Origin of the sequence: Exiguobacterium acetylicum (genome assembly GCF_022170825.1) — a bacterium.
Classification (GTDB): Bacteria; Bacillota; Bacilli; order Exiguobacteriales; family Exiguobacteriaceae; genus Exiguobacterium_A; species Exiguobacterium_A acetylicum_B.
Genome location: NZ_CP081878.1, coordinates 2,845,675 through 2,902,783, shown reverse-complemented (window position 1 = coordinate 2,902,783; position 57,109 = coordinate 2,845,675). Strand labels below are relative to the sequence as shown.

General features: G+C 48.3%; 58 protein-coding genes and 3 riboswitches (1 of these 61 cut by a window edge). Of the genes, 36 read left to right on the top strand and 22 right to left on the bottom strand.

Going from position 1 to position 57,109, the window contains the following annotated elements; translation table 11 throughout:
* Positions 1 to 524: the 5' portion of a CPBP family intramembrane glutamic endopeptidase gene (locus tag K6T22_RS15035; protein ID WP_133207865.1), read on the bottom strand. It extends 169 nt beyond the left edge of the window; 524 of the gene's 693 nt are visible here — the first part of the coding sequence; the start codon lies at positions 522 to 524; its stop codon lies beyond the left edge, outside the window.
* A gap of 220 nt (positions 525 to 744) precedes the next feature.
* Between K6T22_RS15035 and groES the strand changes: the two genes are divergently transcribed.
* From groES to K6T22_RS15020, 3 genes are all read left to right on the top strand, one after another.
* On the top strand, positions 745 to 1,029 hold the full coding sequence (groES, locus tag K6T22_RS15030) for a co-chaperone GroES (RefSeq protein WP_023469587.1): 285 nt from the start codon (positions 745 to 747) through the stop codon (positions 1,027 to 1,029).
* A gap of 47 nt (positions 1,030 to 1,076) precedes the next feature.
* A complete protein-coding gene (gene groL, locus K6T22_RS15025) occupies positions 1,077 to 2,717 on the top strand; it encodes a chaperonin GroEL (RefSeq protein ID WP_029342811.1) in 1,641 nt (546 codons plus the stop codon).
* A 139-nt stretch (positions 2,718 to 2,856) separates the two neighbouring features.
* Positions 2,857 to 3,477, top strand: a complete 621-nt coding sequence (locus K6T22_RS15020) for a LysE/ArgO family amino acid transporter (RefSeq protein WP_238238057.1) — start codon at positions 2,857 to 2,859, stop codon at positions 3,475 to 3,477.
* Positions 3,478 to 3,589: 112 nt separating this feature from the next.
* Here the strand turns inward: K6T22_RS15020 and K6T22_RS15015 are convergent, their stop codons facing one another.
* A complete protein-coding gene (locus K6T22_RS15015; protein ID WP_238238056.1) occupies positions 3,590 to 5,380 on the bottom strand; it encodes an LTA synthase family protein in 1,791 nt (596 codons plus the stop codon).
* 155 nt (positions 5,381 to 5,535) lie between these two features.
* On the opposite strand from K6T22_RS15015, the gene K6T22_RS15010 reads away from it, so the two are divergent.
* Both K6T22_RS15010 and wrbA read left to right on the top strand, forming a co-directional pair.
* Complete coding sequence (locus K6T22_RS15010) at positions 5,536 to 7,683, top strand: hypothetical protein (RefSeq protein ID WP_238238055.1); 2,148 nt, start codon at positions 5,536 to 5,538, stop codon at positions 7,681 to 7,683.
* Positions 7,684 to 7,893: 210 nt separating this feature from the next.
* Entirely contained in the window at positions 7,894 to 8,496 is a 603-nt protein-coding gene (gene wrbA / locus K6T22_RS15005; RefSeq protein WP_023469582.1) for an NAD(P)H:quinone oxidoreductase, read from the top strand.
* Positions 8,497 to 8,557: 61 nt separating this feature from the next.
* On the opposite strand, the gene K6T22_RS15000 is transcribed toward wrbA, so the two are convergent.
* Together K6T22_RS15000 and K6T22_RS14995 are read right to left on the bottom strand one after the other, a co-directional pair.
* The gene (locus tag K6T22_RS15000) at positions 8,558 to 11,002 is read right to left on the bottom strand and encodes a HAMP domain-containing sensor histidine kinase (protein ID WP_238238054.1); all 2,445 of its coding nucleotides are present in this window, start codon (positions 11,000 to 11,002) and stop codon (positions 8,558 to 8,560) included.
* A 214-nt stretch (positions 11,003 to 11,216) separates the two neighbouring features.
* The gene (locus K6T22_RS14995) at positions 11,217 to 12,239 is read right to left on the bottom strand and encodes a zinc-binding alcohol dehydrogenase family protein (protein ID WP_238238052.1); all 1,023 of its coding nucleotides are present in this window, start codon (positions 12,237 to 12,239) and stop codon (positions 11,217 to 11,219) included.
* Positions 12,240 to 12,419: 180 nt separating this feature from the next.
* On the opposite strand from K6T22_RS14995, the gene K6T22_RS14990 reads away from it, so the two are divergent.
* Positions 12,420 to 12,860, top strand: a complete 441-nt coding sequence (locus K6T22_RS14990; RefSeq protein ID WP_238238051.1) for a hypothetical protein — start codon at positions 12,420 to 12,422, stop codon at positions 12,858 to 12,860.
* A 58-nt stretch (positions 12,861 to 12,918) separates the two neighbouring features.
* Here K6T22_RS14990 and K6T22_RS14985 read toward each other — a convergent pair whose 3' ends face one another.
* The 4 genes from K6T22_RS14985 to K6T22_RS14970 form a co-directional block, all read right to left on the bottom strand.
* Positions 12,919 to 13,431: a PCYCGC motif-containing (lipo)protein gene (locus K6T22_RS14985; RefSeq protein ID WP_238238049.1), complete on the bottom strand. Its 513-nt coding sequence runs from the start codon at positions 13,429 to 13,431 to the stop codon at positions 12,919 to 12,921.
* A gap of 76 nt (positions 13,432 to 13,507) precedes the next feature.
* Positions 13,508 to 14,425, bottom strand: a complete 918-nt coding sequence (locus K6T22_RS14980) for a metal ABC transporter substrate-binding protein (RefSeq protein WP_238238048.1) — start codon at positions 14,423 to 14,425, stop codon at positions 13,508 to 13,510.
* Entirely contained in the window at positions 14,422 to 15,267 is an 846-nt protein-coding gene (locus K6T22_RS14975; protein ID WP_238238046.1) for a metal ABC transporter permease, read from the bottom strand. Before K6T22_RS14975 ends, K6T22_RS14980 begins: the two co-directional genes overlap by 4 nt.
* The gene (locus tag K6T22_RS14970; protein ID WP_238238044.1) at positions 15,264 to 16,001 is read right to left on the bottom strand and encodes a metal ABC transporter ATP-binding protein; all 738 of its coding nucleotides are present in this window, start codon (positions 15,999 to 16,001) and stop codon (positions 15,264 to 15,266) included. The genes K6T22_RS14975 and K6T22_RS14970 overlap by 4 nt, the downstream gene beginning before the upstream one ends.
* 266 nt (positions 16,002 to 16,267) lie before the next feature.
* Between K6T22_RS14970 and mgtE the strand changes: the two genes are divergently transcribed.
* The gene (gene mgtE / locus K6T22_RS14965; RefSeq protein ID WP_238238042.1) at positions 16,268 to 17,620 is read left to right on the top strand and encodes a magnesium transporter; all 1,353 of its coding nucleotides are present in this window, start codon (positions 16,268 to 16,270) and stop codon (positions 17,618 to 17,620) included.
* A 54-nt stretch (positions 17,621 to 17,674) separates the two neighbouring features.
* Here mgtE and K6T22_RS14960 read toward each other — a convergent pair whose 3' ends face one another.
* The 4 genes from K6T22_RS14960 to K6T22_RS14945 all read right to left on the bottom strand — a co-directional run bounded on the left by K6T22_RS14960 (position 17,675) and on the right by K6T22_RS14945 (position 21,175).
* A complete protein-coding gene (locus K6T22_RS14960; protein WP_238238040.1) occupies positions 17,675 to 18,325 on the bottom strand; it encodes a hypothetical protein in 651 nt (216 codons plus the stop codon).
* Between the two features lie 14 nt (positions 18,326 to 18,339).
* Positions 18,340 to 18,669, bottom strand: a complete 330-nt coding sequence (locus K6T22_RS14955) for a potassium channel family protein (protein WP_023469572.1) — start codon at positions 18,667 to 18,669, stop codon at positions 18,340 to 18,342.
* Positions 18,670 to 18,681: 12 nt separating this feature from the next.
* Positions 18,682 to 20,247, bottom strand: a complete 1,566-nt coding sequence (locus K6T22_RS14950; protein ID WP_238238039.1) for a sensor domain-containing diguanylate cyclase — start codon at positions 20,245 to 20,247, stop codon at positions 18,682 to 18,684.
* 94 nt (positions 20,248 to 20,341) lie between these two features.
* Positions 20,342 to 21,175: an SDR family oxidoreductase gene (locus K6T22_RS14945; protein WP_238238037.1), complete on the bottom strand. Its 834-nt coding sequence runs from the start codon at positions 21,173 to 21,175 to the stop codon at positions 20,342 to 20,344.
* Positions 21,176 to 21,300: 125 nt separating this feature from the next.
* Between K6T22_RS14945 and K6T22_RS14940 the strand changes: the two genes are divergently transcribed.
* The 4 genes from K6T22_RS14940 to K6T22_RS14925 all read left to right on the top strand — a co-directional run bounded on the left by K6T22_RS14940 (position 21,301) and on the right by K6T22_RS14925 (position 24,008).
* Positions 21,301 to 22,056, top strand: coding sequence for a DeoR/GlpR family DNA-binding transcription regulator (locus K6T22_RS14940; protein WP_238238036.1), 756 nt, complete (start codon positions 21,301 to 21,303; stop codon positions 22,054 to 22,056).
* Positions 22,053 to 23,102, top strand: coding sequence for a Gfo/Idh/MocA family oxidoreductase (locus K6T22_RS14935; protein WP_238238035.1), 1,050 nt, complete (start codon positions 22,053 to 22,055; stop codon positions 23,100 to 23,102). The genes K6T22_RS14940 and K6T22_RS14935 overlap by 4 nt, the downstream gene beginning before the upstream one ends.
* Positions 23,090 to 23,560, top strand: a complete 471-nt coding sequence (locus tag K6T22_RS14930) for a heme-degrading domain-containing protein (protein WP_053454446.1) — start codon at positions 23,090 to 23,092, stop codon at positions 23,558 to 23,560. Before K6T22_RS14935 ends, K6T22_RS14930 begins: the two co-directional genes overlap by 13 nt.
* A gap of 271 nt (positions 23,561 to 23,831) precedes the next feature.
* Positions 23,832 to 24,008: a DUF6440 family protein gene (locus K6T22_RS14925; protein ID WP_169738099.1), complete on the top strand. Its 177-nt coding sequence runs from the start codon at positions 23,832 to 23,834 to the stop codon at positions 24,006 to 24,008.
* 346 nt (positions 24,009 to 24,354) lie between these two features.
* On the opposite strand, the gene K6T22_RS14920 is transcribed toward K6T22_RS14925, so the two are convergent.
* The 4 genes from K6T22_RS14920 to K6T22_RS14905 all read right to left on the bottom strand — a co-directional run bounded on the left by K6T22_RS14920 (position 24,355) and on the right by K6T22_RS14905 (position 26,147).
* Positions 24,355 to 24,834, bottom strand: coding sequence for a DMT family transporter (locus tag K6T22_RS14920; RefSeq protein ID WP_053454445.1), 480 nt, complete (start codon positions 24,832 to 24,834; stop codon positions 24,355 to 24,357).
* 12 nt (positions 24,835 to 24,846) lie between these two features.
* Positions 24,847 to 25,275: a DMT family transporter gene (locus tag K6T22_RS14915; protein ID WP_238238034.1), complete on the bottom strand. Its 429-nt coding sequence runs from the start codon at positions 25,273 to 25,275 to the stop codon at positions 24,847 to 24,849.
* 65 nt (positions 25,276 to 25,340) lie between these two features.
* Positions 25,341 to 25,658 carry an ArsR/SmtB family transcription factor gene (locus K6T22_RS14910; RefSeq protein WP_238238033.1) on the bottom strand — a complete coding sequence of 106 codons (318 nt, stop codon included), beginning with the start codon at positions 25,656 to 25,658 and terminating at the stop codon, positions 25,341 to 25,343.
* A gap of 45 nt (positions 25,659 to 25,703) precedes the next feature.
* The gene (locus K6T22_RS14905; protein WP_238238032.1) at positions 25,704 to 26,147 is read right to left on the bottom strand and encodes a GNAT family N-acetyltransferase; all 444 of its coding nucleotides are present in this window, start codon (positions 26,145 to 26,147) and stop codon (positions 25,704 to 25,706) included.
* 170 nt (positions 26,148 to 26,317) lie between these two features.
* On the opposite strand from K6T22_RS14905, the gene rpoE reads away from it, so the two are divergent.
* From rpoE to K6T22_RS14870, 7 genes are all read left to right on the top strand, one after another.
* Positions 26,318 to 26,842, top strand: coding sequence for a DNA-directed RNA polymerase subunit delta (gene rpoE / locus K6T22_RS14900; RefSeq protein WP_023469562.1), 525 nt, complete (start codon positions 26,318 to 26,320; stop codon positions 26,840 to 26,842).
* 270 nt (positions 26,843 to 27,112) lie between these two features.
* Positions 27,113 to 28,708, top strand: coding sequence for a CTP synthase (locus tag K6T22_RS14895; RefSeq protein WP_047394418.1), 1,596 nt, complete (start codon positions 27,113 to 27,115; stop codon positions 28,706 to 28,708).
* Positions 28,709 to 28,840: 132 nt separating this feature from the next.
* Positions 28,841 to 29,548 (top strand): GntR family transcriptional regulator, encoded by a 708-nt coding sequence (locus K6T22_RS14890; RefSeq protein ID WP_238238031.1) that lies wholly within the window; start codon positions 28,841 to 28,843, stop codon positions 29,546 to 29,548.
* 151 nt (positions 29,549 to 29,699) lie between these two features.
* The gene (locus K6T22_RS14885) at positions 29,700 to 30,044 is read left to right on the top strand and encodes a PTS lactose/cellobiose transporter subunit IIA (RefSeq protein ID WP_238238030.1); all 345 of its coding nucleotides are present in this window, start codon (positions 29,700 to 29,702) and stop codon (positions 30,042 to 30,044) included.
* Positions 30,044 to 30,352, top strand: coding sequence for a PTS sugar transporter subunit IIB (locus K6T22_RS14880; RefSeq protein WP_023469558.1), 309 nt, complete (start codon positions 30,044 to 30,046; stop codon positions 30,350 to 30,352). Before K6T22_RS14885 ends, K6T22_RS14880 begins: the two co-directional genes overlap by 1 nt.
* A 12-nt stretch (positions 30,353 to 30,364) precedes the next feature.
* Complete coding sequence (locus K6T22_RS14875) at positions 30,365 to 31,771, top strand: GH1 family beta-glucosidase (RefSeq protein ID WP_238238029.1); 1,407 nt, start codon at positions 30,365 to 30,367, stop codon at positions 31,769 to 31,771.
* 12 nt (positions 31,772 to 31,783) lie between these two features.
* Entirely contained in the window at positions 31,784 to 33,106 is a 1,323-nt protein-coding gene (locus tag K6T22_RS14870; protein ID WP_023469556.1) for a PTS sugar transporter subunit IIC, read from the top strand.
* 306 nt (positions 33,107 to 33,412) lie between these two features.
* Here the strand turns inward: K6T22_RS14870 and K6T22_RS14865 are convergent, their stop codons facing one another.
* Positions 33,413 to 33,922: a DUF2529 family protein gene (locus tag K6T22_RS14865; RefSeq protein ID WP_238238027.1), complete on the bottom strand. Its 510-nt coding sequence runs from the start codon at positions 33,920 to 33,922 to the stop codon at positions 33,413 to 33,415.
* A gap of 94 nt (positions 33,923 to 34,016) precedes the next feature.
* Between K6T22_RS14865 and K6T22_RS14860 the strand changes: the two genes are divergently transcribed.
* The 5 genes from K6T22_RS14860 to glpX all read left to right on the top strand — a co-directional run bounded on the left by K6T22_RS14860 (position 34,017) and on the right by glpX (position 38,454).
* On the top strand, positions 34,017 to 34,391 hold the full coding sequence (locus tag K6T22_RS14860) for a response regulator (RefSeq protein WP_053454439.1): 375 nt from the start codon (positions 34,017 to 34,019) through the stop codon (positions 34,389 to 34,391).
* 132 nt (positions 34,392 to 34,523) lie between these two features.
* Complete coding sequence (gene fba, locus K6T22_RS14855) at positions 34,524 to 35,378, top strand: class II fructose-1,6-bisphosphate aldolase (RefSeq protein ID WP_023469553.1); 855 nt, start codon at positions 34,524 to 34,526, stop codon at positions 35,376 to 35,378.
* A 154-nt stretch (positions 35,379 to 35,532) separates the two neighbouring features.
* The gene (gene fsa, locus K6T22_RS14850) at positions 35,533 to 36,180 is read left to right on the top strand and encodes a fructose-6-phosphate aldolase (RefSeq protein WP_023469552.1); all 648 of its coding nucleotides are present in this window, start codon (positions 35,533 to 35,535) and stop codon (positions 36,178 to 36,180) included.
* Positions 36,181 to 36,208: 28 nt separating this feature from the next.
* A complete protein-coding gene (gene murA, locus K6T22_RS14845) occupies positions 36,209 to 37,456 on the top strand; it encodes a UDP-N-acetylglucosamine 1-carboxyvinyltransferase (RefSeq protein WP_238238026.1) in 1,248 nt (415 codons plus the stop codon).
* Between the two features lie 32 nt (positions 37,457 to 37,488).
* A complete protein-coding gene (gene glpX, locus K6T22_RS14840) occupies positions 37,489 to 38,454 on the top strand; it encodes a class II fructose-bisphosphatase (protein WP_053454436.1) in 966 nt (321 codons plus the stop codon).
* Positions 38,455 to 38,621: 167 nt separating this feature from the next.
* Here the strand turns inward: glpX and K6T22_RS14835 are convergent, their stop codons facing one another.
* Positions 38,622 to 39,389, bottom strand: a complete 768-nt coding sequence (locus K6T22_RS14835) for an SDR family NAD(P)-dependent oxidoreductase (RefSeq protein ID WP_238238025.1) — start codon at positions 39,387 to 39,389, stop codon at positions 38,622 to 38,624.
* A gap of 76 nt (positions 39,390 to 39,465) precedes the next feature.
* Positions 39,466 to 40,143: a C40 family peptidase gene (locus tag K6T22_RS14830; RefSeq protein WP_047394443.1), complete on the bottom strand. Its 678-nt coding sequence runs from the start codon at positions 40,141 to 40,143 to the stop codon at positions 39,466 to 39,468.
* 355 nt (positions 40,144 to 40,498) lie between these two features.
* On the opposite strand from K6T22_RS14830, the gene rho reads away from it, so the two are divergent.
* Both rho and K6T22_RS14820 read left to right on the top strand, forming a co-directional pair.
* Positions 40,499 to 41,872 (top strand): transcription termination factor Rho, encoded by a 1,374-nt coding sequence (gene rho / locus K6T22_RS14825; protein ID WP_029342779.1) that lies wholly within the window; start codon positions 40,499 to 40,501, stop codon positions 41,870 to 41,872.
* 91 nt (positions 41,873 to 41,963) lie between these two features.
* Positions 41,964 to 42,209, top strand: a complete 246-nt coding sequence (locus K6T22_RS14820) for a type B 50S ribosomal protein L31 (RefSeq protein ID WP_023469546.1) — start codon at positions 41,964 to 41,966, stop codon at positions 42,207 to 42,209.
* A 35-nt stretch (positions 42,210 to 42,244) separates the two neighbouring features.
* Here the strand turns inward: K6T22_RS14820 and K6T22_RS14815 are convergent, their stop codons facing one another.
* Positions 42,245 to 42,895, bottom strand: coding sequence for a DedA family protein (locus K6T22_RS14815; RefSeq protein ID WP_238238024.1), 651 nt, complete (start codon positions 42,893 to 42,895; stop codon positions 42,245 to 42,247).
* Positions 42,896 to 43,078: 183 nt separating this feature from the next.
* Between K6T22_RS14815 and K6T22_RS14810 the strand changes: the two genes are divergently transcribed.
* Positions 43,079 to 43,693 carry a thymidine kinase gene (locus tag K6T22_RS14810; RefSeq protein ID WP_069941005.1) on the top strand — a complete coding sequence of 205 codons (615 nt, stop codon included), beginning with the start codon at positions 43,079 to 43,081 and terminating at the stop codon, positions 43,691 to 43,693.
* 82 nt (positions 43,694 to 43,775) lie between these two features.
* On the opposite strand, the gene K6T22_RS14805 is transcribed toward K6T22_RS14810, so the two are convergent.
* Complete coding sequence (locus K6T22_RS14805; protein ID WP_238238023.1) at positions 43,776 to 44,534, bottom strand: alpha/beta hydrolase; 759 nt, start codon at positions 44,532 to 44,534, stop codon at positions 43,776 to 43,778.
* A gap of 67 nt (positions 44,535 to 44,601) precedes the next feature.
* A riboswitch (SAM riboswitch) is annotated at positions 44,602 to 44,703 on the bottom strand.
* Between the two features lie 249 nt (positions 44,704 to 44,952).
* A riboswitch (SAM riboswitch) is annotated at positions 44,953 to 45,056 on the top strand.
* An 86-nt stretch (positions 45,057 to 45,142) separates the two neighbouring features.
* On the opposite strand from K6T22_RS14805, the gene K6T22_RS14800 reads away from it, so the two are divergent.
* From K6T22_RS14800 to K6T22_RS14760, 9 genes are all read left to right on the top strand, one after another.
* Positions 45,143 to 46,171: a methionine ABC transporter ATP-binding protein gene (locus tag K6T22_RS14800; protein ID WP_238238022.1), complete on the top strand. Its 1,029-nt coding sequence runs from the start codon at positions 45,143 to 45,145 to the stop codon at positions 46,169 to 46,171.
* The gene (locus K6T22_RS14795) at positions 46,161 to 46,811 is read left to right on the top strand and encodes a methionine ABC transporter permease (protein ID WP_053454429.1); all 651 of its coding nucleotides are present in this window, start codon (positions 46,161 to 46,163) and stop codon (positions 46,809 to 46,811) included. The genes K6T22_RS14800 and K6T22_RS14795 overlap by 11 nt, the downstream gene beginning before the upstream one ends.
* A 19-nt stretch (positions 46,812 to 46,830) precedes the next feature.
* The gene (locus tag K6T22_RS14790; protein WP_238238021.1) at positions 46,831 to 47,649 is read left to right on the top strand and encodes a MetQ/NlpA family ABC transporter substrate-binding protein; all 819 of its coding nucleotides are present in this window, start codon (positions 46,831 to 46,833) and stop codon (positions 47,647 to 47,649) included.
* Between the two features lie 22 nt (positions 47,650 to 47,671).
* Positions 47,672 to 48,877, top strand: a complete 1,206-nt coding sequence (locus K6T22_RS14785) for a M20 family metallopeptidase (RefSeq protein ID WP_238238020.1) — start codon at positions 47,672 to 47,674, stop codon at positions 48,875 to 48,877.
* A 183-nt stretch (positions 48,878 to 49,060) separates the two neighbouring features.
* A riboswitch (FMN riboswitch) is annotated at positions 49,061 to 49,205 on the top strand.
* Positions 49,206 to 49,362: 157 nt separating this feature from the next.
* Positions 49,363 to 50,403: a bifunctional diaminohydroxyphosphoribosylaminopyrimidine deaminase/5-amino-6-(5-phosphoribosylamino)uracil reductase RibD gene (gene ribD / locus K6T22_RS14780; RefSeq protein ID WP_238238019.1), complete on the top strand. Its 1,041-nt coding sequence runs from the start codon at positions 49,363 to 49,365 to the stop codon at positions 50,401 to 50,403.
* Positions 50,388 to 51,014, top strand: coding sequence for a riboflavin synthase (gene ribE, locus K6T22_RS14775; protein ID WP_029342770.1), 627 nt, complete (start codon positions 50,388 to 50,390; stop codon positions 51,012 to 51,014). Before ribD ends, ribE begins: the two co-directional genes overlap by 16 nt.
* Entirely contained in the window at positions 51,014 to 52,204 is a 1,191-nt protein-coding gene (gene ribA, locus K6T22_RS14770) for a GTP cyclohydrolase II (RefSeq protein ID WP_238238018.1), read from the top strand. Before ribE ends, ribA begins: the two co-directional genes overlap by 1 nt.
* Positions 52,201 to 52,659 (top strand): 6,7-dimethyl-8-ribityllumazine synthase, encoded by a 459-nt coding sequence (ribH, locus tag K6T22_RS14765; RefSeq protein WP_238238016.1) that lies wholly within the window; start codon positions 52,201 to 52,203, stop codon positions 52,657 to 52,659. The genes ribA and ribH overlap by 4 nt, the downstream gene beginning before the upstream one ends.
* A gap of 213 nt (positions 52,660 to 52,872) precedes the next feature.
* Positions 52,873 to 53,688, top strand: coding sequence for a DUF6612 family protein (locus tag K6T22_RS14760; protein ID WP_238238014.1), 816 nt, complete (start codon positions 52,873 to 52,875; stop codon positions 53,686 to 53,688).
* Between the two features lie 52 nt (positions 53,689 to 53,740).
* On the opposite strand, the gene K6T22_RS14755 is transcribed toward K6T22_RS14760, so the two are convergent.
* A complete protein-coding gene (locus tag K6T22_RS14755) occupies positions 53,741 to 55,444 on the bottom strand; it encodes a methyl-accepting chemotaxis protein (RefSeq protein ID WP_238238012.1) in 1,704 nt (567 codons plus the stop codon).
* Between the two features lie 190 nt (positions 55,445 to 55,634).
* Here K6T22_RS14755 and K6T22_RS14750 point away from each other — a divergent pair, with 190 nt between their 5' ends.
* On the top strand, positions 55,635 to 56,993 hold the full coding sequence (locus tag K6T22_RS14750; RefSeq protein ID WP_238238011.1) for an alanine/glycine:cation symporter family protein: 1,359 nt from the start codon (positions 55,635 to 55,637) through the stop codon (positions 56,991 to 56,993).
* The last annotated feature ends 116 nt before the right edge of the window (positions 56,994 to 57,109 follow it).

Sequence of the window (57,109 nt, the reverse complement as noted above, 5' to 3'; positions counted from 1 at the left end):
GTTAGGATGAAGCTGAAGAAGAAACCGAGCTTCGAGGAGAGATTGCCGAACATGATATGCCGAAACAAGAACTCTTCCATGATTGGTCCAAGCAAGACGACCATGACTTGCAAGAGTGGGATGACTTGGATTGCTTGGATGATTTGATCCGTATTTTGCGATTTCGCGACATTCTCGATCCCGCCTGCCATCCAGGCATCGATCAAGTTGACGCCGATCAAGAGCGCATAGAGGAGCACGATCCCGATCCCGATCCATTTCAACGTATCCATCGGATCGGTTTGACGTCCTTCTGCCTTCCACTTCTGCCAATCGGGACGTAGGCAGTAGTAGGAGACGATGACAGCAACCGTAAAGCCGATCGCAAGCCACCAACCGGCGACGTCAGCAATGACGTTCTTCGGAAGGAAATACTGGAACGAACCCGGAACCAATTGGACGATCAGATAGATGATGATCGGGATGACGTGACGCTTTTGCCACTTCTCCGCCATCACGAAAGGCAGACTGATTGGATTTTTCATCGTACAGGACACAACTCCTTTGTAATGAAGGTACTGTCCCGATTGTAACAAACAAACGGTCCGGGCGCACGATTGACGATGATTCAAAGGTGTCGATTTCGGGAAAACGGATAAAGGTTCAGGCTTGAATTCAGGAGAGAAAGCGTATAAGATAAAAATATGTTAGCACTCAACGAAAGTGAGTGCTAAAAAACAGTCATTTTCAAGGAGGATGTTTCGCATGTTAAAACCACTTGGTGATCGCATCGTGATCGAAGTCGTTAAAAAAGAAGAAACAACACTCGGAGGAATCGTTCTTCCTGGGTCAGCGAAAGAAAAACCACAAGAGGGTAAAGTCGTCGCTGTCGGTACAGGCCGTGTGACAGAGCAAGGCGTACGTGTACCACTTGAAGTGAGTGTCGGAGATCACGTCATCTATGCACAATATGCCGGTTCGGAAGTCAAAGTCGACGGCAATGAATACTTAATTTTACGCGAAAGCGATATTTTGGCAGTAGCCGAGTAATTCAGTCAATCATCTATAGTCAATCATCTATAAGGGGGATTTCTGTCATGGCAAAAGAGATTTTATTCAGTGAAGAAGCACGTCGGGCAATGCTCCGCGGGGTCGACGCATTAGCGGATGCAGTCAAAGTCACGATCGGACCAAAAGGACGCAACGTCGTCCTCGAGCGGAAGTTCGGTTCACCACTCATCACGAATGATGGTGTGACGATCGCGAAAGAAATCGAACTTGAAGATCACTTCGAGAACATGGGTGCAAAACTCGTTGCAGAAGTTGCCTCAAAAACGAACGAGATCGCAGGGGATGGTACGACAACAGCGACAGTCCTCGCACAAGCGATGATTCGCGAAGGTCTCAAAAACGTCACAGCGGGCGCAAACCCGATGGTCATCCGTAAAGGAATCGAAAAAGCGGTCCGTCGTGCTGTCGAAGAGTTGCACACGATCGCTAAACCGATTGAAGGTAAAGAAGCGATCGCACAAGTCGCAGCCATCTCAGCAGCGGACGAAGAAGTCGGTCAATTGATCGCAGAAGCGATGGAACGTGTCGGTCAAGATGGTGTCATCACGATCGAAGAATCACGTGGCTTCACGACAGAACTCGACGTCGTCGAAGGGATGCAGTTCGACCGTGGTTACGCGTCACCATACATGATCACGGATTCAGATAAGATGGAAGCGGTCCTTGAGAACCCGTACATCCTCGTCACGGACAAAAAGATCTCGAACATCCAAGAGATTCTTCCAGTCCTCGAGCAAGTCGTTCAACAAAACAAACCACTCTTGATTATCGCAGAAGACGTGGAAGGCGAGGCACTCGCAACACTCGTCGTCAACAAACTCCGTGGTACATTCAACGCGGTAGCGGTCAAAGCACCAGGCTTTGGTGATCGTCGTAAAGCGATGCTTGAGGACATCTCGATCGTCACAGGCGCAGAGTTGATCACGGAAGACCTCGGTCTTGATCTGAAAGAAACACAAATCACGCAACTCGGTCGCGCCTCGAAAGTCGTCGTCTCAAAAGACAACACGACGATCGTCGAAGGACATGGACACGGCGATTCGATCGAAGCACGCGTCGGTACGATCCGTGCGCAAATCGAAGAGACGACAAGTGATTTCGATCGCGAGAAATTACAAGAGCGTCTTGCGAAACTCGCAGGTGGCGTAGCCGTCGTTAAAGTCGGGGCAGCAACTGAAACAGAGCTCAAAGAACGTAAGCTCCGGATCGAAGATGCACTCAACGCGACACGTGCAGCGGTCGAAGAAGGCATCGTCGCAGGTGGGGGAACAGCCCTCATTCACGTCACGAAAGCCGTCGAATCGATTCTGTCGGTTTCAACAGGTGACGAAGCAACAGGTGTCAATATCGTGCTTCGTGCACTTGAAGCACCACTTCGTCAAATCGCGGAAAACGCAGGTCAAGAAGGCTCAGTCATCGTTGAACGTCTCAAGCACGAAGCACCAGGAATGGGCTACAATGCGGCAACAGATGAGTATGTCGACATGATCGAGACAGGAATCGTTGACCCAGCGAAAGTAACGCGTTCAGCACTTCAAAACGCGGCGTCCGTTTCAGCGATGTTCTTAACAACAGAAGCAGTCATCGCCGATAAACCAGAACCAGCTGGATCTGCTCCTGCAATGCCTGATATGGGCGGCATGGGTGGAATGGGCGGAATGATGTAAAGTATTTCGTCTTTAAGTACCGAATCCTAGTAAATAGGGTTCGGTACTTTTTTATTTGCGATAGTATACTTAATATTTGGAAGAAGTACATACAGCGCATTCATCACATTTAAGATTAAGAAGAGAGGTCGGCAATCAAGTGAATGAAATTTTAAAAGGTATAGTAACATCGGGTACACTAATCGTCGCAATCGGTGCTCAAAACGCTTTTGTCCTTAAACAGGGTTTATTAAGGAATAATATTTTCTGGGTAGTGCTAGTTTGTTTTTTATGCGATGTGTTATTGATGTGCATGGGCGTACTTGGGATTGGTACCGTAATCAAGAATAATATGTTTGCAAATGTTGGTCTTGCGAGTGTTGGAGGACTATTTCTACTCCTGTACGGATTCAAATCTTTTCGTAGTGCATTTTCGTCATCACATACAATGGATGTCTCAACAGCTCCTAAATTCACGAGCATTCCCAAAACAATTTTACTCACATTAGCGATTACACTTTTAAATCCACATGTGTACTTAGATACGGTCGTCATCATCGGCGGTATAGCTGGAACTTTGACATTTGATCAAAAAGTCTATTTCTTGATTGGAGCCTTGATTGCCTCATTTGTCTGGTTTTTTGGTTTAGGATACGGGGCGAGATGGTTAATTCCTGTGTTTAAAAAACCAAAAGCGTGGAAAATATTAGATTTTGGAATAGGATGTTTGATGTTCTGGCTATCGTATCAATTGATTCAGTTTGCGCTGGAAGCAATTTAAAAAGACTTAAAGATTAATAGTGAAACACAAATAGACCAACAAGCCTGACTCTCCACTAGATTTAAAGAAAGTCACGCTTGTTGGTTTTTTAGAAAAATTAGACACGATTTGATTATCTCAGCTCATTCTCCTCAATAATCTTATCAGACAGTTTTAACTGTTCACTCACATCCTTCACTTGATTGCGACAGAACTTCATCTCGACTTTTTTCTCAGTCTGTACATCATAACAAGTGCCTTCGCCTGATGCTTTCGTCAAATCCGCTTCATAGTAATAGTTCTTGTAGCGGAACGAACCATCACGGAAACCTGTCAGATTCGGTTTGTCGTCGATGAGGGATTGCCCCATCATATAGGACGTCTTTACATTTAATAAATCAACAATCGTTGGTGCGATATCGATTTGTCCGCCATTCTCTTTCATGACCCGACCGGTTTGTTGGTCGGGTTTTTTGATGAAGAGTGGGATGCGTCGCTCGAGCTCGAAAGCTGCTACTGGAGACGAGACATCCGCTTTTTTGCGCATCTCACTGCCTTCATTGACGAGTCCACTATCGTGATCGCCATAAAAGATGACGAGGGACTGATCCCAGAGGTCTCGTTGCTTCAACTCGTCGATCATCTTTCCGACACCCGTATCGACGTAATGGACAGTCTGGTAATACCGCTTCAACATCGGATCCTCATAACCGGACAGATCAAGCGTCTGATCTTCCTTGTCGATCTCATACGGGGTATGACTCGTCAGCGCGACTAAAAACGAGAAGAACGGTTCTTTTAGCGTCTCCATGTGATCAATCGATTCGAGGAAGAACTGCTGATCGTTCAGCGCCATCCCGATTTTTTTCTCTTTTGAATAATCCTTTTGGCTGAAGAAGTGTTTAAAACCGATGTTCTTGTAGACATCGTCACGATTCCAGAAACCTTTTTCGTAGGCATGCATCGCTGCCGTATCGTATCCATTTTTCTCAAGTAATGCAGGAAGTGGCTCGAATTCATTCGTTGGATATTGCGTATAGACGGAACCCGATTTCAACGGATAAAGCGAAGTATTCGTGATGAACTCAGCGTCCGAAGTCCGCCCTTCATGCGTCTGATGATAGAGCGACGAGAAGTAGAGTGATTCCTTCTTCAACTGATTCAGGTTCGGTGTCACTTCCTCGCCATTGATGGTCTGGTCGATGACAGAAGCCTGAAACGACTCGAGCTGCACCAAAATGATATTCGGCGTCTGCTTCGGACCAGTCGGATTCGTCTGCTCCTTTTGATTGATGCGCTGTTGTTCCCGTGCCGTTAGTCCGTCGCTCGGTCGTCCGGTCACACCTTTGAACGCGTCCCACCCGTGATAACCCCAAAAGCCGAACAGGTAGTAGTCACGCATATCGGAGATCGTTGCCGTCGGTTGACGATCTTCTGTTAGCGTCCGGTACGTGAGTAGCGAGGCAGACAAGACGATCCCACTGATTGCGAGTAGCCCAGCCGTCCGGCGGCGTGTTCGCGTAGTCGTCACTTCCGGTCGTTTGCGGAAGACGAAAAGCAGTAGTACGAAAATCAAACTATCAGCGAATAAGAGGAAGTCTTGCGGTACGATCAAGGCCGTGAATCCGCTACTGACGTCACTCATCTGCGTCATCTGTGAAAGGAGCGAGACAGAGAGGAAGTCCTCGAAGTAACGGTAGTACCACATGTCGGAAGCAAGCAGAAAACTGTGCGCTAGCAATAAACCGAGCCAGACCCAGCGGCGTTTATTCCACGGAATCAGTAACGTCCAGCTCGACAGGATCAGCATGCCAGCCAGGTTCATTAGTGTTAAATGGAGCGAAAGGTCGGTCTTTGTAAAATAACTAAACAGCATGAACTTCAGCATGCCGAGTAACAGATAAAGGGTGTAACGAATCGCCATGGTCAGTACTCCTTACGTGTGTCGTCACACAGTCTTTACCCTGAATCGAAACGTGTCGAACGCTTGAGTATTTTCTTCAAAAAACATTAGAAGAATTACTAAAGATGGAATAAAATAGAATTAATCACTTATTTTTGAAAGGATGTTCTACATAGATGAACTGGAAACATTGGATTGGAAGTGCCGCGCTGATTTACGGTACATGGATGACGCTCACTGTAACTGCGGATGCTGCACCGTATGATGTCAAAACGAAGGATCAAGCAATCGTTGGATTTTATGATTTAGAGACAAAAGAGACGACACCTTATCCGAAAGACGTCTCACCGTACATGGAACTACGGGCAACGTCAGCCGATAAAACGTTATTCTTGTACCAAGATTATTATGGAGACGAAATCGAAAAGCCTTACTATTTGATTGATGCGAAGACGGGAGCTTCAGAACTGCTGACGCTTCCAGAAGGCGAGGAGTACCTGCGTGTCTTGAACCGCGATATGGTGATTGCTCATACCTCGGTTGATCAGTTATCAGTCCTTGTCCGCGAAGGAAATCAATTCGTTGAGCGAGATACGCTAAAAGTGACTTCTCAAAATCGGGTGCAATGGATTAGTGCGAATCGCTTCTCGATCCAACGAGAAGACAGTGCTGATTGGTATGATGTGGATCCGGACGGTACATTCTCAAAAGTCCGTACCATTGACGTGAAGCGGTTCTCGCCTTTAACCAATGACTGGATCCTAGATGGTGAACAGGACACGTTGCGTCAAGTCGTCACCAATCAACAAATCGCCTTACCGAAAGTCTCACGAGGATACTACGTTCAGGGAGCTTACGAAACGAAAGACGGATTGTACGTTCAACTGATCGATTCTAGTTCGTCAAACGAGTCATCGTTATTCTACTTCGATACGGCGAGTGGGAAATTGACGACACTCGTTGACCATTCAAAGCAATTAGCGAATGAACTGTTAGCTGATGGACAAGCCATCTACCGGAGTAAGGATCAAGCGACAATGTTATCGTTTGCGTCCTATTTACGCCAACCGATCGCAATCGATGACTTGACGAAGGAGGATACGACGTTGCTTGAAGGAACGGTTCTAGCTCCGAGCGTTGAGCTGACGCGCGTAGATGGAACGACAGGTATCGTTGAGCCAAGTAAATTATCGTTTACTGGGAATGTTGAACTGAAAAATGAGTTGTTCACGATCACGACGACTCCGAGACGCTTGCCGTATAGTGGGTACCGGACGACATACACGACCGAAACCGGTAAGGTCTTGGAGGACCGGACACGTTATCAATACCAGCGTTATTTAAAAGCACAGGGTTCAACGATTCCGACCATTAAGGAAGGCACAACATCCTATAGCTTCAACATCAATCAAGGTGATGTTCCGGTGACAGTCTATGGAAAAGACGGCGAACAACTTGGAAGTGCTGCCTCCGATGAGACAGGACGTGTTCAAATCGGTGTGTCGACGAAAAATCTTGTCGGTCAGGTGACGCGTTGGACGTTCGGAAATACACGAGACTTTAATCAAGAAGCATCCGTGAACCGGACCGTCGCAGGTTACGAAGTGCCACGCATTACCCAGTCGAAAAACGATAATTTTAAATTCATCACATACCGCTTAGAAAGTGCTGAAGAAGGCGGTATCTATAAAATCTATGCAGGTAAACGACAAATTCAATCTGTTGCAGCAACGAAAAAGACCGAGATCACGATTCCGTATACGAATGACTTATCGTCATATCGTGTTACACGAAGTGGTGAGTATGCTACGAAATCACTCTCTCTGAAAGATAGCGTGATGATTTACAGTAATCTATCCGCACCCCTAACGGATGAACATACAGCGATCGAAGGGGTTCTTGATGGGGATGCCGATTACGGAAAGCTGTATATTGATGGGAAATATACAGCGTATATCGATCGGAAGAAAACACAGAGTTTTGCGATTAAGACAAAACCGCTGAAGAGTGGACAAGTCGTGACGCTCGTTGCCCGTAAAGGGACACAACTTCAAGTCTCCGGGCAGAAAGTTGTGGCGGCAGCTAATCCGACACTCAAATCGTATACGACGTCACTCAGTCCGACGAGTACATCGTGGAAAGTCAAAGCGACGAAAGGAAAGACGATTGTCGTCACAATCAATAAAAAGCGGTACACGAAACTCGCCACCGGTAAGACACAAACGATGACGTTCCCAAAACAAAAACGAGGCACTCGGGTCACGGTACACGCGGAGTCGATCAAGTTGCGTAAGAGTAAGACTTTTAGTTTAACGGTTAAATAAGTGAACTGACAGGAATCCTTCAAGGCAGGCATTGTCTTACGGGATTCCTGTTTTTATTTTAAAATGGGTGCTCGTTCAAGCGTTTGGTTGAAGAATTGGTCTATATTTCCTCTTGAATTCAAACAATTGGCGTTAATTTGCGTGGAAAGCGGGAATAGAAAGCGTGTACGTTCATCGTCCGTCACTGTCTTTTAAAAAAGGAGCGAAGTCATGTCAAACGTGAAACTAGCGGTCATTTATTACAGCGCAACCGGAACGAACCATCAACTTGCCTCATGGGCAAAAGAAGCAGGAGAAGCAGCAGGGGCAGAAGTCCGTCTTGCGAAAATCAAGGAGACAGCCCCAGCAGAAGCGATCGCTTCGAACCCATTGTGGCAAAAACATGCGGATGCCACACGTGATATCGAAGAAGCGACACCGGATCTACTCGACTGGGCAGATGCGATCATCTTTAGTGTTCCGACACGTTACGGTCATGTTCCGGGTCAATTCCAACAGTTCCTCGACACGACAGGCGGACTTTGGGCACAAGGCAAACTCGTCAATAAAGTCGTCAGTGCGATGTCGTCGGCACAGAACCCGCATGGCGGTCAGGAAGCGACTGTTCTCGCGGTCTATACGACGATGTTCCACTGGGGCGCGATCGTTGCGGCACCGGGTTATTCGGATCCTGTCTTGTTCGCAGCGGGCGGAAATCCATATGGTACATCGGTTACTGTCGACCAAGACGGCAACATGGTTGAATCGGTCGAACCAGCCGTGCGCCATCAAGCAAAACGGACAGTTGAAGTGGCAAGTCGCCTCAACTCATAAAATTACCTAATTCAAAAAGCGCTAGAATGCTGATTCGCATTCTGGCGCTTTTTCGTATCTATCATGTATTTTGTGTTTGTGTTTGTGTCAACGGGAGTTCGACCGTGAATGTCGAGCCTTGTCCTTCGATTGATTCGACGTGTATTTCCCCGTCGTGTCCACGAGCAATTTCGCGACAAATCGAGAGTCCAAGACCAGTACCGCCGATTTGACGGGTATCCGAATTGTCGACACGATAGAATTTTTGGAACAGGTTACTCATCGCGGAAGCCGGGATCCCGATGCCGTCATCTTGAATCGCAACCGTGACGCGTGTCTCCTGTCGCGTCAACTGGATTTCGATCGTTCCACCAGCCGGTGAGTATTTGATCGCATTGTTGATCAGGTTACTGAATAATTGGCGAATCTTCTTCGCATCCCCTTCGACGATCAACGGTTCGACGTTCCGTGAAATCTGAATCGCGTGTGATGACGATGATAGGCTATGCAGCTGTTTCAAATCGCGGATCATCGCGACGATATCGAATGGTGCCATCTCGTATTCCTGTCGGTTCGCTTCCATCCGTTGCAAGTCGAGGAAGTCATTGATCAACAGCGATAAGCGTTCTGTTTCCGAGTGGACCGCTTCTAAATACGTCTTTTGACGTTTCGGTGGCAAATCTCGCTGGATCATCAGCTCGGTAAATCCATAGATCGACGAGAGCGGTGTCCGTAGCTCGTGCGAAATCGTCGAGACGAGCTCGTTTTTGATCCGGTCGATCTCGACTTCATTCGTCACGTCACGTAGGACGAGTAATATCCCTCGGAATTGTCCACCATAGTGGATGCTCTCGGAGTACGTCTTGATGAAGCGTCGCTCGTGGTCAATCGAGAAGGTGATCCCTTCACCGATTTCACGCTGAACGAACGTCTTTTTTAAGTAACGTTCGAATTCTGGCAGTTGGTCCACGCGATGTTTAAGTTGAACGACGGACGGTGTGATGTTCATGAGTCCGTTCTCATCGATTGATTCATCGATCGGATGATCAAACAGATCGAGGAGCGGTCGGTTGATCAACTGAATGTCACCATCTGGTTCGATGTACACGATCGATTCACGAATTGAGTTCAGCAGGCGCGCTGTTTTCTCTCGTTCGCGTTCAATCTCGTCAAACGTCCGCATCCGTAGGAGCGACAATGCCAGTTGACGCGCGAAGGCTGCTAGTTCTTCTTGTTCGTAACGATCAAACGGAGCGTGATCGCGGGACAAGAAGATATAGGCAATGATCTCATTTTGGCTCGGATCAAGGACCGGTGTGACAGCGCGTGCGACTTCGCCCTCGAATTGCGTATGCGGTCGTTTGTCTTGTCGTGACTCGCGCAATAACGGTTCGATTGTCGGCATCCAGTCTTCGGTCGTGAGGTTCGTGTTCGGATAAAAGACAATGTCGATCACTTTCGTACCATCTTTGAAAATCAAGGCACCTTGCTTCGCATTCGTGATTTCGACCATCTTTTGGATGACGGCAGGGTAAGCACTGATGCTATCACGTGATGCGAGTGTCTCCGTCAATTGGTTCCGTATCCGCAAGTGGGACTCGTTCCGTTGCGTCAGTTTCAAGGCATCTTCTAGATTGACGTTCGTCGACATCAATTGGTGTTTGTTTTCAATCAAGGCTGTCGCCATCTGATGAAACGATTTACTCAATTCACCGATCTCATCAGCACGGTTGAGTGGGATGAGTGGTAACGTATGCTCGCCACTCGCAAGGAGCTTACTTTCCTTGCTAAGAAGGTGAATTTGTCGCGTCGTCCGTTCGATGAACGGGCGGACAATCAGCAAGATGACGAGGAACAATACAAGCAGATTGACGAGCCAGATCCACTCGGCATACTTAGTCTGGGTGACGAGCTGTTCTTTTGCTGCGAATTCTTTCGCGCGGAGACTACTCCGATAGTTCGTGAACGTACTCTCCATCGTATTGACGCTTTTACGCATCGTTTCGCTGTTCGAGGCATTCATCTTGAACTTTCGATTCGGATCTCGTGGTACTTCTGGCATCATCGCTTTTAGGCTCGGCATTTGCAGGAAACGCTCGTCAATCGTGCCTGACTGCTTCGCCTGGACATACTTAATCAAGCTTGGCATGACAAAGTTCGTATAAGAATTATAGAGTGATCGAATATCAGACGCATAGACTTCATCGGCTTTGTACAGACGATTTTTCTCGAACCAAGCCGTCTGTTGTTCAAGTGACGCTTTCTTTTCATCGATGACGTCAAGAACCGCGTCATCACCAAAGACGATGTACCCCCGCATCTCATATTGAAGAGATTGCCAATCGTCCCAAAGCTTCGTTGCCCGGTCTTCACGTACACTGATTGCATCGAGCTCTTGTTTAGCATCCGTGACTTGATGGTTCGTATAAAAATAAGCAGTCAGGGAAGAAATCGATAGTGTGATAAGAATTAGATAAAACGACGACATGATCTGTCGGCTGATCTTTTGATTGAACCATTTTCGCATATGGATTATGGATGCTCCTTTGTCTATGTGAGTCAAGCGTCAATTAGATGTATTACGTTGGAATATTTGTTACCGTAATCGTACATTTTTTAGACGAATAAATATAGTCATAATGCTTAAAATATCTTCAAAGTAAGAGATTCAGGTTCACAAGAAAGCAAAGAACGATAAAAAAAGCAGGACGGGAGCTTAGTCCCATCCTGCTTGGAATCATTTAATGATGTTCAACGACGATTTTGCCAATCGTTTTTCCGCTCTCGACGAGACGATGTGCTTCCTTCAGGTTTTTAGCATTCATGCCGATCAACGTCTGAGTGACCGTCGTCTCGAGCGTATGCTCTTCAATCCATGCTGCGACTTGTGTCAAAATCTCGTGTTGGCGAACCATATCCTCTGTCGCAAACAGCGGACGGGTGAACATGAACTCCCAAACAAACGTCGCACTCTTTTGTTGAAGCGCACTTAAATCGAGTTTTTGATCCGTCTCGACGATGCTACAGATTTTCCCTTGCGGAGCAATCACATCAACCATCGTCTCGAAATGTTGATCTGTCGCATTCAGGCAGAAAATATAGTCGACATATTGATAACCAAGTGCTTCGAGTTGTGGACGGAATGCCTCGTGGTGATTGATTGTATGATGTGCACCATGTTCTTTCGCCCAGTCGATCGTCTCGTCACGCGACGCCGTTCCGATGACCGTCAGTCCAGCGTGATTCGCAAGTTGCGTCGCGATCGAACCAACACCGCCAGCAGCTCCGATGATGAGGATCGTCTTCTCGAGGTTCGACTTGGCGTCAAACGTCAATCCGAGACGATCGGTCAACGCTTCATAGGCCGTCAGCGTTGTTAACGGAAGAGCAGCTGCTTCGCTAAAAGTCAGTCGTTCTGGTTTTTTGGCGACGATTCTCTCATCGACGAGTTGGAAATCACTGTTTGATCCAGGACGCTGAATCGCACCAGCATAATAGACTTCATCACCAACTTGGAAGAGGGAAGCGTCATCGCCGACTTCAACGACGACTCCCGCAGCGTCATACCCGATGACCTTTGGGGTGTCTTCATCCTTCCCGTGGGCACGGACTTTCGTATCGACCGGATTGACGGAGACAGCTTTGATCTCAACCAATAAATCGTGTCCGGATGCTTCCGGGCGCGGCAGTTCTAGATCGATTAGACTCTCTTGTTCAGTTAATGGTAAGTGTCGGTGGAAACCGACAGCGGACATGTTCGACATCGACAATCATCCTTTCCAGATATGAATCGCTTCTTTTCATCTGTTCCACGCTCGCTTCGTCTTAAAACCAGTTGCGAAACTTTGAAAATGGATTCCCCTTCTGTCGTCAACGGAAGAAGCGTGGATAAATATGGTAGCATATGAGAGTAGCTATTATATTTTGAGAAGGAGCGATTTTGTATGTATGACGTCATCTCTTTACCGGCAGGACCGACTCAAGTCACTATTGAACGTTACCTCGTCCATGCGCATCCGCACCCACGTCCGTATCGACCCGCGCGTTTGATTGCCTTACGTCAAAGCGGTGGCGTCATGCATCGATTGTACCGAACGGAACGGGAAATCGTGCTCTCTGTGCACGAAGCACTCGCACCGCAAGTCCAGCGGCTCTCCTTCTCGCAACAAGAACGTGTACTAGCGTATATCGAGGAACGACGCGCGAGCTTCGGTTTTGATGAGGCAGATGAATACAGATTTTACTTACTCGAAGTGGCATACGAACTCCGTCATCTTCCGCGAACGGATCGACCGATTCGAGCACATACGTATTATCAACTCGATGAATTATTGTCGGGTCGACCGTTCGTCTTGCGTGCTCGAAGTCAAGAACGCGCAAAATAAGATAGAAAAAAACAGTCCGCCTTTTCTTGCGTTCATCGCAAAAAGGGCGGACTGTTTGTTAAAGTGTTGGCGTCGGTGTCGGCGTGACATCAGTCTTTGCGTAAGCTTGATCGATTGCAGTTCGAATTTCTTTGACGGAGCTACCTTTTTGATAGGCAACAATCGCCTGTGCCGCGATATCAAGACACGTACCACACGTAATGCCGTGCGTCGTCCAAGTCGTTGACGTAGCGGTTTGTTCTTCGATGAAGCAATCGTAGTTGCTCGTATGACCAGCAGATTCACCGCAACCGCAGTAACAAGGCATCTTCTTCAAGAGATCCGGATGTTTGGCAACAGAGCGGTAAATCGTTTGAATCGAGTCATCCTGCTCATTCAGGAAAGTCGGTAACGTATCCGGTCCGGCAGTCTTCTCGAGTTGATCACCAGCACCATGACTCGCGTGATCAGTGTGATCTGCGTGTTGTGTTTCTTTCGTTTTCGGCGCATCGGTTTGATCAGCTGTTCCGCACGCGGCAAGAAGCAAGCTGATACTGAGGGGAAAGACGTAACGATATAGTCGTGTTTGCATAATGTGCCTCTCTTTCATCGTCTTGCCTTCATTATAAGGAAAGACGTGTCCGGGAGGCGTGACGATTTGTTGACGCTTACTTTGCGAGTGCTTTCGTGATTGTCTCGATATTCGCTTGCATCATGCTGTAATACGTGTCGCCGTCTTTACCGGGAGCGCCGAGCGAGTCAGTGAAAAGTGTTCCACCAATCGGGACACCCGTCTCACGGGAGACGGTTTCCATGCTCCGGCGGTCGACACTCGTTTCAACGAACAGGACTGGGATATCTTGCTCCTTGATCGTATCGACGATTCGGCGAACTTGTGCTGGGGTCCCTTGATTATCCGAGTTGATCTCCCAGATGTAGTCGGCTTTGACGTCATAGGCAGTCCCGAAGTATTTAAAGGCTCCTTCGCTCGTGACGAGATGGCGTTCTGCTTTTGGGATGGAAGCGAATTGTTTTTTCGCTTCCTGATCAAGCTTCTGCAGTTTTTTGATGTAAGCATCCGCATTTTTCTCATAGTCTGCTTTATGCTTCGGATCTTCTTTAATTAATGCCTGCTTGACGTTTTCGACGTAGCGAATACCGTTACTCACATCGAGCCACGCATGTGGATCGGTCTCCGATTCTTTGCCCTTCGTCGTCAGGTACTTCGGTTCAATGCCTTTGCTTAAACGATAGACTGGCGCGTCAGAGGCATCTTTACCAGTCGTTGCTCGGAGTTTGTCAAACCAAGCACCGCCCGCTTCGAGATTCAAACCGTTATAAAAGACGACATCAGCATCTGCCATTGCTTGTACGTCTGCTGGGAGTGGATCATATTCATGCGGATTTGCACCGATCTTGACCATGCTGTGGACATCGACATGTTCACCACCAACTTCGCGTGCGAGGTCAGCAAGAATGGAATATGTCGCAACGACTTTCAGCTTTCCATTATCTTCTGCTGGTGTCGAACAAGCAGCGAGTAAGACGGTACTGAGGAGAACGAATAACAATAGTTTTTGTTTCATACAGTAGACTCCTTTCGTTTCCGGTGTCGCATCAGACCGTGGCGTGGTGAGAAGACGAAGACGAGTGCGAACAACGTCGTCGCAACGAGGACGATTGAAGCACCGGAAGATAAGTTATACGTAAAGCTGAAATACAGTCCGACGATGGCGGACAATGTACCAAATCCAGCCGCGAGGAACAGCATCCGCGACAGGCGGTTCGTCAGTAAATACGCGGTCGCCGCTGGTGTGATGAGCATCGCGACGACGAGGATGATACCGACCGTCTGAAGCGAAGCGACCGTGACGAGTGTCAGAAGCGTCATCAATCCGTAATGGATCCAGCGTGTCGATAGACCGTAGGCTTGTGCCATCGTTGGGTCAAACGAGCTGATCAATAATTCTTTGTAGAACAGGAAGATACCGCTAAGGACGACTAATCCGATGACGACGGTCATCCACATATCGCTTGGTCGAACGGCGAGGACGTTTCCGAACAGAATATGATAGAGATCGCTACTGCTGCGCAAGAATGAGATCAGGATGATCCCAAGGGCAAAAGCAGAGGTGAACATGATTCCGATTGCCGTATCGTTCTTAATGCGGCTATTCTGACTGACAAAGCCAATTCCAAGTGCTGTCACGAGTCCTGTGACGACAGCGCCAATCAAGAAGTTGATTCCGAGTAGATAAGAAATCGCAACGCCAGGCAAAACGGCGTGTGAGATTGCATCCCCCATCAATGACATGCCGCGAAGGATGATAAAACAACCGATGACACCACAAATGATGCCGACCATGACGGCCGTGATCATCGCTTTTTGTAAGAAGTCGTATTGAAGTAATGCCTCGATGAATGTCATCCTTGTCCCTCCTTCCGTCGTTCAAATAGTGGTAAACCGTACGCGGGTTCGAGCCATTCCGGTGTCAAGATATCAGACGGAGAACCGACAGCGATGAGTTGTTTGTTCAACAATATCAACGTATCAAAGTAATCCTCCGCTTTATGCAAGTCATGGTGGACGACGATGATTGTCCGTCCTTCAGCTCGAAGGGTCCGTAAGAGTTCGATGATCATCTGCTCACTGGCGATATCGATGCCGACGAATGGTTCGTCAAGCAGTAACAGCTCTGCTTCTTGAGCCAGAGCACGTGCTAGAAAGACCCGTTGTTGTTGTCCGCCTGATAGTTCACCGATTTGTCGTTCGGCATGGTCTTCCATTCCAACGCGCGTAAGGCACTCCATAGCAAAGACTTTTTGTGCTTTCGATGGTCGTTTGAAGAGTCCGAGTTTCGGATAACATCCCATTAGAACGACATCTTGTACACGAACGGGGAAGTCCCAATCGATGGCACTTCGTTGCGGAACGTAGGCGACGCGCGACCGAACCGCTTCGAGTGGTTGGTCGAGTACACGTAACTGCTCGATTCGAGCTGGGATTAGACCGAGGACAGCTTTTAAGAATGTTGATTTACCGGCACCGTTTGGTCCGATGATACCAATCAGAGAAGCGACTGGAAGGCGGACGGATACCCCGTCGAGTGCATGCGTATCAAAATAGGATACCGTGAGTTGTTCAACATCAAGGGCGTACATGAATAATCACTCCTTTAATTTGTGGTATATAGAAGGAAAGTTTCCTTAGGGCAAAAAACAATGTAAAATTTTTAATCTCCAAGTTAGGGCAAAAAACAATGTAAAATTTTTAATCTCCAAGTCAATGAAGAAAGATTCGGTCTACTAATAATGTTTCCTTAAGGCAAACTTTAAAGCCATAGGAAACAGATGTCAACTGTTTTTCGATATCGATCGCGAATCAACTCGTGCTAAGATGAAAAGGCAGAATGCAGGGGGTGAGGAGTTTGCGTCAGACAGCAGAACAACAATGGAAGTGGCTATTGCTCGATGCGCTCGCAAAGGAAAAACGCGAACAGGCACAGCAAGTCATCGAAGAAGTTTATCCGTATGACATCGCGCAAGTATATGAGGAATTAGGAGAAGATGATCAGGCACGACTCCTCGATTATCTCGATCACGAACGGTTAGCAGATGTTCTCGAGGAGCTCGAAGGGGAGCAACGTCTAGCTGTCTTACGTCGCTTAGACGTCGAACGCGCTGGACACGTTCTCGATTTAATGGAGAACGATGATGTCGCGGATTTACTTGAGGAACTCGGACCAGAAGAGACTGATCGGTTGCTTGGTAGCATGCGGACGGACGAAGCGCTGGTCGTCCGTAATCTCTTGACGTATCCACCCGAAACGGCAGGGCGTTTGATGACGAACCGGTTCATCTGGGTCGGTGAGGACTTCACGGTCGGTGAGACGGTCGAGAAGATGCGCGACTACATCGAATACTCGGAGACGATCAACTACGTTTACGTCGTCAATCAACTGAGTGAACTCGTCGGTGTCATCTCATACCGGGATGTCATCTTAGCTGAAAATACGGAACGGATCAGCGACGTCATGGAGACGAAAGTGATTCGTGTCGCAGCAGAGACCGATCAGGAAGAAGTCGCGCAGTTGTTCGAACGTTATGACCTCGTCTCGTTACCGGTCGTCGAAGGGGATGTTCTTGTCGGACTGATCACGGTTGACGATGCGCTTGACGTCTTACGGGAAGAAGCGAACGAAGACATCGAGAAACTCTCGGCGTCCGGTAAATCCATTGATTTCGAGACGAAGCCGTGGATCGCGGCAACACGGCGTTTGCCGTGGCTCGTCCTGTTACTCTTCATCGGTCTCGTCTCCGGGTCGATCATCAGTCAGTTCGAAGAGACGCTCTCGAAAGTCGTTGCCCTCGCCTTCTTCATGCCGATGATTGCCGGAATGACCGGAAACACGGGCACCCAATCGCTGGCGGTCGTCGTCCGTGGGTTGATCACTCGTGAAGTCGATAAGCGGGTCGCGACTCGGTTGATTCTGAGAGAACTTTGGGTCGGTCTAATCATTGGTATCATTTGTGGTATCTTGATCGCCATCATTGCCTACGTCTGGCAAGGCAGTGCCGTCTTAGGTCTTGTCGTCGGAAGTTCGCTCGTCATTACGTTGATTTTCGGAACGTTAGCTGGAACAATCATTCCGCTCATCTTACATCGCCTAAAGATTGACCCGGCGATTGCATCTGGACCACTGATCACGACGTTGAATGATATCCTGTCGCTCCTTGTCTACTTCGGAATTGCGACAGCGTTCATTAGTCGCTTGATGTAAAAAAACCGAACCGATTCGCCTTCACCAAGAAGAAGGAAATCGGTTCGGTTTTTTTCATGCGTGATCATCTGTCGTACGAATCCAGACCGCGAGTGGACCGACATCGTCAAAGCCAGCTTCGAGCGCTGTGATCAAATGATCGCCATATTCGTACCCGACGAGCGGTTGACCGGGGAAGTGTGCCGAACTCAAACGCGCAATGTCATCCCACAATCGTTCGTCGAGATAATCAGAGCTGACGTATGTTAAACCAGTCGTCTTTTGGTTTGAATAGGCGATGCAACTCGCTTGTTGTGCTTCCGAATAGAAGAACCGAACGTCCGGATGTTGCCAGAGGGTATCTGGTAATTCCGCTGTCGCCTGGATCGCTTGGAAGCGGGCGAACTGTACCGGATCTGTCACGACGGACCAATCAACAGGAAGGGCGCGGCGATCAAGTATAGCAGGTCGTGTCATCCATTCCGCTGTGAACAGGTGACTGAGACCGGCACTTGAGAAGTCATAGCTCGCCGTGCAGTCCTTGATGCTGTAGATATCCGTAGCACCAATTCGCTGATGGGGCAGTCGGACCATTAGTTCCGGATAATAGCTCGGAACGCTTCCTTGAGCGAGCCAGGTCGCCTCGGTTTCCGTCACCTGACAGCCAGCTAACTCACAGACGAGGCGACACCAATCAAAATTATTTTGGATGGCAGCTTGGCGCATAAGTCGTTTCCCCCTTATTCATCCTCCGGTTGTTTAATCAGAACGTAAGATAACGTGGCGATCAGTGTTAAAAATAGCCCACAGCCAATCGTGATGTACGCCATTGTAAAGACTTTACCGAGCGTCGTCGTCGGAACGAACGTCGGATGCCCGACGGTACTTAGTGTCGTGATGCAAAAGTAAAGTGCATCAACGATTGAAAGATTTTCTTCGGTGCTATAGAAAATCGTACCGGAAACGAGCGTCAACAGGCATAGAATCAATAGTCCCCGGAAGTAAGACAGATGAAAGGCGCGACGCAATCCCTTGAATAAGCGTGAAAAAATCGTTAGTACAGAAATCATGGAATCTCTCCTTTAGGATCGTTGCGTCGAGTCCATCGTATCATGAATGAAATAATCGTTTTTTCCGTCATGTTTGACATGGTACATCGCTTGGTCAGCATGTTGGATCAACGTATCAAGGTCGACACCATGATCCGGTGAGTAGCTGAGTCCGATGCTCGTCCGGATTTCAATGACTTCTTCAGCGAACCGATAAGGGTTGTCTCGCAAGTAGATTAACAAATCTGTCGCATACGCATGTAGCGCAGCAACGTTTGGTTGACGGTAGAGCAAGAAGAACTCGTCTCCACCAACACGGGCAGCGAAACCAGTTTGTTCAGCATGTTTTTCAAGAAGACGAGCGATATGAATCAAAAAGGCGTCACCGATCTGATGACCGTACGTATCGTTGATTGCTTTGAATCCATCGAGATCGACGACGATGATCGCCACGTGATCAAGCTCGAGCAACTCTTGCGCCGCTCGTTCGTAAAAGCTCCGGCGATTGGCAATCTTCGTCAACGGATCATGATAGGCGAAGAAACGAATCGTCTGTTCTGCTTCCTTGAAGGACTGAATATCGCGAATCAACAGCATCCCGTGCAGTTCTTGTTCAATGAAGACAAAATCAGCATCCATGACGACATACCGTTCTTGCTGTTGTGCCGTCAAAATCTTTGTCTCGAATTCATTGAACTTACGTTGCGACAAAAAGTGCGTCATGTAATGGATTGACCAGTCGGCTTGTTTTTTATCGGGAAGATACGTTGAAAACGTACATGCCGTCAGCTCATCTGTCTCGAATAGCCGATGGGCAGCCGGATTGGCACTTTCGATTCGTCCTTCTCGATCAAGCAAAAGAATCGCAGAAGGGTTTAAGTTATAAAGCGTCGCGAAGCGCTTTTGATAGGACGCGAGATAATCAAACCGGCGCATCGCAATTGCGAGCGCTCCTGCCCAGAACAAACCGCCATACATATAGGCATACGGTGGCATGATGCCATAGAACGACCAGTAGCCGAAGACGATATCCCACGCAAGAACGAGGATGGCGACGCTTAGCAAAACGTTGATGATGCCGCGACGGGCATCCTTCAATTGCGTCCGAGCGTACACGAGTAGACCGATGACGAGGAGATGGAAAACGTTTCCGACCGTCATCGTCACTAAATATTGCATATTGAATTCAGGATAGATGAACTGCCCGACTTGCGAGAATTGCTGACTGTTGATGACATTCGTCTGGAATACGTATGTCGTAAGCACGATCCCCAACGGTAGATAGAAAATCCATGGATAAAGGATTCGTGGCACCCGTTTCCACAAGTTCGAGATGCGGAAGATGAAGTGGAGCGACGTACTAAAGACGATCAGACCGGCATTCCCGAACCAGTAAGTCACAAATGCTGGACTCGACTCAATCGGGGAGGCGTTTCGGAAAAATTCTCCGAGGAACAACATCCCGTAAGCGAACGTGAATAAACTGAGCAGTCGGTGTTGTGGACGTGATGGATTACGTAAAAAAATATCGACCGACATGTAGAACATGATAAAGGTCGGAATCAGATAGACGATCGCAAAAAGAAATAAAGGTGGCATGGCGTTCCGCCCTTCTGTTTGAAGTTTAGGTAGATAGTCTCAGTATAGTGGGCGCGCTTCCGCTAGACGGAACGAAATTTTAAAAGAAGGGGAATCAATCGAGATTTAATGTTAGACGGCGTATTTTAGCGACACCCTCGAGTCCTGATGGATCATGACGGGTTTTATGCGCGACGAAGTGTTCATCGGCTTCTGTCGTTCGAATTCGTAAAGGACGGTTGTCGCCGTGGACTACTTCAAAGATTACTTCAGCTAGGGCTTCCGCCGATTGACGATTGGCGTGACGTGTTCGGTACGTCTGCAAATACGCGGTGATGATCGGTTTGAAGTCGTCTTCGTGTAAACCACCGGTCTGTTCGAGTTGATCGAGAACGTTTGCCGTAAAGTTCGTTTCGACAGCAGCCGGTTCAATCAAGGTGACATCGATATTGAAGTACGGTTTATAGTAGGTCGCAAGACTTTCAAACAGCCCTTCGATCGCAAACTTACTCGCACAATACAGTTCATTCATCGGTTGACCGACGAGTCCGCTGACGCTTGATGTTGCGAGTAAGTGACTACCATCCGGTGCTTGTTTGAGTAGCGGAAGACAGGCTTCAATCGTTCGAATGACACCGAAGACATTCGTTTCGAATAGGCGATTGATTTCATAACTTGTTGCTTGTCCCAGTGCACGCAATAAACCATGACCTGCATTGCAGAACACGACGTCAAGATGATCGACTTCCTGTTCAATCTGTCGGACTGCTGCTTTAACGCTTGTTTCATCGGTCACATCGAGCGGTAAGAAGGTGAGTGTCGGTAACGATACAGTTATCTCGTCCGGACTCCGGACACCCGCATAGACGAACCAACCGGCTTCTGCAAATCGGCGCGCCGTCGCAAGACCGATACCGGAAGAGGCGCCCGTGATCAACATCGTTTGCATACAGATTCCTCCGTTCTAAAAAGTAGTTGTCTCTATTATTTACCCGAATTCAGTAGAACTATTTGCGTTAAAATTGCGTATTGTAATGAAAAAACTTAAAATAAAGAAAAAGGAGGCATGAATCGATGGGGCAAATGGAACGATTGCAACAGATGCGGGAATGGATCAAGACGAGTCCGGAAATTTCGCTCGACCAGCTGATGCAGGAGTATCAGATTTCACGAGATACTGCACGGCGTGATGTCATTCTGCTCGAGCAAGAAGGGGAAATCATTCGCGTTAAAAACGGATTGGTCCGTGCTGGTGGAACGCTCGCCTACGAACAGCGGACAGAAAAACCGGAAAAACGACGGATTGGACAGCGCGCGGCACGTCACATCCACGCAAACGATCGATTGTTACTTGACGCTGCAACGACGGTATCTGAGATGGCTCGGGCACTTCCGCCGTATCCGCTACAAGTCATAACGAACTCACTCGATATCGCAGACTATGTCGGAGCGCGAACAGATATTGAACTGTACGTCACAGGTGGTCGTTTTGACCGACATGCACGGAGCTTAAGCGGGATCAAGACGGCGGACGACATCTTGAATTATCAAGTCGACAGTGTCTTTCTCGGAGCGTGTGGATTAACGGAAGAAGGACTTTTTGCGGAACAACTCGAAGAAGCGGTCGTAAAGAAAGCGATGATTCGAAGTACGACCCGTGTCATCGTCCTTGCAGACCATACGAAATTCAATAAGCGTTTTTTGCATAAGGTCTGTGACTGGGAACAAATTGATGTGCTCGTCACCAATCAAGTACCAGACGCATCATGGCAGGAACGACTACACGATTACAACGTCGAACTCGACGTGACAGAGGAGGAAACAACATGAACCCGATTCAAACGACACTCGTCGGCTTCGGCTTTTCAGCGGTGACGTTCCATGTCCCGTTCTTACAAGAGTTACCGGCATTTGAAGTGACACAAGTCGTCTCGAGCCGACCGGAACAAGTTGCGCAACATTTCAGTGAAGCGACGGTCGTCGCAACACTTGCTGAGGCGTTGCAGGACGACAACACGGAACTCGTCATCATCACGACACCAACGGCACTGCATTTCGAAATGGCGAAACAAGCGATTGAGGCGAAGAAACACGTCTTACTCGAAAAGCCAGCAGTCGTGACGATTGCAGAAGCACTCGCGCTGCAAGCATTAGCGAAACAACACGACGTTCAAGTCGCAGTTTATCAGAATCGTCGCTTCGACGGGGACTTCCTGACACTCGAACAGTTGATGGAGATGAACGAGATTGGCGATTGGCAGGTCATCGAGTCACGCTTTGATCGCTATCGTCCGGTCGTTCGCGAACGATGGCGGGAGCAAGCGGGTGACGGCGCCGGCATCTTGTTTGATCTCGGCTCACACTTGCTCGATCAAGCACTTGCCTTGTTCGGAGAACCGGATGCATTGATGGGTGATGTCTATCTACAACGCGAGGGGGCGGTCGTCGATGACGGGTTCCATGTCACGTTGCACTACGGGACGCGTCGTGTCATTCTCCGTTCGACGTCCTTCATTCAAGGACCGACGCCACGCTTCGAGTTTCATGCAACGCGTGGCAGTTACATTAAATACGGAATGGATCCGCAGGAAGGACGCCTTGCGAAAGGATATCCTGTTGATCCACAACTCGGAGAAGATGAAGTAGAAACATATGGCTACCTCCAGATCGCCGATCAGCCCGTCGAGCGTCTCGCGACACTGCCGGGTAGTTATGCGACGTTTTATGAACAATTGGCGGAAGGACTTCGCGGAGGACAAGTACCTGTCAATTTACGCGACGCTGAAAAAACGATGCGCCTGATCGAAGCGGTTCGCATCAGTAGTGATGAAGGACGACGCCTCGTACGAAAGGAATGGGACGAATGGAAGAACTGAAGGTATTGCTGGCAGAAGAGGAAGAACTCGTCCTGACGTCACTGACGAACACGGAAGCGATTGGAATGGGGCATGAATTGATCGGACGGGCGATGAAGGAGAATCTTTCGATTGCCGTTGAAATTAAACGAAACGGACAGCGCTTATATTACGCGGCACTCGACGGGACAGCACCCGATCAGGAAGAGTGGATCCGTCGGAAATCGAACGTTGTCTTACGACATGGCTATAGTTCACTCTACATGCGTCGTTATAATGAGAGTAAACATCGCTCGTATCATACGATGTATGCTGTCTCGCCAGCCGATTATGCTGATGCGGGTGGGTCGTTCCCGATTCGGATCGAGGGAGTCGGTGTCGTCGGTACGATCACTGTTTCCGGTCTATCGCAGGAAGCCGATCATCGCCTCGCGACGGAAGCATTGCGTTTACTTAAAAGACAACAGTTGGAGCAGTGATGTAGATGCTTGAGACGTCCTCACGATGTTCCACCCGCTTTCCTCAGGCGAGACACAAGCCAGTGCCGGCTGCCTATGACAGCCGACTCGGGTCTTGTTTGTCTCTGACAGCACGATGAATCGTGCTTTTTCCTGTAGGAGTCGTGTGGCAATGTGAGGACTGTTCTAAGTAGATAGGCAACACCTTGGTAAAAAAGCGTTAAACCTATCCTCATACAGTAAGTTGTGATTTTACGTGGAAATCGGAAAGAACAAGAGGTCATAAAAAATAATGAGTAAACGATTTATACTTAAATCAAAACAGCACCTAAGTGGTGGTATTATCAAAATTGTCGTAGATACTGAAACAGGTGTAAATTATTTAATGACAAGTGGACTTGGTTTGAACGGAATGACACCGCTACTAGACAAGGAAGGTAAAGTAGTTATCGATAAGCCGATCAATTGAAGAAAAAATGCACTTATTTATTTGTCCCGAATTGCTTTCCTGTGACAAGTATCGCGCTTATTGGGTCTTAGCTATTTCGCTTTTCATGTTCATCAAATGATTGTTCCGCACTAAAAAATCCGAAATGCTGAAGTGCATCTCCTTCAGTATTTCGGATTTTTCTGTTTTGTTCGAATGGATTTTAAGAAACAGTAGGACTCACGTTGTTTACGCGACTCCTACGGGAAAAAGCGCAAGATCTTGCGCTGTCAGAGACAAACAAGACCCGGGTCGACTGTCCGTGACAGTCGAGACTGGCTTGTGTCTCGCCTGAGAAAAGCGCGTGAACGAATCGTGAGGGCAATCGTCACGACGCCATCGAATCAGAAGAAGCCGATACGTCTTTGCGTGTGTTCCCGCGATAGACGAAGTAAAGAGCCGCCAGCATGACGAGCAGACCAAGCAGACGTTTTCCGTCGAGTGGCACGACGACGCCACCGAACGCACCGATGTGATCGATGACCATCCCTGCTGCGAGTTGACCGATGACGGTCGCAATACTAGCTGCCGTGACACCGATTTGCGGAACGGCAAGAATCGTCAGGAATAAATAACTGACACCAAATAGGACGGCACTTAGTTGCCACCGAGGTGCTTCAAGTAAAAGTAAGACGTTTCCTTGACCAAAGAACAGAATGGCGAGTGCAAGAATCAGCATCCCCGTAAAGAACGTCAAAAACGTACTTTCAAGGGCACCTGCCTTTTGACTGAAGGCACCGTTGATGGACGACTGCGCGCTCAGCATCACGCCGCCGAGTAATGTAAAACCAAGTAAGAGAATATTCACGAGCGAACCTCCTTAAAAGATCAAAAATAGGGCAACGACCATCAAACCGGAAGCCATCAGCTTGTCGCGATTGATGGGACGTTTTGGACTACCGAGCCAGCCAAAATGTTCGATGACGATACTTGCGACCATCTGACCGAGAATGACACTGATCATGGCGAGACCGACACCGACGAGCGGGATGCTGATGATCAGGATCGTCAAGTAGATGCTACCAAGTAGACCGCCAAGCAAGGTCCATTTCGGAGCACGGAATGTATAACCGAGTGAGCCTTTTCCGAAGAAGAGGACGATCAATCCAATGATGATCGTACCGGCGAAGAAATTATAAAAGCTACTTTCGAGTTTTCCGACGAAGTTGCCGAGCTCACCATAGATGGCACCTTCGACACTGAGTGCGATACCGGCGAGTAATGCCAGTACGTAATACACGATTTTCAACAGAATTCATCCTTTCACAAATCTAAATATCGGGAATTGTCGATATGTAAGGCGAGGAGAACGGATCACAGTTCTCCCTTGAGGTACGTTGCGAGCTCTTGGATTTTTTCTTCATTTCGCCGGTAATACGTCCATTTGCCGTGACGTTCGGATTCGAGCAATCCGACTTTTTGCAACATCGTAAGATACTGGGAGACGGTCGATTGGGACAAGTTCGCCTTCTCCTGGATATCTCCGACACAAATGCCTCCCTTTTCCGACAAGTTCGTCGCGAGATGGGCCGTCGGCTTATTGAAATGAGTCTCGGGATCTTTGAGCCAGCGTAAAATATCAAGTCGTACCTCGTTCGATAATGCCTTGAACAGATCCACTTGGTTTGTCATACGCTTAAACTAATCGATGATTCCCGATATGTCAATTCAAGACACTTACGGTTGAACGAACGCATGCTTTAGAAGCCGATGTGTTACTTTGGTTGCCGTATAAGGCTCAAAGCCGAATCGTTCATAAAACATACTGGCGTCATCCGTATAGAGCCAGAGCTCGGAATACGTCAACAGTGCTTCCGGGATGATTTTTTCAAGCAGACGCGTACCGACACCATGACCTCGCATTTCTGGTAAGACATAGACATGACGGATCCGCCCGACGCCGTCTGTACCGGTTTGCTTCATATAGCCACCGCACGCGATGACGTGCCCCGAGAGAGATAAGACGACAAACAACGCTTCTCCATTTTCTCGAAACGTCTCATTCCGTCGTTCACGTAACATCCTTTCGATGAAGGGGTAGCCTTCTTGTGTACTTTTGGATAGGATCGGTAACCAGTTGAAGTCATCAAAATCGTTTACCCGTTCGATTGTCATCTCCATCTGTCATTCCTCCTTCTTCTCCCTTGCATATTCCTTTTTCGGGAGCGGAAAAAACACGATTTGAGAATCAATTCGAGCTTTTTTTAAATAGAGACTGGATTTTTAAAAGCCGTTTTGCGTATAATGAGAAGTAATGGATTGAACGCAAATGAAAGGAAGTGGCCGTCACAATGAGCCTCAGCCGTTTAAGTAAAGAAGAGATTACTGATCTTTCGCTGATCGAATTCGTCAACGAAATGTTGCAAGAAGCTGGCGAACAGCCAATCACGTTCGATGACATCACGTCAGAAATCGAAAAGTACCATACGTTTACAGATGAAGAAGACAAGTTCGAGAAACTTGCTCAACTCTATACAGACATGAACATCGACGGAAACTTCGTCAACGTCGGAGCAAACCGTTGGTCACTCCGCGCTTGGTATCCGTTTGATAAGTCGGATGAGGATCTTGTCATCGAAGCGCGTCAACGTGGAGAACTCGATGAGTTTGAAGAAGAGTTCAACTATGATGCAGAAGAAGACGAGTTCGAGACGATTGAAGATGATCTCGATACATTCGCGAAGACAGCGGACTATGATTCAGCTGACGACAGCGAAGACGACGATACGTTCAAAAAAGTCGCAGCCATCGATGATCTTGATGACGATCTCGACGAAGAAGATTTAGAAGACTTCGAAGAAGAAGAGGAAGTCTAAGCACGATCAACCACAACTGTACAGCTGCTATTTCCCTATAGAAATGGCAGTTTTTTCGTTGACGGCTGACGAACGAGCACGAAAATTTTTCTCTGAAAAATTAGGCTTGACGAAGTTTTCCGAATGACGTAAGTTAGTCATGGGCTTCTTTAAGCAACGTGCTTATTTCAGCAAAAGTGTCTCCTATTCCAATGGGGGCACTTTTGCTTTTTTGTTTTTACCACCTCTGTATTGTTGAGATGTGAATTAGGGAAGGGAGCAATATTTATCATGACAAAGTATATTTTCGTAACAGGTGGCGTCGTATCGTCACTCGGTAAAGGGATCACCGCTGCATCGCTCGCTCGTCTCTTAAAAAACCGTGGTCTTAACGTCACGATCCAAAAATTTGACCCATACATCAACATCGACCCAGGTACGATGAGCCCGTATCAACATGGGGAAGTATTCGTCACGGATGATGGCGCAGAGACGGACCTTGACCTTGGTCATTACGAACGCTTCATCGACATCAACTTAAGCCAGAATGCAAACGTCACGTCTGGACGCATCTACTCGACGATCCTCAAGAAGGAACGCCGTGGAGACTACAACGGTGGAACGGTCCAAGTCATTCCACACATCACGAACGAAATCAAAGACCGTGTCTTCCGTGCCGGAAAAGAAACGGGCGCTGACGTCGTCATCACAGAGATTGGTGGAACAGTAGGGGATATCGAATCGCTTCCGTTCATCGAAGCCATTCGTCAGGTGAAGAACGATATCGGGAAAGAAAACGTCATGTACGTCCACTGTACGCTCGTTCCGTATCTTGCGGCTGCAGGTGAGCTCAAGACGAAGCCGACACAACACAGTGTCAAAGAACTCCGTAGCTACGGAATTCAGCCTGACATCATCGTTTTACGTGCGGAGCACCCAGTCCCACAAGAGATGAAAGATAAAATCGCCCTCTTCTGTGACACACGTCCAGAAGCAGTCATCGAAGCACAAGATGCATCGACACTCTACGAAGTACCACTCAACTTGCAACGTCAAGGCATGGACCAACTCGTCTGTGACTACTTCAAGTTCGATACACCAGTCGCTGACATGACGGCTTGGAAACAACTCGTCCACACAGTGACGCATCTCGAGAAGACGACGAAGATCGCACTCGTCGGGAAATACGTCGAATTGCGTGATGCGTATATCTCGGTCGCAGAAGCATTGAAGCACGCTGGATTTGCTTTCAACAGTGATATCGAGATCGACTGGATCAACGCAGAAGACGTGACACGTGAAAACGTCAACGAATTGCTTGGTTCAGCAGACGGGATCCTCGTTCCTGGTGGATTCGGAGAACGCGGAATCGAAGGGAAAATCGAAGCGACACGTTTCGCACGTGAAAACAATGTACCATTCTTCGGAATTTGTCTCGGTATGCAACTTGCGACTGTCGAATTCGCTCGTAACGTCCTCAACCTCGAAGGCGCACACTCAGCGGAAATCGATCCAGCAACACCATACCCGATCATCGACTTGTTGCCAGAACAAAAAGACATCGAGGACCTCGGTGGTACGCTCCGTCTCGGACTTTACCCATGTAAACTCGAAGACGGAACGAAAGCACGTGCTGCGTACTCAAGCGAGCTCGTCTACGAACGTCACCGTCACCGTTATGAGTTCGGTAACGAATTCCGTGAGCAGTTCGAAGCAAACGGTATGGTCTTCTCAGGTACGAGCCCAGACGGTCGTCTCGTTGAGATCATCGAGATCCCTGAACACAAATGGTTCGTCGCATGTCAGTTCCACCCAGAATTGATCTCACGTCCAGAACGTCCACAAGCACTCTTCCATGACTTCATCCAAGCATCACTTGGTGAATAAGTCATCTTCCAATAGACCTGTCTTCTTCACGGAGACGGGTTTATTTTTATTTATCCCTATCGCTAAAATACATATCTGCTATAATGGTAGCGGATTCATTCCTACAAATTTCAGATAGAGGGGGGAATATCATTGATTCCGAAGTATAAACATGTCGCTGAACAAATCGAGATCGAGATCAATGAGCACGTCTATCAACATACGAACAAATTGTTGACGGAAGACGAATACGCCCAAAAATTCGATGTCAGCCGAAACACGATCCGAAAGGCGATCGAGATTCTCGTCAATAAAGGATACGTTTACCAAGTACAAGGGAGCGGCGTCTTCGTCCGCGATCATTATAAGAGTGATTACGTTAATCTTGAAAAACTACAAGGATTGACGAGTGACTTCAGTGGACGGAAGGTCGAGACGCGTGTGCTTGCCTTTGAACAGACGAAGGCGGACGAAGAAGTCGCAGAACGGATGAAGTGTCCGATCGGCACGCCGGTCTATTATGTCAAACGATTGCGTCTCGTTGACGATCATCCGTTTTCGATCGAAGCGTCCTATTTCCGGAAAAATCTCGTCATGTATCTCGATGAGAATATCGTTCAAAAATCGATCTATACGTATTTACGCAATGATCAAAATCTGTCGATCGGATTTGCCGATCGCGTCATCTATGCTGACTATTTGAACAGCAGTGACGCTGAGTTGCTCGGATTAAAGGAAAATGATCCTTCCTTACTTGTCGACAATACAGTCTATTTGACGAATGGGAAGATCTTCGACGTCTCACGGGCGACGCATCATTTCCGCCATGTGAAGATGCTGAAGGTCTCGAATATTAAATAAGAAGGAAACACACGAAGAAAATTCGTGTGTTTTTTTTATTTCAAATTTTTAAAAAGAAAGGGTTTACACGTTATGAAAGCGCATGCTATTATCGAACTGTAGAATTTGTACCTATGAATTTAAGTTATCCATACAACAAAGGAGAGACAACATGACTTCTGAAACGATTGAAATTACCCCTGAAGATATTTTTGGATTGATTGCCTTATCGGGCGACGCCAAAGCAAGCTATCACCAAGCAATGTTGTTGATGCAAGAAGGCAAAGTCGAAGAAGCACAAGCGGCTGTTACGGAAGGTGACGCGACACTGAAGGATGCGCATAGCATTCAAACGAAATTCGTCACACTTGAAGCGCAAGGAAAAACAGCAACCGTCGGTGTCCTGATGGTTCACGCACAGGATCACCTCATGAATACGATCCTCGTCAAAGAAATGCTCGGCTACATGATGAACATGCAAAACGAAATCAACCAATTGAAGGGAATGGGTCAATAATGATGAAAATCGGACTTTTTTGTGCGGCAGGTATGTCAACGAGTATGTTAGTAGAAAAAATGAAAGCGGTTGCCTCGGAGCGCGGCTTAGAAGCAGATATCGCAGCATACCCGGAGTCAGAGATGGAAACGTACGTCAATGAACTCGACGTTGCTCTCCTCGGACCACAGGTAAAATATTTGCTCGCAAAAGGTAAACAGATCTGTGAACCAAAAGGTGTACCAATCGATGTCATCAACACGATTGACTACGGCATGATGAACGGAACAAAAGTACTCGACCAAGCAATCAAACTCGCAAACAAATAAGAGGTGAAGACGATGAAAATGCCAAAAGATTTTCTATTCGGCGCTGCTTCTGCTTCTTATCAAGTAGAGGGTGCTTGGAACGTAGATGGAAAGGGCGTCTCGAACTGGGATGTCTTCTCGAAGATCCCTGGTAAGACGTTTGAAGCGACGAACGGGGATGTCGCGATCGATCATTACCACCGTTACAAAGAAGATATCGGTTTGATGGCAGAGATGGGTCTTGAATCGTATCGATTCTCGATCTCATGGCCACGTATCTTCCCGAACGGTACAGGTGAAGTGAACGAAAAAGGTCTTGAGTTCTATAACAACGTGATCGATGAGTGCCTCAAACACGGGATTGTCCCGTTCGTGACACTCTACCACTGGGATTTGCCACAAGTCCTTGAAGAACAAGGTGGCTGGCGTAGTCCTGAAACAGCAGATGCGTTCGTTCGTTTTGCGAAGACATGTTTCGAAGCATTCGGCGACCGTGTGCGCAACTGGATCACCTTCAACGAAACGGTCATCTTCTGCTCACTCGGCTACTTGACGGGAGCACATCCACCAGGCATCACGGGAGATGCGAAAGCCTACTTCCAAACGACACATAATGTGTTCGTCGCCCATGCACGGGCAGTCGAGGCGTTCAAAGAAGCGGGTTATGAAGGGGAAATCGGCATCACGCACGTCTTCAACCCGGCGTTCAGCATCGATGAAGCACCAGAAAACAAACAAGCCGAAGTCCATGCAAATGAATACGCGACACACTGGTTCTACGATCCGATCTTAAAAGGAGAGTACCCAGCGTACGTCGTGAAGGATTTAGAGAAACAAGGCTTGCTACCGGACTGGACGCAAGAAGAACTTGATCTCTTGAAACGGACAGCACCGATGAACGATTTCATTGGATTGAACTACTACTGTCCACAACGTGTCATGAAGAATGATTCCGCACTCGTCATGGCAGGTGGTCGTGAAAACTCAACGGGACGTCCAGGGAATCCATCGTTTGACGGTGTCTACAAGACGGTCTTGATGGATGATAAGGTCTACACGAAGTGGGGCTGGGAAATCGCGCCGGATGCTTTCCTTGAAGGCATGCGGATGTTACAAGCACGATATGGCGATATCAAGATCTACATCACGGAGAACGGTCTCGGTGACGAGGATCCAATCGTCGGGGAAGAAATCATGGATACACCACGAATTGAGTACATCGAAAGTCACCTTCGCGCCGTCAAACGTGCCGTCGAAGAGGGAATCAATGTCTCTGGGTATTATGCATGGTCTGTCATTGATCTACTTAGCTGGTTGAATGGTTATAAAAAGCAGTACGGATTCATCTATGTCGATCATGCGAATGGTCTGGCACGGAAGAAGAAACAGTCGTTCCATTGGTATCAGGAAATCATCGCGACGCGTGCTGCTGAACTATAAGGAGGAGTCGGAATGAACCGATTAGAAACCGTATTTGAAAAAGTCACTCCTGCCTTCGCACGATTCGCGAACGCTAAGCCCGTCCTTGCGATCAAGGACGGCTTCATCTTAACGATGCCGATGACGATCATCGGCTCGTTATTCCTATTGATTCTCGCGTTACCGATCCCAGGCTGGGAGAAGTTCATGACGGGACTATTCGGTGCCGACTGGACATTACCGTTGACGCAGGTCGTCGGTGCGACGTTTGATATCCTAGCGTTGATTGGTGTCTTCGGTATTGCCTACTCGTACGTTAAAAACGAGAAGATCGAAGGGGTTCCAGCCGGAATTCTCGGAATCATCGCCTTCTTGATCATTACGCAATCCTCTGTCTTGTCGAAGTCAGGTGAAGTCGTCACGGGTGTCGTACCGAAAGTATGGACGGGCGGACAAGGGGTCCTTGCCTCGATCGTCGTTGGACTCGTCGTCGGTTTCATCTACTCACAGTTCATCAAGCGGGGCATCCGGATCAAGATGCCAGACGGTGTACCACCAGGTGTTTCGAACTCGTTCTCGGCACTCATTCCAGGACTTGCGATCATCACGTTGTCTGTTGTGACGTTCGCTGTCTTCCAAGCGTTTGCTGATCGGACGTTCACAGAAGTCGTCTATGACGTCTTACAAGCACCGATTCAAAACTTGACGGATACGCTCGCAGGAGCTGTCTTGATCATGATCTTGATGTCTGTCATGTGGTGGTGTGGGATCCACGGTGCAGCGATCATCATGGGGATCATGGGACCGTTGCTGACAGCGAACGCCTTACAAAACCAAGCGATCATCGACTCCGGGAAAGAACTTGTCGTTGGTGACAACGCGAAGATCGTTACGATTCAATTCCTCGATGTCTTTACGAAGCTAGGTGGAACAGGGATCACGGTCGGCTTCATCATTGCGACGTTGATTGTTGCCCGGTCGGCTCACTTGAAGCAACTTGGTAAATTATCGCTTGCACCAAGTTTGTTCAACATCAATGAACCGGTCATCTTCGGGATGCCGATCGTCTTTAACCCGATCATGTTCGTTCCGTTCGTCATCGTACCAGCGATTGCGTCCTTCATGGTCTACTTCTCGATCCTTTGGGGTTGGGTCGAGCCGTTCAATGCCCTTCAAGTACCATGGACGACGCCACCCGTCATCTCTGGCTTCTTGATCAGTGGCTGGCAGGGTGCCTTGCTCCAGCTGGCGACGATTGCGATGTCGGTCGCGATCTATCTACCGTTCGTCCGGATGCAGGATCAGCTGTCTTACGGCGAAGAACTAAAAGCACAAGAAGAGCATGCTTCGGCATGATCAAAAAAGGAAGCGCGAATGGCGCTTCCTTTGAGACTGAAGACAAAGTGCAATTTTTCTCTAACGAGAAGGATTGCGCTTTTTTGTTCGTTTCGAATCGTTCTCCTGGGTCAAGCATCGCTTCGCTGTAGGGTCGCTCTTGCTTGTGTCTCCCCTGAGGAAAGGGCGTGAAAAGACGCGTCATTTTTTGAGTCAGCCCTTTTTGTATAACGGTCATTAACGGTTTCGCTTTGATTCAATGAAGATCGTAAGCTTAGTCAGACGCGGACAAGTATCCAGTGAGCTTTATATTATAGAAGAAAAACGTCAGTTCCACTCTTCTGTCATCTCTTGGAGTTGCGTCAAGATATGCGTTAAGAGGAACGCGCAAAGGGCAAGACTCGGGAGTCCGTGGCGTGAACCGTCTTCTGCCGGAAGTAATCCTTTATTGAACTTCAATGCAAGCGGAGCAATCGAACGCTCGAGCGTTTCCGTGACGTCACTCAGTGTGATAATCGCGTAAGGTGTATGCCATGCATCGTAACGGGCAAGGGAAGCCAAGAGATCCGAACGTTCTGTATCCGGCGTGAAGATTAAGACACGATCGACAGCATGGAGCGTCTTCCGGTCCTTGATTTTCGTAACGCGTTTCATCTGGTCTGGACCTTCTGATAGCATCGGGTAGAGTCCTTCACATTCACCGTAAGCGTCGACGTAGACCGTCCCTTCCCCGACGAGTGCCTGTGCGAGAAGACGGACGACATCGAATAGTTCTTCTTCCTGTTTCGCAAGCGTTTGCAATTTTCCGTTGAATTGTGTAGCTAAGATTTTCATCATTTTTCTTCATCCTTTCTATCTTTCTCTCAAGGACAGTATAAAGCAAGTTTTGCTTTAGTGTAGAATGGAAATAACTAGAGGGGGAGTGGCAGAGATGAAAGGCAGATTGTTGATCGTCGAGGATGAGCCGGGAATCCGGAATTTGCTTGCGCAATTATTCCGGGCAGAAGGGTACGAAACGGACGTCGCCGTCGATGGAGAAGAAGCGATCGTCTACTTACAAGAAGCGGTATATGATTTACTGTTGATGGATGTCAACATGCCGGGGCGGACCGGGATCGAGGTATTGCGTCATCAGGACCGGATCGGACGACGCGTCCGGACGATCTTAATGACGGCACTCGGTGAAAAAGAAGCGATGGAAGAAGCGAAACGATTAGGGGTCGTCGCCTTCTTCGGGAAGCCATTTGACATCTTCGAATTAAAAAAAGAAGTGACTGTGCAAATTTCTCACGATGTAAGCGGTTAATCCTTCACGTCGCCGTCACAAACCAAAAAACCGAGCGAAATGCTGTACGTTCCGATGAATCAGTATGTTATAATCAGTCTGAAATTGCACGAGTTCGTGTAAGCAGCGATCAAAACAGAGGAGGATGTCATTATGCCATTAGTATCTATGACAGACATGTTAAACAAAGCTCTCGAAGGTAAGTATGCAGTAGGTCAATTCAACATCAACAACCTCGAGTGGACACAAGCGATTCTCGGTGCGGCTCAAGAAGAGCAGTCACCAGTCATCCTTGGAGTATCTGAAGGTGCAGCACGCCACATGGGCGGATTCTACACTGTCGTGAAAATGGTTGAAGGTCTCGTACACGACATGAAAATCACAGTTCCAGTTGCAATCCACCTCGACCACGGTTCGAGCGTTGAAAAATGTAAAGAAGCGATCGACGCTGGATTTACATCTGTCATGATCGATGATTCGCACAGCCCGATCGACACAAACATCGAAACAACTAAAGCAGTTGTTGAATACGCTCACTCTAAAGGCGTTTCAGTAGAAGCAGAAGTTGGTACAGTTGGTGGACAAGAAGACGACGTCATCGGTGATGTCATGTACGCAAAACTTGACGAGTGTGTACGCATCGTCAAAGAAACTGGAATCGACACGCTTGCTCCTGCACTCGGTTCTGTTCACGGACCATACAAAGGTGAACCAAACCTCGGATTCAAAGAAATGGAAGAAATCCGTGACGCTACAAACCTCCCACTCGTTCTTCACGGTGGAACTGGAATTCCGACACACGATATCGAAAAAGCGATTTCACTCGGAACTTCAAAAATTAACGTTAACACAGAGAACCAAATCTCATTCGCGAAAGTCGTTCGTGAAGTGTTAGCTGAGAAACCAGAAGCATATGACCCACGCGTATTCATCGCACCAGGTCGTGAAGCAATCAAACAAACTGTCATCGGTAAGATGCGTGAGTTCGGTTCAAGCAACAAAGCTTAATCGACTCCTCTTTAAAGTGCGGTAGACTTCGGTCTACCGTGCTTTTTTCATATCATGTGAACGTGTATTCAATGGAAAACAGTAGGACTTCTCGTGAAAAAAACCTATAATAGAGTCGTAAGCGATTTCAAGGGATGAAAGGGGAACGAGAAAGATGAGATTTTTCATTGACACAGCAAACGTAGAGGATATTAAAAAAGCACATAAAATGGGGATTTTAGACGGTGTCACGACGAATCCGTCACTCGTCGCTAAGGAAGGCGTCGATTTCCATACACGACTTCGTGAAATCTGTGAAATCGTCGGGGACGTCTCTGTCAGCGCAGAAGTCATCGCACTTGATGCAGAAGGAATGATTCGCGAAGGGAAGGAACTTGCCCAGATCGCACCGAACATTACGGTTAAGGTTCCAATGACTCCGGCCGGACTCGAGGCGGTCGCAGCACTTTCAAAAGAGAAGATCACGACGAACGTCACGTTGATTTTCAACCCGAACCAAGCATTACTCGCAGCACGTGCTGGTGCGACATACGTATCACCGTTCCTCGGTCGCCTAGACGACATCGGACAAGATGGAATGGGACTCGTCGAGACGATTGCTCAAATCTTCGTCGTCCATGATATCCCGACTCAAATCATCGCGGCATCGGTCCGGAATCCGGTTCACGTGACAAACGCTGCTCTTGCAGGCGCGGACATCGCGACAATTCCATTCTCGGTCATCGAGTCACTCACACACCACCCACTCACGACGCAAGGGATCGAAAAGTTCCTCGCGGACTGGGAAAAAACGCAGCAATAATCGTAGCGAAGAGAAAGGTTGATGGAACGTGGACATTTTGCATATCGTAGGGCAACAACGCCTAGAAGGAACCGTATCGATCAGTGGTTCGAAGCAAAGCGCCATCCCGTGTCTTGCTGCAGCCCTCCTGACGGATCAAACGGTCGTTCTTGAAAGCGTGCCGGAGATTGGCGACGTCGCGACGATGATCGAGATTTTGGAGACGCTCGGCGCAGTCGTGACACGTCAAGGCGATATGGTGACGATTGATCCAAGTCGGGTCGAATCGATGCCGTTGACGGGTGCGGAGACGCGCAAGTTACGCGGATCGATCTACCTCATGAGCGTTCTGGCAGCCAGATTCAAACAAGGAGTCGTCGGTCTGCCTGGAGGTTATGCCATCGGACCACGACCGATTGATTTACACATCAAAGCACTCGAACGTCTCGGTGTTTCTGTACGCAATGAGCAAGGCGTCCATTACATGCGCGTCGAACGTCTCGTCGGAAATCGGATCTATCTCGATTTACCATCATTCGGGGCGACGATCAGTGCGTTACTCGTCGCCGTCTTCGCTGAAGGAACGACTGTCATCGAAAACGCTGCCTATGACCCGGAAGTCATCGACGTCAGTACGATGCTGACGAACATGGGCGCAAGCGTCAAAGGGGCAGGAACGGACGAGATTCGCATCAAAGGGGTTTCGAGACTAAGTGGTTGCCGGCACACGTTGATCCCTGACCGGATGGAAGCAGGAACGTTCTTGACGATGGGGGCGGCACTTGGACGCGTCACTGTCGATAACGTCATTCCGCTTCACCTTGAGAGTGTCATCCAAAAACTCGAACGGTACGGTGCGTTGATCGAAGCGACGGATGATTCCGTCACGGCGACGTTTCAGGAGGCGAAGCCGGTCGATATTCGTGTCTTCCACTACGGTGGATTCCCAAGCGACTTACAACCTGTCATCTCGGCAGCGTTGTTGCAAGCAAAAGGAGCGAGTATCGTCGTCGATAAATTGTATCCGCAACGTTTCCGGCATGTGCAGGAGTTACGACGCTTGAACGCTCGAATCACGCATGAAGATGCCTCCATCATCATTCGTGGTGGAGAAACCTTACTCGGTACGGAAATCGAGGCACCGGACCCACGCGGTGGCGCAGCACTTGTCTTGGCGGGACTTCTCGCTTCAGGGGAGACGACGTTGCATCACGCAGAAGTGCTTGACCAGAGTTACGAACGATTTGATCAGAAGTTGAAGGAACTAGGCGCCCTCGTATGGCGTGAAACGATTTGACCGATTTGTAACAAGGGAGAGGGGACATACACATGGAGAGAAGTCTATCAATGGAACTTGTACGCGTCACGGAGGCAGCAGCGCTCGCCTCTGCGCGTTGGATGGGAAAAGGATTGAAGAATGAAGCGGATGATGCGGCAACAAGTGCAATGCGTGACGTCTTCGATACGATTCCGATGAAAGGAACCGTCGTCATCGGGGAAGGCGAGATGGATGAAGCACCGATGCTTTACATTGGAGAAAAGCTAGGAAATGGGTATGGACCACGACTCGACGTCGCCGTCGATCCGCTAGAAGGAACGAATATCGTTGCAAAAGGAACATGGGGCGCACTCGCTGTCCTCGCTGTCGCAGATGCGGGCGATTTACTTCACGCACCAGACATGTACATGGATAAGATCGCGGTGGGTCCGGAAGCGGCAGGGCACATCAGTCTAGATGCAACGATCGAAGAGAACATCGCAGCAGTTGCGAAGGCGAAGAACAAGGAAATCGAAGACGTCGTCGTCTCGATTCTAGATCGCGAACGTCATGAAGAAATCATTCAACGGATTCGGGCAACAGGGGCGCGGATTCGCTTGATTGGTGACGGCGACGTTGCAGGTGCGATCAACACGGCGTTCCCGCATACAGGGATTGATATCCTCCTCGGTTCGGGTGGGGCACCAGAAGGTGTTCTCGCTGCCGTTGCCTTGAAGTGTCTCGGTGGTGAGCTCCAAGGACGCTTGTTACCAGCAGACGAGGCAGAAGTCGAGCGTTGTAAGAAGATGGGCATCGAAGATCCATCGAAGATCCTCATGATGGATGATCTCGTCGCAGGAGACGATTGTATCTTTGCTGCAACAGGCGTCACGGACAGCGAGTTGATGAAAGGTGTCCAGTTCACAGCACAAGGCGGTCAGACACACTCTGTCGTTATGCGTGCGAAGTCCGGAACGGTACGTTTCGTCGAAGGCATTCACTCGTTTAAGAAAAAACCGAAGCTTGTCATTAAGTAAGGTCGACTGATTCATACGTGAGGATGTCTTGATCGATATAAAAGAGTTGGCGTTTCGGATAACTTCCGGAACGCCAACTCTTTTTTGCTATGTTTTTAGGAATCAAGGCGTTCGTCCTCAACTCCTACAGGAAAGTGAGGGGATACGAACGTTGATTGATTAGGTAATCATCGAGGACGCTGGACTTCTCCCGCTTGTTTCGTGACGTACCGACGGGGAAGAAAACGTGTTGAAAAGATATACCATGCATTTCCGAAACCAGGAACGATGAACGTTTTCCCCTTCATATAGCCGTGATAGGCGATCCGCGCAACTGTTGGAGCGTCCATGACGCCTGGTCGCAAGAAAAGACGTGACTGTTCGAGTTTTGCTGCCGATTCGAAACCGGTATGTGTCGCACCTGGGCAGACGACGCTGACTTGAATGCCGTCTGGCGCGAGCTCTTCCGTTAATCCTTCCGAGAAGTGAAGCACGTAGGCTTTTGTTGCATAGTAGACACTAAGCCATGGACCACCTTCAAAGGCAGCCGTTGACGCGAGATGGATGATGCGTCCTTGGATACCATGCTCTTTCATGCGAGAGGCATAGACCTTCGTCACGTGTGTCAACGCTTCGATGTTCAAGGCAATCATCCGAGATTCGTCTTCAAACGAGGTCTCAAGGAAAGAACCGAAGACACCAATCCCAGCGTTATTGATGACACAGTCGACCGGAATCTGTTCTGTTGCGCGAAATAACGCGAGACGATGCGTCAGTTTCGTTAAGTCATAAGGAAAGACCGTTGCTGTTCCGCCGAGTCGCTCGACATGGAATTTCGTTTCGAATAGAGCTGTCGCATCGCGTCCGACGAGCAGGACGTGATCACCTTGCTGTGCGTGGAGATAAGCGAATTCGCGACCAAGCCCCCTTGAAGCACCTGTAATTAAGACATTCATCGTATTTCCTCCTCGTGTAATCAATTAGATGAAAAAAAGCGATCGAGCCAATGCTCAACCGCTTTGAGATGATGAATTATAGGTAAGATCCTGCGCCGACAAGGCGTGAACCCCAGTACCCTGATTTGAAGCTTGAGTATTTAACGCCGCCAGTTTCTGAGTTAACCATGCTTGACTTGCTTGTTGCGATCCCGACGTGTTGAATGCCGCTACCGTGTGAGAAGAAGACAAGATCTCCTGGTTGTACACTTGAAACGCTGACTTTCTTCGAAGAAGAATATTGTGAAGAAGATGTACGTGGCAATGTTTTGCCTGCTGCTTTCTTGTAAACGTAGCTTGTGAAACCAGAGCAGTCGAATCCACGAGTTGTCGTTCCACCCCATACATATGGAGTTCCTTTGTGCTTAGCTGCTTCGTTCAAGATTTTTGTACGTTTTGAAGAAGAGCTCGTTGATTTTTTAGCGCTTGAAGATGATTTGTATGTCTTTGTGTATTGTGAGTAGACATAGCGTGTTTTGCCGCCGTAAGAGATTTTTGTCCAGCTACCTGATTTGCCTTTATATGTAAAGACTTGACCAGCGTTGACTTTCCCAACGATGCTTGCTTTCGTAGAAGGTGCTGTCCGAACACGAAGACCGTTGTCCGTGATCTTGACTTTCGTGACTGTCGCTGCTTCAACTTTACCTGTACCCACTGATGTAAAACCTGAAACTACTAAGGCTGCCGTCGCGATCGATGCTAGAAAACGTTTCATGTTAAGAATTCCTCCGTTTAAATGTAGTGTGTTGCGTCCGTAAGTTATATGATGAAATCATTAAGTGTGTAATTAAGCAGTCTACCTTACAACTGTGTAAGAATTTTGTCTGCAGGAATATCTTAGCACGAGCACACTTGAAAACGTTTTTTCAGTTAGAAGACAAAACAGATGCTTTTGTAACATAACTGAAATAATATCCTTGAATATTACAAAGTAAGAAACGCAAAGGATTGTTGACGACGAATTAAAAAAAATATGATACCTTTAGTTCACGAATAAAATTACATACCTCCTGATGTATGTATGGAAGTATGCTGAATGCAGTTGAATTTATAAAGAATAGGTGAAGAACATGCCAACAACTGATAAAAAAGATAAACCAGAACGTTCCTATACACTGGCTCAATTGAGTCAACTAACATTAAAAGAACTGTATGAAATCGCAAAGACGAAGAATGTCCCACAATACCGGGAAGCCCGTAAACGCGAGTTGATGTTTAAGATTCTAAAAGCACAGGCTGAATCGACGGGTCTTTATTTCCTCGAAGGGGTACTCGAAGTCATCCCTGGCAACCCACAAATGCAAAACGATGGCGGCTTTGGCTTCCTTCGTCCTATCAATTATTCCCAATCCTCTGAAGATATCTATATCGCAGCATCTCAAATCCGACGCTTTAATCTACGTAATGGTGATGTCGTCACAGGTAAAGTCCGTCCACCGAAGGAAAACGAACGTTTCCAAGGATTGCTTAGCGTGGAAGCCGTTAACGGGGAAGCACCGGATACAGCCCGTAATCGTTTGTTCTTCCCGGCACTGACACCGATTTATCCAGATCGTTTGATGCGTCTTGAGACGGAGCCGCGTCATCTATCCGTTCGTGTCATGGATATGATCGCACCGGTCGGATTTGGTCAACGTGGTTTGATCGTCGCACCACCAAAAGCAGGGAAAACATCATTACTCAAAGAAATCGCCAACTCGATTCAAGAAAATCATCCTGATGTCGAACTGATCATTCTCTTGATTGATGAGCGACCTGAGGAAGTGACGGACATCGAGCGTTCGGTTCCAGGAGCAGACGTCGTCAGCTCGACGTTTGACGAAACACCAGACAATCACGTTCGGATTTCAGAACTCGTACTCGAGCGGGCGATGCGACTCGTCGAACATAAGAAAGATGTCGTCATCTTGATGGATTCAATCACACGTCTGACACGTGCGTACAACTTAACGGTGCCGCAAAGCGGACGAACGCTCTCCGGGGGGATTGACCCAGCTGCATTCCATAAACCAAAACGGTTCTTTGGTGCGGCGCGAAACATCGAGCACGGTGGTAGTTTAACGATTCTTGCAACAGCGCTCGTCGAGACGGGATCGCGCATGGATGACGTCATCTATGAGGAATTCAAAGGGACGGGGAACATGGAACTGCATCTCGACCGTAAGCTATCAGAACGTCGAATCTTCCCAGCGATCGACATTCGCAAATCGGGTACGCGGAAGGAAGAACTGTTGCTTCCAAAAGAGCAGCTTGATGCGCTCTGGACGATTCGCCGGACGATGAACGAGTCGAACGAGTTCGTCGATACGTTCCTGCGTAAGATTCGTGATACGAAAAATAATGAAGAATTTTTCGTCGAACTGGAGAAAGAAAAGAAGAAAGCAGTCCGACGCGCACCAGCAAAACCGCGTACCGTCAAGAAGGAAACACCGACGGAAAAATAACTATTGCGACGCACAAAAAAATCGTTTAGTATAGGAAGGTAACTTACTCTGGCTCAGCAAATGAACCAGGGCGGAAGGAGAGAAATCAACCATGAAACAAGGAATTCACCCTAACTACAACAAAGTAGTATTTATGGATTCAACGACTGAGTACAAATTCTTAAGCGGTTCTACTCGTTCTTCGAACGAAACAATCACTTGGGAAGATGGCAACGAGTACCCACTCATCCGTGTGGATGTGTCTTCAGACTCGCACCCATTCTACACAGGTCGTCAAAAGTTCAACGCGGCAGATGGTCGTGTCGATCGCTTCAACAAAAAATACGGCCGCAAGTAATCACTTGTCGGTTCTTAAAAAACAGCCTGCCTCCATTACGGAAGCAGGCTGTTTTTGTATAGACTGAATTGTGAACGGTAAGCGAGATATGTCTTCAAGACGAACGAGAAGGCGATTCCGCCGGCAATACCAATCAAGTATGGCATGACCTCTGGGTGTACTAAAATATAATCGACGACTTTATGGAACGAGAGATGACGACCGACGAAATAACCGGCGCCTAAGAAGACGCTGATCCAGATTAAAGCACCTGTATATGCGTAACTCGCAAATACGCGAAACGGCATTTTCGAGACACCTGCAAAAAAGGCAGAGAGCTGACGGAGACCAGGTATGTAGTAACCGATAATCAAAACGGATTTCCCGTAACGTCGAAATCCAGCTTCAGCGGAAAGAATATGTTTTTCTGAGATGCGCATTTTCGGTCCGACGCGGTGCAGTACTGGCATACCGAGTTTTAAACCGAGTAAATAACTGATTGTCATACCGATACAACTTCCTGCGTAAGCGGCAAGAATCGTACCGAACAGCGGTAAATTACCTTGATGCATCCAAAATCCGGACAAAACGAGTAGGGTCTCATCGGGAACCGGCAATCCCACGATACCACCTGCGAGAAGAACGGAGAGACCAAGGGCACCATATTGGTGCAGAATATCATGTAAGAGATGATGAATCGGGGACACCTTCTTTCGTGAGAATCTTCTTCTTCAGTGTACAGGAAATAGGGGACAGTTGGAATGAAAGGACAAAAATTCTAGGTAAAGAAAAAATGAATTTTGATTTCCGGAAGTCAACCCTTTTTCTCGATACCATTTCGAGCTATACTCGTTAAAGTGACTATTTTTAGAGGACGGTGTCGGACGATGATGCATGTAATAAATCAGTACGGCTGGATCGAAGTAATTTGTGGCAGTATGTTTTCCGGGAAATCGGAAGAATTGATTCGTCGTGTTAGACGGGCGCAATACGGTAAACTGCCTGTGCAAGTATTCAAGCCGGCAATCGACGACCGGTACCACGAAGAGCATGTCGTCTCTCACATCGGCAACTCCGTTGTAGCGATTCCAATGGCGACGAGTCGTGATCTCTACGCGGCAGTAGCAGAAGAGACACAAATCGTCGGTATCGATGAAGTTCAATTCTTTGATGATGAGATTGTACAAGTCATCGAAGCACTCGCGCAAGACGGAAAACGTGTCATTTGTGCAGGGCTTGATCAAGATTTCCGGGCAGAACCATTCGGAAAAATGCCTGAATTACTGGCGCGCGCAGAATTCGTAACGAAGCTACAGGCGATCTGTCTTTCGTGTGGTGATCCGGCTTCTCGGACACAACGGTTGATTGATGGAAAACCAGCAAACTATGATGACCCAATCATTCTAGTTGGTGCTTCAGAATCGTATGAGCCACGTTGCCGCCATTGCCATGAGGTGCCTGGAAAGCCGAAGCCACTTCAATCGGTACAACATCAAGAAAGATAAATAAAAAAGACGGACCGCTTGCGGTCGTCCTTTGATGTAGCAGTTATTCGTTTCCAGAGGGAAAGGAATAGCTGCTTTTTTATTAACTTATTTCTTTTGAAAATCGGCTTGAGCGTTCGATAAAGCGAATCGTCTCCCGAACGATCAAATCCTGATCATGATCAAGGGTCGCGACATGATATGAATTAAGAAGACAATAGCTTCGTTTATCATTTGTTCCGATATGTTGATGCAGATAATCCGAGCTCGACGGTGGAACGACGTGATCCGTCGCCGAGTAAAGAATCAACGTCGGGAGGAGGATCGATCCAAGGCGTCCTTTTGTCTCATCCATCAGACGGACGAGTTCGAACGCACAACGGCTCGGAACGAGATCATAGATGATTTCAAAGGCTGCTCGTTTGATGTCCGGCGCCCCTTCCGGTAAGTACTCGGGACCGTCGTCAAACGAAAGTGCTTCATAGGATGGAACGGAAAGTGCAGCATTGATTGTAATGATGCCGGCAAACGGAATCCCGTCAGCGGCAAGCGACAGTGCAAGCGTCGCCCCCATCGATTGACCGATAACGAAGACTTGATCGCATGTTTCTTGTAACCGTGCATAGCCGTCTTGCAGGCTCTGCTTCCAACATCGAGCAGTCGATTGTTCGAACTCACGGACGTTCGTTCCGTGTCCACGTAGGCGCGGTGCATAGACAGTGAATCCTTCAGCAGCAAATGCCTCGCCGACGTCCCGGACACTTTGCGGAGTCGCGTTAAAACCATGACAGATTAGAATGCCGATCGGTCCACCTTGAAGATAAAATGCTTCAGCACCAGTCAATACAGGATAGTTCATCATTACTATTTTTCCTCCATTCATGAAAAAAACTCGTCAACGTCACTGCTTGGACGCCCACGAGTTTTTCACCGTATCATCCAAAGCCGCGCTTTGCTGGTCGGAGCACCTTACAGATTGCAGGTTGCCGTGAAGTCATAGAGCCAGGTCTCTCGTTCACTCTTGATAAATATCATATTGGAATTGTCGGATTAATCATTGAAACGATGGTAGCATGACTGAAAATGACTTGTCAAATCCATCTTGACGAATCATGATTCGTTCATTAAGCTAATCCATAACTTGTCAATCAATCGATATGCGACAAATGGATTATTTTTGCAAAGTTGGTTGACTTTTAAAGGTTCGACCCGTAATGTAAAAATTAGTTTTACGACATAAGCAACAACGCAACAACACACATACGAATTTCATACCGCAATACTTATCCAGAGAGGTGGAGGGACTGGCCCTACGAAACCTCGGCAACAGACTCATTATGAGCACTGTGCCAATTCCATCAGACAGATGTCTGAGAGATGAGTGGAGTGGATTCTGCCACTGTGCGGATCCAGGTCTCTTCTTGTTTCTCAAGAAGGGACCTTTTTTGTTGAATGAAGGGGGAAAACGGAATGATTGCATTTCATCAAATCAAAAAAACGTACGTCACGAAGGATCAGACAATCGCAGCGCTCGACGGTGTCGACCTGACGATCGAGAAAGGCGAAATCTTCGGTGTCATCGGCTTTAGTGGTGCCGGAAAAAGTTCATTGCTCCGCTGCGTCAATCTGTTAGAACGACCGACGTCAGGAACGGTGACGGTCGACGGGGAAGATTTGACACAACTATCACCAAAAAAATTACGGCAAGCAAAACAGCGGATCGGGATGATCTTTCAGCACTTCAATCTATTGAATGCGAACACGGTCTTTACGAATGTCGCGAAGCCACTCGTTCTCGCAGGCGTCAAAAAAGATGAGATTCGCCGCCGGGTGACGGAGTTACTCGAGTTCGTGGATCTCGCGGATAAGGCGGATCATTACCCAGATCAATTATCTGGTGGACAAAAGCAACGTGTCGGCATCGCTCGGGCACTAGCAACGCAACCATCCGTCCTCTTATGTGACGAAGCGACGTCAGCGCTCGATCCCCAGACGACACATCATATTCTCCAGTTATTAAAACGAATCAATGCCGAATACGGCATCACGATTCTCTTGATTACCCATGAGATGGGTGTCATCCGTGAGATTTGTGACCGGGTCGCCGTCATCGAAGCCGGGAAGTTAATCGAGTCAGGAACGGTCTTTGATGTCTTCTCAAATCCGCAGACCGAGACGGCGAAAAACTTCGTCCGGTCCGTCATGCATGACGAGATTCCAGCATCGATTCGCCAGTTGATCGAGTCACGGAATGCGAATCCGATCTATAAGATTCATTTCCTCGGTCATCACACAGGGCAGCCGCTCTTGTCACAAGTCGCGAAACGCTTCGATGTTGATGTCAACATCCTGCACGGTAGCATCACGGAGTTGCAGGAGACGCCGTTCGGTACACTACTCGTCGAGTTGATCGGTGAGACGACTGAAGTGAAACGAGCGTTACAGTACATTGATCAGGCACAAGTGACCGTCGAGGAGGTGCTTGCTCATGCTAGTTAACTACAGTGATATCTGGACAGCATTTTTGCAAACGATGACGATGGTATCCGTCTCACTCTTATTCTCGACCTTGATCGGCTTACCGCTCGGTATCCTGCTTGTCGTCACACGGAAAGGCGCATTACTTGAGAACGTCCCGCTGTTCACGTTTTTCAATAGCATCGTCAATATCTTCCGCTCAATTCCGTTTATCATCTTACTCGTCGCGATCATCCCGTTGACGCGGTTGATCGTCCAGACGTCGATCGGAACCGAAGCTGCCATCGTTCCACTCGTCTTTTACGCCGCACCGTATATGGCACGGCTGATCGAGAGTTCCTTGCTAGAAGTCGATAAAGGTGTCCTTGAAGCAGCAGAAGCGATGGGGGCAACGCCATTCCAAACGATTTTCCGTTTCCTTCTACCGGAAGCGCTCGGTTCGCTCGTTCTTAACTTGACGATCGCAACGGTCGGCTTGATCGGAGCGTCAGCGATGGCAGGCGCAATCGGTGGCGGTGGTCTTGGTGATTTAGCAATTACGTACGGTTATCAACGGTTCGACACGAAAGTCATGATCATCACGGTCGGGATTCTCGTCATCTTAGTCCAGGGGTTACAGACGACAGGTAATATCGTCGCACGAAAAATCAGAAGACATTAATCAAGGGAGCGATTCAGCCATGAAAAAAGCAGTAGCGATTGGAGCAACACTAACGACGATTTTATTTGCCGGGTGCTCAGCATCAGGAGAAGACGAAAAGACGATTAAACTCGGGGTCAGCGGTTCGGACACTCAAGTTTGGGACTACGTCGCGAAAAAAGCGGAAAAGGAGGGCATCAAAATCGAGCTCGTCAAGTTCTCTGATTATGTCCAGCCAAACATGGCACTGGCTGAGGGCGAGATCGACGCCAATGCTTTCCAGACGATTTCCTACTTCAACGCCTTCAAGAAGGAACATAAGTTGAAGCTATCACCGATCGCAACGACTGTCATTGCACCGATGGGCATCTACTCAGATAAATACAAGGACGTCAAAGACATTCCAGTTGGTGGGAAGATCGCCGTTCCGAACGAAGCGACGAACATGGGACGTGCCCTCTTGTTACTCCAAGAAGCCGGTCTGATCAAGTTACCGGACGACTTTGACGGCAATGGTTCAGTCGATAAGATTGTCGAGAATCCGAAGAAACTGAAAATCGTCCCGATCGTCGCCGGGCAAACACCACGCGTCTTACCAGACGTCGCTGCATCGATCATCAACAATGGCATTGCCGTCGACGCGGGCTTCAACCCGATCAAGGACTCGATCGTCCATGAGAACGAAACAGCAAAACCGTATATCAATATCATCGCGACACGGACGGAAGACAAGAATAAAAAAGAGCTGAAGAAAATCGCGTCGCTCTATCAACAAAAGGATGTCGCAGCCTTCATCAAAAAAGAATATAAAGGCAGTACGATCCCGACGTTCGTTCCACTAAGCGACATCGGCGAATAATTTCAAAAGGAGAGTGGACTATATGACGACACCAGTACGCACGACATGGGTAGAGACGATTGAACAGGACATCGAACAAAAACGAGAATCGTATCTTGAGACAAGTCACCGGATTCATGCGACACCGGAAATCGGTAACGAAGAATTCTTTGCTTCGCGACTCCATGCAGAACGCCTGACGGCTGAAGGCTTTACGGTAGAACTTGGTGTCGCGGGGCACGAGACGGCGTTCTTTGCGAAAAAGTCGAGCGATCGACCAGGTGCGACGATTGCCTTTCTGGCTGAATATGATGCGTTGCCAGGCATCGGTCACGCATGCGGACATAACATCATCGGAACGACGAGTGTTGCAGCAGCGATTGCGCTCAGTAAAGTACTCGATGAAGTTGGCGGGAGTGTCGTCGTCCTCGGGACCCCGGCTGAAGAAGGAGGACCAAATGGCAGTGCAAAAGGCAGTTTCGTCAAACATCAGTTGCTTGAGGGGATTGACGCAGCCCTGATGGTCCATCCGTCGGGACAAACACGGATCACCGGTTCATCGCTTGCGGTCGACCCACTCGATTTTGCTTTTACTGGTCGTCCGGCACATGCAGCGGCATCACCGGAAGAAGGCATCAACGCACTTGATGCGGTCATTCAGCTCTTTAACGGAATCAATGCCCTGCGGCAACAACTGCCGGACGACGTCCGGATCCACGGGATCATCACCCATGGCGGTGATGCACCGAACATTATTCCGGAATATGCAAAAGCACGTTTCTTCATCCGGGCGACGACACGGGAACGACTCAATGCCGTCACAGAGAAAGTCAAAGCGGTCGCACAAGGTGCGGCACTTGCGACAGGAGCGACGCTTGACGTCATCGCCTTCCAAAATGAAGTCGATAACCTCGTCTTCAACCGGACATTCGACCGTCTCTTCCAAGAAGAAGCAGAGGCGCTTGGACAAGTCGTGCACCTTGACGAACGACCAGGTCTCGGATCGACAGACGCTGGCAACATCAGCCAAGTCATCCCAACGATCCATCCGTACATCAAGATTGGACCAGACGATCTCGTTGCGCATACAGAAGCCTTTAAGGAAGCTGCTCGTTCAGAAGAAGGGGATGAGGCATTGATTGCAGGGGCGAAAATTCTTGCTCGGACAGCACTTCGTGTCCTTGCCGATGAACGGACGCGCGGGGCGATTGCCCAAGAATTCCATGACCGGAAGAACGGGTATTTATAAGGGGAAAATAACGGCTGGACGCACTGATATCAGGTGCTCCAGTCGTTTTTGACATGCAGTCGCTCACGAATTAGCGATGGATGACAGAAGTGGAACGAAATCAAAAAAGAGACATGACAGAAGCATTTCCGCTTTGTTTTCTACAAAAAGATATGCTAGGCTAAAGTTGTATAACTCAATAATCCAGTTCTTCGGGGTAGGGTGAAAATCCCAACCGGCGGTGATGCGATCGATTGATCGACGAGCCCGCGACCCGTGATGTACGCATCATGGCTGACTTGGTGAGATTCCAGGGCCGACGGTAAAGTCCGGATGGGAGAAGAACGAAACGACGCGATTCAAGCTGTTTTCTGAAAAAACATTTTCAGGAGATGGTCTCTTTCTGCATGAAAAAAGCAGAAAGCGAACCGTGTATTTCGTGAACCCTTCTATACAGACGCCCTTTTTCAAGGGGCGTCTTTTTTCATTTGAAAGGAGTGAACGCGATGTCACAGATGATGAGTTATGCCATGCAATTAGCACAGATGTTAAACGGACAAACAAGTCCGAATCCAAGTGTCGGCTGTGTCATCGTCAAACAAGGGCGGATCCTCGGCTTTGGTGCACACCGATTTGCCGGTGGTCCGCATGCGGAAGTCGAAGCCTTACGGATGGCAGGAGAGGCTGCTCGTGGCGCTGATCTTTATGTGACGCTCGAGCCATGTAATCACTATGGCAAGACACCGCCATGTACGGAAGCAATTTTACAAGCCGGGATTAAACGGGTCTTCGTCGCTACGGAAGACAAACATGCGATCGTCGCTGGTTCAGGAATCAAACGACTTCAGGATGCCGGTGTTGAAGTCGAGGTCGGATTATTACGACGTGAAGCGGAAGCACTCTACGACACGTTTTGGAAAACGATTGAACGAAAACGTCCGACCGTCACCGTCAAAATCGCTCAGACGATGAACGGGATTGCTGCGACGGGTGAACAGCGCTGGATTACGTCAGAAGAGGCAAGGGCACATGGTCGCGCCATGCGCGGTCGCCATGATGCGATTCTTGCTGGGAGTGAGACGGTGCTCATCGATGACCCGGCACTGACACTACGTACTGAATCAGGAATCGAACCGATTCGGGTGATCGTCGACCGGCGTGGTCGGGTGCCGGAGACGGCACAGGTATTTCGTGACGGTAAAAATCCAACTTACTGGCTAACGAGTGTACCGCGCATTAGTCACGATCAGGTGACTGTTTTAGTCGGTGAGTATGAGACGCCGAAAGCGATTTTAAAGCGATTATACGAACAAGATATCCGAAGCGTTTTGATTGAAGGTGGACCGACGATCCAAGCCGCGTTCTTTGAAGCAGATCTCGTTGACCGAATCGAAGTCTACCAGGCACCATCGATTTTTGAAGGGGATGCGTGGACCGGTCAACACGATATCGAAGATCGTTTTCAAATCGATCAGATTGAAACAGTCGGACCGGATATCCATCTGACGTATATCCGAAAGGAGGAGATGACATGTTCACCGGATTGATTGAAGAAGTCGGGACGTTAAAACGAAAGATTCCACGACCGAACGGTTTAGCGCTTGAAATTGAAGCACACCGGGTGCTTGAAGGAACGAAGATTGGTGATAGCATCGCCGTCGACGGGATTTGTTTGACTGTCACGTCGATGAGCCCGACTGGCTTCACGGCAGATGCCGTCCATGACACGATTCGGTCGACAGCACTCGGGACGTACCGGGTCGGCAGTCCGTTGCAACTTGAACGGGCGATGCCGGCAGACGGTCGTTTCGGTGGACATTTCGTCAGTGGACACATCGACGGAACAGCACGACTGATCAGTCGTCGACCGGACGGTGAAGCGATGGTCTATACGTTTGATGTCGGATCGTGGCAAAAGTATTGTATTCCGAAAGGATCGATTGCGATCAACGGCACGAGCCTGACCTTACAACGCGTCACGCCGGAAACGATCTCGATTTCACTGATTCCGCACTCCCGTCAAGTAACGACGTTTGATCGATTGGCAAGCGGCGCAGTCGTCAATATCGAGTGTGACATGATGGCGAAACATCTCTATCATTTCACGCAACACGAGAAGCAGACGGACTGGGCAGCATTCTTAGGAGGCGACATGTAATGAATGGATTCGACTTGATTGAAGAAGCGATAGAAGATTTAAAAAACGGACGACCAATCATCGTCTGTGATGACGAGGACCGTGAGAATGAAGGGGATCTCGTCATGCTCGCAGAACATGCGACGCCGGAAAACATCAACTTCATGATCACATACGGAAAAGGACTCGTCTGTGTACCGGTCAGTCCGCGGATTGCACAGCGACTTGACCTTGCACCGATGACAGCGAACAACACCGATCCGCACGGTACAGCATTCACGCTCAGTATCGATCATGAAGAAGCGAAGACTGGCATCAGCGCCGAGGAACGGTCGCTAACGATCCAGCGGATGTTAACAGATGGACCGGAGCGCTTCAAACGACCAGGTCACATCTTCCCGTTGATCGCAAAAGAGGGTGGTGTCCGGGAACGACGTGGACATACGGAAGCAGGCATTGATCTCGCCCGTCTTGCCGGCAGTGAAGAAATCGCTGTTATCTGTGAAATCATTAAGGAAGACGGCACGATGGCGCGGGTTGATGATTTACTTCTCTACAAGGAAGAACATGATTTAAAACTGATTACGATCGAAGCACTCGTCGCGTACCTCGAGCGTCCATTGACGCGGGAGGCGGAAGTGTTACTTCCGACGACGTTCGGAGCTTTCCGGATGATTGGCTATACGACGCAAGACGATAAAGAACACGTCGCTGTCTTATCAGGTGAAGCGCAGGACGGCATGCTTGTCCGGCTGCACTCGGAATGTCTGACGGGAGACGTCTTCGGTTCGAAGCGTTGCGATTGTGGACCGCAACTCGATGCGGCACTTGAACGAATCGAACGAGAAGGTGGAGCCGTCTTGTATCTACGTCAGGAAGGACGCGGGATTGGTCTGATGGCGAAGTTAAAAGCATACGAGTTACAAGAACAAGGACTCGATACGGTCGAAGCGAATCATGCGCTCGGTTATCCGACAGACATGCGTGACTATACGGTCGCGGCGAACATGTTGCGCGATCTCGGTGTGACGAAGATTCGTTTGATGACGAATAACCCGGATAAACAACGGGTGCTCGAACAAGAAGGCATCGAAGTCATCGAACGCGTACCCCATCAAGTACCGGTCGAACCTGAAAATCAGCGTTATCTGAAAACAAAACAAACGAAACTCGGGCACTGGCTCGACATCCAAGGAGGACACACATCATGATCTACGAAGGTTTCTTAACAGGAGAAGGACTACGCGTCGCTATCGTCGCAGCACGGTTTAACGAATTGATCACATCAAAACTCGTCGGAGGAGCAAACGACGCATTCCGTCGCCACGGTGTTGCAGCAGACGCTGTTGATACAGCATGGGTTCCGGGGGCATTCGAAATTCCACTCGTCGCTGAAAAGTTAGCGAAAAGCGGCAAGTATGACGCTATCATCACGCTCGGTGCTGTCATCCGGGGAGCAACGTCGCACTATGATTATGTCTGTAACGAAGTCGCGAAAGGGGTCGCGAGTGCGTCGCGCGACACAGGCGTGCCGATCATCTTTGGTGTGCTGACGACGGATTCGATCGAGCAAGCGGTCGAACGTGCTGGTACGAAAGCTGGGAACAAAGGCTACGAAGCAGCTGTTTCCGCGATCGAGATGGCGAATCTTTTACGGACGATTTAACGAAATAGGGACAGGCTGATGGAAGCTTCCGTCAGCCTGTTTTTTTGCGGAAATCTCACGAACACTGAACCAAATTTCAAAAAAAGGACAATAGACTTGAAATTTGAGGATTCGTTTTTAAGCAGAACGGTAATGGTGTATTAAAGAAAGTTTGAAACATTTTCCAATATTTTTTCGTAAATCAGGGTAACGCGTATAAAGGAGGAAATGAATATGAAGAAAATAAGGTGGGTAGCAGCCGGGATTGTCGCAGCATCGATTGGACTAGCCGGATGCCAAGATGGACAGACGGATTCAGGTAGTGGATCTGGTTCGACGAAGTCGGGGGAACTCTCGAACACAGAGCTATTAAAGAAAGCGACAGCCGCTCAAGAGGACATCAAATCGTTCCACATGGAAGGAACGGTCAGCTCTAAAGCAGGTGAGATGGCGATGGATCAGAAGGTTTCCGCTGATATCATTCAAAAGCCGCTCGCGATGAAACAGACGATGACGATGAAAAATCCTGAAGACGGGAAAGACGTGACGATTGAAAGTTACATCGTTGACGATAAAATGTACCTCTCGCAAAACGGACAATGGATCGTTCAAGACGTTTCAGAACTAGGCGAGATGGTCGAAGCGATGGAATCATCGGCATCGACGGAACAAAACTTGCAGCTCCTAAAGAAATACAAAGATAATTGGACAGCGAAAAAAGAGGGCGATGTCTATCAGATCGACGTTAAGCTGAGTGGTGATGACCTGAAAGCCTTCATGAAGGATTCACTCGAACAGACAGGACAGATGGCGCAGATGAAAGATGCGATGGATAGCATCGATTATAAAAAGATGAACTACAAAATGACGTACGACGCGAAGACGTTCTATCCGAAGTCACTCGACATGGATATGGTGTTTGCGATTGAAAAAGAGACCGAGTTCAACATGAAGAACGAGTCGACATTCTCGAAATTCAATGAGATCGACGAGATCAAATTACCGGCGGAAGCAAAAGACGCACAACCACTCACAGGTGCTGGACAGTAAAAAATGAAAAACAAGCCCCTCTCTTCTGATCTGAAGACGAGGGGCTTGTCGTTTAGACTTGGAACTGGCGGAGAACATCCTTTAGTGCTTCCGCCTGCTGTTGACTGACGGAAGTCTGGTCATGGACATCCCGGAACGCTTGGACGGAATGATTGATTTGTTCTGACATCGATTGTGTGCCTTGCGCCCCATCATTGACGGTGACGGCAACATCGTGGATGACACCGAGCATGTTCGCTGTCAGTTCCTGGAGTTGACCGGCTTGAGCGGCGAAGTGTTCCGCTGCATCACCGAATAATTGTGCGTCATTTCGATACTGAACGGAGGCGTCTTCGAATAAATCATAGTCCTTGACGACCTTCGTATCGATGAAGGAGAGCATCTCACCGGAAGCGGAATTCAAATGTTCAACGGACTCGATGACAGAAATCGAGACGTCTTGGATTTGTTCAACGGTGTCCCGGCTACTTTCAGCAAGTTTACGAATCTCATCAGCGACGACGGCAAAGCCACGACCGACTTCACCAGCGCGTGCTGCTTCAATCGAAGCGTTAAGGGACAATAGGTTCGTTTGTGCGGCAATCGAGAGGATTGCATCCGATAAAACGGAAATTTCCTTGACGGCTTTTGCTCGTGCCATCGCGTCCTCAAGTCGTGTTTTCGTTTCGGCGAGAATTTGGTTAGCAGTCTGTTTTGCTTCTGTAGCGACGACTTGAAGTGATTCGGCCCGTCCGCCGACTTCTTGTGCCCGTTTTCCGTTCGCTTCTGCACCAGTGACAATGTCATGAATCGTCGCTTCCATATCAACTGCGGATGAGTTCATTTCTTCTGCAGATGCAGCGGTTTCTTGCATACCTGCTGATAAATTTTCAATCGTATGTGAGGTCGAGACCATATCATGATCGAGTTCCCCGATGCGGCTTGTCACATGTTGAGAAGTCGAGACGACGGATGTTGCTGTATCATCGACTTGGACGATGATTGTCCGGAGATTGGCGATGAACTGATTCATCGACTGCGCGATCTGTCCGATCTCATCGTCACGAACGACATCAAGTTGAGCAGTCAAATCACCGCCCTGTGTCGCTAGTTCATGTGTTTTGGCTTGAAGCTGGCGAAGTGGACCAAAAATGGATCGTAAAATCAGTACCGTGAAAATCACACCGAGTAGACCAACGATACCGATGATCGTAAATAGTAAGATGTGTGCTGTATTGGCGGCACTCGTGATAGCAGCTCCATTTTCTTTCGCTTGTTGGTTGTTGTATTTCACGATCTTCGTTAATTGATCAGAGACGGCGAAGTATGAATCACGACTGTCACCTTCATAGTAGGTGACAGCTTCCTTTTGTGTTTCCGGTGTACTAAGGGTAAGAAGACGATCGGTCGTCTCTTTGAACGTCTGCCACTTTTTTGTGAGGTCATTGAATAGTTCACGATCCGTCTTTAAATAGATCGTTTTTTCGTATTTCACAAGATTCGCATCAACCATCGCAAGCCCATTCTTAACGCGTTTATCATAGTCTGCTTTAATGTCTGAATCGTTTTCCTGAATGTGTAACAACTCGACACGTCGTAAATCAGATAAAGCCGTATTTGTTTCATGGGATAAGTTCAAGCCAGGAATCCAAGACGAAGTGATGGTCTGACTTTGTTGATCGACGCGGTCGAGCGAGAACCCCCCGTACAACCCGACACCGATCAGGCTAAGCAAAAGTATGGAGGACAATAAGATAAGCTTCGTTTTAATCTTCATGTGCTTCGCTCCTTTATTTTGCAGTATGAACGATTCATTTTCTTGATTATAACGTTGATAGTAAAAAATTTACTTATTATTGAAAAAATTAAGTCTTGATATACTTCTATGAAAAAATAGTTTGACAATTATCAGTAAATTCTGAAAAAATGATAAGGAATCATATCTTACATAAGGGGAGGTAAGTCGAATGGGGAATGCATTCAGTGACTGGATTAGCGCGGTGTCCGATATTGTCTGGGGACCACCGTTGCTCATTCTGTTAGTCGGTACAGGGATTTACTTGACGATTCGCTTAGGCTTCATTCAAATTACCAAATTGCCGTATGCCTTGAAGTTAGCTTTTTCAAAGCATCAAGATGACAAGTCGGAAGGGGATATTAGTCACTTCCAAGCCTTGATGACGGCACTTGCTGCGACCGTTGGTACGGGGAATATCGTCGGTGTCGCAACCGCTGTCGTACTAGGAGGACCTGGTGCCATCGTCTGGATGTGGCTATCCGGTCTGTTCGGGATGGCGACGAAGTATGCCGAGGCGATTCTCGCCGTCAAATATCGCGTCGTCGATGAGAAAGGGCAGATGGCAGGCGGACCGATGTATTATCTTGAGCGTGGACTGAAGCAGAAATGGCTCGGTGTCTTATTTGCGGCGTTCGCTTCGATTGCTGCTTTTGGAATTGGGAACGGGGTCCAAACGAACTCCGTTGCACTGGCGATGAAATCGACATTCGATGTTCCGCTCTACGTAACAGGGATTGCGTTGATGGTATTGACGGGTGTCGTCATTCTCGGTGGGGTCAAATCAATCGGGAAAGTCGTCAGTCTGTTCGTTCCATTCATGATTTTCTTCTATGTCGGAAGTGGCTTGTTGATTCTTGTCATGAACTATGACTTGATTCCGGGCGCGATTTCGACGATCTTCAGCAGTACGTTCTCAAACGAAGCAATCACGGGTGGAGCGATCGGGGCAGCGATTCGTTATGGTGTCGCGCGTGGTGTGTTCTCGAACGAAGCGGGTCTCGGTTCAGCTCCAATTGCAGCAGCAGCTGCGAAGACGGACTTCCCGGGGCGTCAAGCACTCGTCTCGATGACGCAAGTGTTCCTCGATACATTGGTTGTCTGTTCGATCACAGGATTGACGCTCGTCATGGGAGGGCAGCTCGATACGGACTTGCAAGGTGTTGAACTAACGACAGCAAGCTTCGAAGTCTTCCTTGGTCCTGCCGGGAAGTACATCGTCACGATCGGACTCGTCATGTTTGCCTATTCGACCGTCCTTGGCTGGTCATATTATGGAGAAAAATCAATCTATTATCTATTTGGTCAAAAATCGATCCTACCGTATCGTATCTTGTTCGTCTTAGTGGCTGGTGCTGGTGCGATGACGACGAACTTGAACATGGTATGGGCAATTTCGGATGTCTTCAACGGCTTGATGGCGATTCCGAACTTGATTGGCTTAATCGGCTTATCGGGCGTCGTCATTGCCGAGACACGACTGTTCCGGGAACAGTTGAAACGCGAAGAAGCGAATCGGAAAGTTTCGTAGAAGTGTATGGGGAGAAGAGGTAAATTCAGACGCGAAGTGTTTCGATTAAATTGAAAGAAAAGGGCACGTTTCCGACGAAGTATACTCGGAAACGTGCCCTTTTTGTTTAGATAAAA

Bases quoted from the DNA above. Each gene is read 5' to 3' on its own strand.
- fba (WP_023469553.1), top strand. From the start codon at position 34,524: ATGCCATTAGTATCTATGACAGACATGTTAAACAAAGCTCTCGAAGGT.
- K6T22_RS14785 (WP_238238020.1), top strand. From the start codon at position 47,672: ATGACGACACCAGTACGCACGACATGGGTAGAGACGATTGAACAGGAC.
- K6T22_RS14940 (WP_238238036.1), top strand. From the start codon at position 21,301: ATGGGGCAAATGGAACGATTGCAACAGATGCGGGAATGGATCAAGACG.
- ribD (WP_238238019.1), top strand. From the start codon at position 49,363: ATGTCACAGATGATGAGTTATGCCATGCAATTAGCACAGATGTTAAAC.
- K6T22_RS14955 (WP_023469572.1), bottom strand. From the start codon at position 18,669: ATGATTTCTGTACTAACGATTTTTTCACGCTTATTCAAGGGATTGCGT.
- K6T22_RS14760 (WP_238238014.1), top strand. From the start codon at position 52,873: ATGAAGAAAATAAGGTGGGTAGCAGCCGGGATTGTCGCAGCATCGATT.
- K6T22_RS14960 (WP_238238040.1), bottom strand. From the start codon at position 18,325: ATGCGCCAAGCTGCCATCCAAAATAATTTTGATTGGTGTCGCCTCGTC.
- K6T22_RS14870 (WP_023469556.1), top strand. From the start codon at position 31,784: ATGAACCGATTAGAAACCGTATTTGAAAAAGTCACTCCTGCCTTCGCA.
- wrbA (WP_023469582.1), top strand. From the start codon at position 7,894: ATGTCAAACGTGAAACTAGCGGTCATTTATTACAGCGCAACCGGAACG.
- K6T22_RS14885 (WP_238238030.1), top strand. From the start codon at position 29,700: ATGACTTCTGAAACGATTGAAATTACCCCTGAAGATATTTTTGGATTG.
- fsa (WP_023469552.1), top strand. From the start codon at position 35,533: ATGAGATTTTTCATTGACACAGCAAACGTAGAGGATATTAAAAAAGCA.
- K6T22_RS14990 (WP_238238051.1), top strand. From the start codon at position 12,420: ATGTATGACGTCATCTCTTTACCGGCAGGACCGACTCAAGTCACTATT.
- K6T22_RS14755 (WP_238238012.1), bottom strand. From the start codon at position 55,444: ATGAAGATTAAAACGAAGCTTATCTTATTGTCCTCCATACTTTTGCTT.
- K6T22_RS14930 (WP_053454446.1), top strand. From the start codon at position 23,090: ATGGAAGAACTGAAGGTATTGCTGGCAGAAGAGGAAGAACTCGTCCTG.
- K6T22_RS14970 (WP_238238044.1), bottom strand. From the start codon at position 16,001: ATGTACGCCCTTGATGTTGAACAACTCACGGTATCCTATTTTGATACG.
- K6T22_RS14800 (WP_238238022.1), top strand. From the start codon at position 45,143: ATGATTGCATTTCATCAAATCAAAAAAACGTACGTCACGAAGGATCAG.
- K6T22_RS14880 (WP_023469558.1), top strand. From the start codon at position 30,044: ATGATGAAAATCGGACTTTTTTGTGCGGCAGGTATGTCAACGAGTATG.
- groES (WP_023469587.1), top strand. From the start codon at position 745: ATGTTAAAACCACTTGGTGATCGCATCGTGATCGAAGTCGTTAAAAAA.
- K6T22_RS14925 (WP_169738099.1), top strand. From the start codon at position 23,832: ATGAGTAAACGATTTATACTTAAATCAAAACAGCACCTAAGTGGTGGT.
- K6T22_RS14795 (WP_053454429.1), top strand. From the start codon at position 46,161: ATGCTAGTTAACTACAGTGATATCTGGACAGCATTTTTGCAAACGATG.
- K6T22_RS14975 (WP_238238046.1), bottom strand. From the start codon at position 15,267: ATGACATTCATCGAGGCATTACTTCAATACGACTTCTTACAAAAAGCG.
- K6T22_RS15010 (WP_238238055.1), top strand. From the start codon at position 5,536: ATGAACTGGAAACATTGGATTGGAAGTGCCGCGCTGATTTACGGTACA.
- K6T22_RS14790 (WP_238238021.1), top strand. From the start codon at position 46,831: ATGAAAAAAGCAGTAGCGATTGGAGCAACACTAACGACGATTTTATTT.
- K6T22_RS14985 (WP_238238049.1), bottom strand. From the start codon at position 13,431: ATGCAAACACGACTATATCGTTACGTCTTTCCCCTCAGTATCAGCTTG.
- rho (WP_029342779.1), top strand. From the start codon at position 40,499: ATGCCAACAACTGATAAAAAAGATAAACCAGAACGTTCCTATACACTG.
- K6T22_RS14910 (WP_238238033.1), bottom strand. From the start codon at position 25,658: ATGACAAACCAAGTGGATCTGTTCAAGGCATTATCGAACGAGGTACGA.
- K6T22_RS14950 (WP_238238039.1), bottom strand. From the start codon at position 20,247: ATGCCACCTTTATTTCTTTTTGCGATCGTCTATCTGATTCCGACCTTT.
- K6T22_RS14945 (WP_238238037.1), bottom strand. From the start codon at position 21,175: ATGCAAACGATGTTGATCACGGGCGCCTCTTCCGGTATCGGTCTTGCG.
- K6T22_RS14875 (WP_238238029.1), top strand. From the start codon at position 30,365: ATGAAAATGCCAAAAGATTTTCTATTCGGCGCTGCTTCTGCTTCTTAT.
- K6T22_RS14830 (WP_047394443.1), bottom strand. From the start codon at position 40,143: ATGAAACGTTTTCTAGCATCGATCGCGACGGCAGCCTTAGTAGTTTCA.
- K6T22_RS14860 (WP_053454439.1), top strand. From the start codon at position 34,017: ATGAAAGGCAGATTGTTGATCGTCGAGGATGAGCCGGGAATCCGGAAT.
- K6T22_RS15000 (WP_238238054.1), bottom strand. From the start codon at position 11,002: ATGCGAAAATGGTTCAATCAAAAGATCAGCCGACAGATCATGTCGTCG.
- K6T22_RS14820 (WP_023469546.1), top strand. From the start codon at position 41,964: ATGAAACAAGGAATTCACCCTAACTACAACAAAGTAGTATTTATGGAT.
- K6T22_RS14750 (WP_238238011.1), top strand. From the start codon at position 55,635: ATGGGGAATGCATTCAGTGACTGGATTAGCGCGGTGTCCGATATTGTC.
- groL (WP_029342811.1), top strand. From the start codon at position 1,077: ATGGCAAAAGAGATTTTATTCAGTGAAGAAGCACGTCGGGCAATGCTC.
- K6T22_RS14895 (WP_047394418.1), top strand. From the start codon at position 27,113: ATGACAAAGTATATTTTCGTAACAGGTGGCGTCGTATCGTCACTCGGT.
- K6T22_RS14810 (WP_069941005.1), top strand. From the start codon at position 43,079: ATGCATGTAATAAATCAGTACGGCTGGATCGAAGTAATTTGTGGCAGT.
- glpX (WP_053454436.1), top strand. From the start codon at position 37,489: ATGGAGAGAAGTCTATCAATGGAACTTGTACGCGTCACGGAGGCAGCA.
- ribA (WP_238238018.1), top strand. From the start codon at position 51,014: ATGAATGGATTCGACTTGATTGAAGAAGCGATAGAAGATTTAAAAAAC.
- K6T22_RS14980 (WP_238238048.1), bottom strand. From the start codon at position 14,425: ATGAAACAAAAACTATTGTTATTCGTTCTCCTCAGTACCGTCTTACTC.
- ribH (WP_238238016.1), top strand. From the start codon at position 52,201: ATGATCTACGAAGGTTTCTTAACAGGAGAAGGACTACGCGTCGCTATC.
- K6T22_RS14995 (WP_238238052.1), bottom strand. From the start codon at position 12,239: ATGTCGAACATGTCCGCTGTCGGTTTCCACCGACACTTACCATTAACT.
- K6T22_RS14805 (WP_238238023.1), bottom strand. From the start codon at position 44,534: ATGATGAACTATCCTGTATTGACTGGTGCTGAAGCATTTTATCTTCAA.
- K6T22_RS14865 (WP_238238027.1), bottom strand. From the start codon at position 33,922: ATGATGAAAATCTTAGCTACACAATTCAACGGAAAATTGCAAACGCTT.
- K6T22_RS14835 (WP_238238025.1), bottom strand. From the start codon at position 39,389: ATGAATGTCTTAATTACAGGTGCTTCAAGGGGGCTTGGTCGCGAATTC.
- ribE (WP_029342770.1), top strand. From the start codon at position 50,388: ATGTTCACCGGATTGATTGAAGAAGTCGGGACGTTAAAACGAAAGATT.
- rpoE (WP_023469562.1), top strand. From the start codon at position 26,318: ATGAGCCTCAGCCGTTTAAGTAAAGAAGAGATTACTGATCTTTCGCTG.
- K6T22_RS15015 (WP_238238056.1), bottom strand. From the start codon at position 5,380: ATGGCGATTCGTTACACCCTTTATCTGTTACTCGGCATGCTGAAGTTC.
- K6T22_RS14935 (WP_238238035.1), top strand. From the start codon at position 22,053: ATGAACCCGATTCAAACGACACTCGTCGGCTTCGGCTTTTCAGCGGTG.
- K6T22_RS14905 (WP_238238032.1), bottom strand. From the start codon at position 26,147: ATGGAGATGACAATCGAACGGGTAAACGATTTTGATGACTTCAACTGG.